Source organism: Paenibacillus rhizolycopersici, assembly GCF_014947195.2.
GTDB classification, from domain to species: Bacteria; Bacillota; Bacilli; order Paenibacillales; family Paenibacillaceae; genus Fontibacillus; species Fontibacillus rhizolycopersici.
Genome location: NZ_JADCNN020000007.1, coordinates 57,059 through 114,729, shown reverse-complemented (window position 1 = coordinate 114,729; position 57,671 = coordinate 57,059). Strand labels below are relative to the sequence as shown.

Annotated in this window: 55 protein-coding genes, 1 riboswitch and 1 other annotated feature (1 of these 57 cut by a window edge); of the genes, 15 read left to right on the top strand and 40 right to left on the bottom strand. The window is 52.3% G+C overall.

Annotation, left to right across the window (positions count from 1 at the left end):
• Positions 1-38: 38 nt before the first annotated feature.
• A complete protein-coding gene (locus tag IM700_RS09940) occupies positions 39-374 on the top strand; it encodes a helix-turn-helix domain-containing protein (RefSeq protein WP_193417383.1) in 336 nt (111 codons plus the stop codon).
• A gap of 259 nt (positions 375-633) precedes the next feature.
• Here IM700_RS09940 and IM700_RS09935 read toward each other — a convergent pair whose 3' ends face one another.
• On the bottom strand, positions 634-927 hold the full coding sequence (locus IM700_RS09935) for a YuiB family protein (RefSeq protein ID WP_155606193.1): 294 nt from the start codon (positions 925-927) through the stop codon (positions 634-636).
• Between the two features lie 477 nt (positions 928-1,404).
• Between IM700_RS09935 and hemQ the strand changes: the two genes are divergently transcribed.
• On the top strand, positions 1,405-2,151 hold the full coding sequence (gene hemQ / locus IM700_RS09930) for a hydrogen peroxide-dependent heme synthase (RefSeq protein WP_193417382.1): 747 nt from the start codon (positions 1,405-1,407) through the stop codon (positions 2,149-2,151).
• A 52-nt stretch (positions 2,152-2,203) separates the two neighbouring features.
• Here hemQ and IM700_RS09925 read toward each other — a convergent pair whose 3' ends face one another.
• Together IM700_RS09925 and IM700_RS09920 are read right to left on the bottom strand one after the other, a co-directional pair.
• Positions 2,204-2,455, bottom strand: coding sequence for a hypothetical protein (locus tag IM700_RS09925; protein ID WP_155606191.1), 252 nt, complete (start codon positions 2,453-2,455; stop codon positions 2,204-2,206).
• 1 nt (position 2,456) lies between these two features.
• Positions 2,457-3,650, bottom strand: coding sequence for an NAD(P)/FAD-dependent oxidoreductase (locus IM700_RS09920; RefSeq protein WP_155606190.1), 1,194 nt, complete (start codon positions 3,648-3,650; stop codon positions 2,457-2,459).
• Positions 3,651-4,070: 420 nt separating this feature from the next.
• On the opposite strand from IM700_RS09920, the gene IM700_RS09915 reads away from it, so the two are divergent.
• Together IM700_RS09915 and IM700_RS09910 are read left to right on the top strand one after the other, a co-directional pair.
• Positions 4,071-5,069 (top strand): FAD-dependent oxidoreductase, encoded by a 999-nt coding sequence (locus IM700_RS09915; RefSeq protein WP_193417381.1) that lies wholly within the window; start codon positions 4,071-4,073, stop codon positions 5,067-5,069.
• A 92-nt stretch (positions 5,070-5,161) separates the two neighbouring features.
• Positions 5,162-5,410 (top strand): hypothetical protein, encoded by a 249-nt coding sequence (locus tag IM700_RS09910; protein ID WP_193417380.1) that lies wholly within the window; start codon positions 5,162-5,164, stop codon positions 5,408-5,410.
• 52 nt (positions 5,411-5,462) lie between these two features.
• Here IM700_RS09910 and sda read toward each other — a convergent pair whose 3' ends face one another.
• Positions 5,463-5,606 carry a sporulation histidine kinase inhibitor Sda gene (sda, locus tag IM700_RS09905; protein WP_155606188.1) on the bottom strand — a complete coding sequence of 48 codons (144 nt, stop codon included), beginning with the start codon at positions 5,604-5,606 and terminating at the stop codon, positions 5,463-5,465.
• 224 nt (positions 5,607-5,830) lie between these two features.
• A complete protein-coding gene (locus tag IM700_RS09900) occupies positions 5,831-6,493 on the bottom strand; it encodes a YheC/YheD family protein (protein ID WP_193417379.1) in 663 nt (220 codons plus the stop codon).
• Between the two features lie 195 nt (positions 6,494-6,688).
• Here IM700_RS09900 and IM700_RS09895 point away from each other — a divergent pair, with 195 nt between their 5' ends.
• Together IM700_RS09895 and IM700_RS09890 are read left to right on the top strand one after the other, a co-directional pair.
• Positions 6,689-6,913, top strand: a complete 225-nt coding sequence (locus tag IM700_RS09895) for a hypothetical protein (RefSeq protein WP_155606186.1) — start codon at positions 6,689-6,691, stop codon at positions 6,911-6,913.
• Between the two features lie 173 nt (positions 6,914-7,086).
• Complete coding sequence (locus tag IM700_RS09890) at positions 7,087-8,280, top strand: AI-2E family transporter (protein ID WP_239483759.1); 1,194 nt, start codon at positions 7,087-7,089, stop codon at positions 8,278-8,280.
• 51 nt (positions 8,281-8,331) lie between these two features.
• On the opposite strand, the gene IM700_RS09885 is transcribed toward IM700_RS09890, so the two are convergent.
• Entirely contained in the window at positions 8,332-8,688 is a 357-nt protein-coding gene (locus IM700_RS09885) for a HesB/IscA family protein (protein ID WP_193417378.1), read from the bottom strand.
• 211 nt (positions 8,689-8,899) lie between these two features.
• On the opposite strand from IM700_RS09885, the gene mqnE reads away from it, so the two are divergent.
• Positions 8,900-10,006 carry an aminofutalosine synthase MqnE gene (mqnE, locus tag IM700_RS09880; protein WP_155606184.1) on the top strand — a complete coding sequence of 369 codons (1,107 nt, stop codon included), beginning with the start codon at positions 8,900-8,902 and terminating at the stop codon, positions 10,004-10,006.
• A gap of 57 nt (positions 10,007-10,063) precedes the next feature.
• Positions 10,064-11,125 (top strand): NAD(P)/FAD-dependent oxidoreductase, encoded by a 1,062-nt coding sequence (locus IM700_RS09875; RefSeq protein WP_193417377.1) that lies wholly within the window; start codon positions 10,064-10,066, stop codon positions 11,123-11,125.
• Between the two features lie 27 nt (positions 11,126-11,152).
• Here IM700_RS09875 and IM700_RS09870 read toward each other — a convergent pair whose 3' ends face one another.
• Positions 11,153-11,395 (bottom strand): YuzB family protein, encoded by a 243-nt coding sequence (locus IM700_RS09870; RefSeq protein ID WP_155606182.1) that lies wholly within the window; start codon positions 11,393-11,395, stop codon positions 11,153-11,155.
• 78 nt (positions 11,396-11,473) lie between these two features.
• On the opposite strand from IM700_RS09870, the gene IM700_RS09865 reads away from it, so the two are divergent.
• The gene (locus tag IM700_RS09865) at positions 11,474-11,719 is read left to right on the top strand and encodes a NifU family protein (protein WP_155606181.1); all 246 of its coding nucleotides are present in this window, start codon (positions 11,474-11,476) and stop codon (positions 11,717-11,719) included.
• Between the two features lie 93 nt (positions 11,720-11,812).
• On the opposite strand, the gene IM700_RS09860 is transcribed toward IM700_RS09865, so the two are convergent.
• The 8 genes from IM700_RS09860 to IM700_RS09825 form a co-directional block, all read right to left on the bottom strand.
• Positions 11,813-12,586: an SDR family oxidoreductase gene (locus IM700_RS09860; protein WP_155606180.1), complete on the bottom strand. Its 774-nt coding sequence runs from the start codon at positions 12,584-12,586 to the stop codon at positions 11,813-11,815.
• Positions 12,587-12,950: 364 nt separating this feature from the next.
• Positions 12,951-13,832, bottom strand: a complete 882-nt coding sequence (locus IM700_RS09855) for a MetQ/NlpA family ABC transporter substrate-binding protein (protein ID WP_155606179.1) — start codon at positions 13,830-13,832, stop codon at positions 12,951-12,953.
• Between the two features lie 63 nt (positions 13,833-13,895).
• Positions 13,896-14,564 (bottom strand): methionine ABC transporter permease, encoded by a 669-nt coding sequence (locus IM700_RS09850; RefSeq protein ID WP_193417376.1) that lies wholly within the window; start codon positions 14,562-14,564, stop codon positions 13,896-13,898.
• Entirely contained in the window at positions 14,564-15,580 is a 1,017-nt protein-coding gene (locus IM700_RS09845; protein ID WP_193417375.1) for a methionine ABC transporter ATP-binding protein, read from the bottom strand. The genes IM700_RS09850 and IM700_RS09845 overlap by 1 nt, the downstream gene beginning before the upstream one ends.
• Before the next feature lie 106 nt (positions 15,581-15,686).
• Positions 15,687-15,849: riboswitch (SAM riboswitch) on the bottom strand.
• A 95-nt stretch (positions 15,850-15,944) separates the two neighbouring features.
• Entirely contained in the window at positions 15,945-16,661 is a 717-nt protein-coding gene (locus IM700_RS09840) for a Cthe_2314 family HEPN domain-containing protein (RefSeq protein WP_193417374.1), read from the bottom strand.
• 14 nt (positions 16,662-16,675) lie between these two features.
• Positions 16,676-18,442: a UbiD family decarboxylase gene (locus tag IM700_RS09835; RefSeq protein ID WP_155606175.1), complete on the bottom strand. Its 1,767-nt coding sequence runs from the start codon at positions 18,440-18,442 to the stop codon at positions 16,676-16,678.
• Positions 18,443-18,574: 132 nt separating this feature from the next.
• On the bottom strand, positions 18,575-19,543 hold the full coding sequence (locus IM700_RS09830; protein ID WP_193417373.1) for a COX15/CtaA family protein: 969 nt from the start codon (positions 19,541-19,543) through the stop codon (positions 18,575-18,577).
• A gap of 137 nt (positions 19,544-19,680) precedes the next feature.
• Positions 19,681-20,049: a thioredoxin family protein gene (locus tag IM700_RS09825; protein WP_155606173.1), complete on the bottom strand. Its 369-nt coding sequence runs from the start codon at positions 20,047-20,049 to the stop codon at positions 19,681-19,683.
• A gap of 152 nt (positions 20,050-20,201) precedes the next feature.
• On the opposite strand from IM700_RS09825, the gene IM700_RS09820 reads away from it, so the two are divergent.
• On the top strand, positions 20,202-21,497 hold the full coding sequence (locus IM700_RS09820; RefSeq protein ID WP_193417372.1) for a DUF2515 family protein: 1,296 nt from the start codon (positions 20,202-20,204) through the stop codon (positions 21,495-21,497).
• Between the two features lie 399 nt (positions 21,498-21,896).
• Here the strand turns inward: IM700_RS09820 and IM700_RS09815 are convergent, their stop codons facing one another.
• The 12 genes from IM700_RS09815 to IM700_RS09760 all read right to left on the bottom strand — a co-directional run bounded on the left by IM700_RS09815 (position 21,897) and on the right by IM700_RS09760 (position 35,791).
• Positions 21,897-23,525, bottom strand: a complete 1,629-nt coding sequence (locus IM700_RS09815) for a putative polysaccharide biosynthesis protein (RefSeq protein WP_193417371.1) — start codon at positions 23,523-23,525, stop codon at positions 21,897-21,899.
• 52 nt (positions 23,526-23,577) lie between these two features.
• Positions 23,578-24,063: a DUF456 domain-containing protein gene (locus IM700_RS09810; protein ID WP_193417483.1), complete on the bottom strand. Its 486-nt coding sequence runs from the start codon at positions 24,061-24,063 to the stop codon at positions 23,578-23,580.
• A 10-nt stretch (positions 24,064-24,073) separates the two neighbouring features.
• Positions 24,074-24,817: a Cof-type HAD-IIB family hydrolase gene (locus IM700_RS09805; RefSeq protein WP_418888776.1), complete on the bottom strand. Its 744-nt coding sequence runs from the start codon at positions 24,815-24,817 to the stop codon at positions 24,074-24,076.
• Positions 24,818-24,986: 169 nt separating this feature from the next.
• Positions 24,987-25,835, bottom strand: coding sequence for a prohibitin family protein (locus IM700_RS09800; RefSeq protein ID WP_155606169.1), 849 nt, complete (start codon positions 25,833-25,835; stop codon positions 24,987-24,989).
• A 155-nt stretch (positions 25,836-25,990) separates the two neighbouring features.
• Complete coding sequence (locus tag IM700_RS09795; RefSeq protein ID WP_239483757.1) at positions 25,991-26,872, bottom strand: metal ABC transporter permease; 882 nt, start codon at positions 26,870-26,872, stop codon at positions 25,991-25,993.
• Positions 26,872-27,825 (bottom strand): metal ABC transporter permease, encoded by a 954-nt coding sequence (locus IM700_RS09790; RefSeq protein WP_193417370.1) that lies wholly within the window; start codon positions 27,823-27,825, stop codon positions 26,872-26,874. The genes IM700_RS09795 and IM700_RS09790 overlap by 1 nt, the downstream gene beginning before the upstream one ends.
• A 6-nt stretch (positions 27,826-27,831) precedes the next feature.
• Positions 27,832-28,590, bottom strand: coding sequence for a metal ABC transporter ATP-binding protein (locus IM700_RS09785; protein ID WP_193417369.1), 759 nt, complete (start codon positions 28,588-28,590; stop codon positions 27,832-27,834).
• A gap of 21 nt (positions 28,591-28,611) precedes the next feature.
• On the bottom strand, positions 28,612-29,586 hold the full coding sequence (locus IM700_RS09780; RefSeq protein ID WP_272491433.1) for a metal ABC transporter solute-binding protein, Zn/Mn family: 975 nt from the start codon (positions 29,584-29,586) through the stop codon (positions 28,612-28,614).
• A gap of 209 nt (positions 29,587-29,795) precedes the next feature.
• A complete protein-coding gene (locus tag IM700_RS09775; protein ID WP_193417368.1) occupies positions 29,796-31,796 on the bottom strand; it encodes a peptidoglycan D,D-transpeptidase FtsI family protein in 2,001 nt (666 codons plus the stop codon).
• A gap of 120 nt (positions 31,797-31,916) precedes the next feature.
• The gene (locus tag IM700_RS09770; RefSeq protein WP_418888775.1) at positions 31,917-33,953 is read right to left on the bottom strand and encodes a peptidoglycan D,D-transpeptidase FtsI family protein; all 2,037 of its coding nucleotides are present in this window, start codon (positions 33,951-33,953) and stop codon (positions 31,917-31,919) included.
• A gap of 195 nt (positions 33,954-34,148) precedes the next feature.
• Positions 34,149-35,309: a transglutaminase domain-containing protein gene (locus IM700_RS09765; protein ID WP_193417366.1), complete on the bottom strand. Its 1,161-nt coding sequence runs from the start codon at positions 35,307-35,309 to the stop codon at positions 34,149-34,151.
• A 38-nt stretch (positions 35,310-35,347) separates the two neighbouring features.
• On the bottom strand, positions 35,348-35,791 hold the full coding sequence (locus IM700_RS09760) for a hypothetical protein (protein ID WP_155606161.1): 444 nt from the start codon (positions 35,789-35,791) through the stop codon (positions 35,348-35,350).
• 186 nt (positions 35,792-35,977) lie between these two features.
• Between IM700_RS09760 and IM700_RS09755 the strand changes: the two genes are divergently transcribed.
• From IM700_RS09755 to IM700_RS09745, 3 genes are all read left to right on the top strand, one after another.
• Entirely contained in the window at positions 35,978-37,147 is a 1,170-nt protein-coding gene (locus IM700_RS09755) for an MFS transporter (RefSeq protein ID WP_193417365.1), read from the top strand.
• A gap of 412 nt (positions 37,148-37,559) precedes the next feature.
• Positions 37,560-39,635, top strand: coding sequence for a serine hydrolase domain-containing protein (locus tag IM700_RS09750; RefSeq protein ID WP_418888772.1), 2,076 nt, complete (start codon positions 37,560-37,562; stop codon positions 39,633-39,635).
• Between the two features lie 121 nt (positions 39,636-39,756).
• Positions 39,757-40,116, top strand: coding sequence for a toprim domain-containing protein (locus IM700_RS09745; protein WP_155606159.1), 360 nt, complete (start codon positions 39,757-39,759; stop codon positions 40,114-40,116).
• Between the two features lie 55 nt (positions 40,117-40,171).
• Here IM700_RS09745 and IM700_RS09740 read toward each other — a convergent pair whose 3' ends face one another.
• The 11 genes from IM700_RS09740 to trpS all read right to left on the bottom strand — a co-directional run bounded on the left by IM700_RS09740 (position 40,172) and on the right by trpS (position 53,351).
• The gene (locus IM700_RS09740; RefSeq protein WP_193417364.1) at positions 40,172-40,771 is read right to left on the bottom strand and encodes an SCO family protein; all 600 of its coding nucleotides are present in this window, start codon (positions 40,769-40,771) and stop codon (positions 40,172-40,174) included.
• 12 nt (positions 40,772-40,783) lie between these two features.
• The gene (gene cyoE, locus IM700_RS09735; RefSeq protein ID WP_193417363.1) at positions 40,784-41,722 is read right to left on the bottom strand and encodes a heme o synthase; all 939 of its coding nucleotides are present in this window, start codon (positions 41,720-41,722) and stop codon (positions 40,784-40,786) included.
• 219 nt (positions 41,723-41,941) lie between these two features.
• Positions 41,942-42,943 (bottom strand): glycoside hydrolase family 130 protein, encoded by a 1,002-nt coding sequence (locus IM700_RS09730; RefSeq protein ID WP_193417362.1) that lies wholly within the window; start codon positions 42,941-42,943, stop codon positions 41,942-41,944.
• A 29-nt stretch (positions 42,944-42,972) separates the two neighbouring features.
• On the bottom strand, positions 42,973-43,992 hold the full coding sequence (locus tag IM700_RS09725) for an SGNH/GDSL hydrolase family protein (RefSeq protein WP_193417361.1): 1,020 nt from the start codon (positions 43,990-43,992) through the stop codon (positions 42,973-42,975).
• The gene (locus tag IM700_RS09720; RefSeq protein ID WP_193417360.1) at positions 43,992-45,356 is read right to left on the bottom strand and encodes an FAD-dependent oxidoreductase; all 1,365 of its coding nucleotides are present in this window, start codon (positions 45,354-45,356) and stop codon (positions 43,992-43,994) included. Before IM700_RS09720 ends, IM700_RS09725 begins: the two co-directional genes overlap by 1 nt.
• A 25-nt stretch (positions 45,357-45,381) precedes the next feature.
• Positions 45,382-46,254, bottom strand: a complete 873-nt coding sequence (locus IM700_RS09715) for a carbohydrate ABC transporter permease (protein ID WP_193417359.1) — start codon at positions 46,252-46,254, stop codon at positions 45,382-45,384.
• Between the two features lie 15 nt (positions 46,255-46,269).
• Positions 46,270-47,166: a carbohydrate ABC transporter permease gene (locus IM700_RS09710; protein WP_155606153.1), complete on the bottom strand. Its 897-nt coding sequence runs from the start codon at positions 47,164-47,166 to the stop codon at positions 46,270-46,272.
• Positions 47,167-47,254: 88 nt separating this feature from the next.
• Positions 47,255-48,649, bottom strand: a complete 1,395-nt coding sequence (locus IM700_RS09705) for an ABC transporter substrate-binding protein (protein WP_193417358.1) — start codon at positions 48,647-48,649, stop codon at positions 47,255-47,257.
• A 105-nt stretch (positions 48,650-48,754) separates the two neighbouring features.
• Positions 48,755-50,407, bottom strand: a complete 1,653-nt coding sequence (locus IM700_RS09700; protein ID WP_239483755.1) for a response regulator — start codon at positions 50,405-50,407, stop codon at positions 48,755-48,757.
• Positions 50,394-52,136: a sensor histidine kinase gene (locus IM700_RS09695; RefSeq protein WP_193417357.1), complete on the bottom strand. Its 1,743-nt coding sequence runs from the start codon at positions 52,134-52,136 to the stop codon at positions 50,394-50,396. The genes IM700_RS09700 and IM700_RS09695 overlap by 14 nt, the downstream gene beginning before the upstream one ends.
• A 231-nt stretch (positions 52,137-52,367) precedes the next feature.
• A complete protein-coding gene (trpS, locus tag IM700_RS09690; RefSeq protein WP_193417356.1) occupies positions 52,368-53,351 on the bottom strand; it encodes a tryptophan--tRNA ligase in 984 nt (327 codons plus the stop codon).
• An 87-nt stretch (positions 53,352-53,438) separates the two neighbouring features.
• Positions 53,439-53,704 (bottom strand) — a binding site (T-box leader).
• A gap of 123 nt (positions 53,705-53,827) precedes the next feature.
• On the opposite strand from trpS, the gene IM700_RS09685 reads away from it, so the two are divergent.
• Complete coding sequence (locus tag IM700_RS09685) at positions 53,828-54,802, top strand: aldose 1-epimerase (RefSeq protein ID WP_193417355.1); 975 nt, start codon at positions 53,828-53,830, stop codon at positions 54,800-54,802.
• 171 nt (positions 54,803-54,973) lie between these two features.
• Positions 54,974-55,201 (top strand): alpha/beta-type small acid-soluble spore protein, encoded by a 228-nt coding sequence (locus tag IM700_RS09680; RefSeq protein ID WP_155606147.1) that lies wholly within the window; start codon positions 54,974-54,976, stop codon positions 55,199-55,201.
• Between the two features lie 79 nt (positions 55,202-55,280).
• On the opposite strand, the gene IM700_RS09675 is transcribed toward IM700_RS09680, so the two are convergent.
• Complete coding sequence (locus tag IM700_RS09675) at positions 55,281-55,697, bottom strand: O-methyltransferase (protein WP_155606146.1); 417 nt, start codon at positions 55,695-55,697, stop codon at positions 55,281-55,283.
• Between the two features lie 204 nt (positions 55,698-55,901).
• Positions 55,902-57,671 carry the 3' portion of a M3 family oligoendopeptidase gene (locus IM700_RS09670; protein WP_193417354.1) on the bottom strand. It continues 33 nt past the right edge of the window, so only the last 1,770 of its 1,803 coding nucleotides appear in the window; its start codon lies off the right edge, out of view; it ends in the stop codon at positions 55,902-55,904.

Genomic DNA, 57,671 nt, shown 5'->3' with positions numbered 1-57,671 from the left:
TGACATCAAAATTATTCTGATAGAAGGGCGACGGCTACATGGCAGAACATATTGGCGAGCGTATTCAGAAAATTCGGCAAGACCGAGGGTACTCCTTATCCGAGCTGGCGGAGAAGGCGGATGTGGCAAAATCCTACCTCAGCAATGTTGAACGCAATATTCAATCGAACCCCTCCATTTCCTTCATCGAGAAGATAGCCGACGCTCTAAACGTCTCGATCAACCTGCTATTGTATGGCGACCGCCCCGCACCGGAATTGCTTGATCCGGAATGGTCGGAGCTGGTACAGGAAGCGATGACTTCGGGCGTCAGCAAGAAGGAGTTTAAGGACTTCCTCGAATATCAGAAGTGGAAAAGAGACCAGCAGGAATAACGGTACACGCAAAAAAAAGCGCGAGACGCCAGGGACGATCCCATGACGATACTCGCGCTTTTTGAACAACTTCTAAAAGTGCATGTTCAAAAAGTCAGGTTTTCAGGACCGAGAAGGTTGGATGAAGCTAGGGACTGAGTAGCGCAGCGTACGTTTTAGGTACGTGAGCAACGGAGGACCCGGCTGAATTCAAGATTCGACGTCGAATCTACTTCTCATGCTCTGCTTCGTTATGGAAAGATGACTTTTTGAACCACCTTTAAAACATTTTGTAACCGCCTAACCGCAGTTTGCGGATGGTCCACCCGCTCAGAATCGCCCCGCACAGCCCGGCGAACGCCGTCAAATAATCAACCAGCCGGAACGACGCTAGGTAAGCGCCAAAGCTCCGATCATGATCCCATAGGGTGTACACCACAATCGGTAAAATCACGATAATGAAAACGTATGCCGGAAACCAGGTTGTTTTCATCAGCATATTCAAAATAAAGCCGATGCCGAACATCATCACGAAGAATAAAACCATCAGCACCAGTACGATGAGCCAACCCATCGCTCCCCCACCCTTCTAAAGGTAATTCAAAAAGGCATCTTTGGATCACGAAGCATTTAAGATCGCATAATCGACATCGAATCTTGAACTCAGCCGGGTCAAGCATATGCTTCCGATGCATGTTTCCTACGGAAACATTTCAGTTGCTCACGTACTCAAACGTACGCTCCGCTACTCAGTCCCTAGCTTCATCCAACCTTCTCGGTGCTCCTAACCTGCCTTTTTGAATCTTCATTGTAACGGTCATTCCAAAAGACATCTTTGGACGAGCACGAGGCTCGCTCGAACTATAACATAAATCACACGAAATCAAGCTAGTAGTTAGTTTACTAGATATTATGTAACGAAGCAATGAACTTTGCATGAAAATTAGATGAATCGATTTGCCCCGTTTAGGCACCTTGCGCTACAATAAGAAGCGTAATGTAATGTACGATTCGTGAATGAGGATCAGAATCTATCTAGGAGTGATTATACATGAATGAAGCTACCCTAACCTTGGAAGGTTGGTATGCGCTTCACGATTTCCGCACCATCGATTGGACCGCCTGGAAAGCGGCGGATGACGAGGAGCGCGCTGGAGCTCTGGAGGAGCTGCACACGTTTCTGAAAGATTGGAACCAGATGGAAGAATCCAAGACGGGCAGCACCGCCGTGTATTCGATCGTCGGCCAGAAAGCCGATATCGTGTTCATGCACCTGCGCGAAAGCTTGGAAGAGCTAAACGCATTGGAAACGGCCTTCAACAAAACGACCTTTGCTGAGTATACGACCAGAGCATACTCTTACGTCAGCGTTGTTGAGTTAAGTAATTATCTTGCTTCCGGCGGCGGTGACCCGAAGGCGAACCCCGAGGTGATGGCGCGGTTGCAGCCGATCCTTCCGAAATCCAACCATATTTGCTTCTACCCGATGAACAAGAAGCGGGAGCTGAACGATAACTGGTACATGCTGTCGATGGACGAGCGTCGCGAGATGATGCGTAGCCACGGCCTGATCGGCCGCAGCTATGCCGGCAAAGTGAAGCAAATCATTACCGGCTCCGTCGGCCTCGACGACTGGGAATGGGGCGTGACTTTGTTCTCCGATGACGCGCTGCAGTTCAAGAAGCTGGTCTATGAAATGCGATTTGACGAAGTCAGCGCGCGTTATGGCGAATTTGGTGCCTTTTATGTTGGCAACCTGTTAAATGCCGAACGGTTAGACGATATGCTAAAGCTGTAACTCACACAACTAAAGAAGGGTGTGCCTGCTCCAATGAGCGGCACACCCTTTTCTATTCTTTTCCTTCTTGTTCGGCCTCTAGCGATTTCAAGAACTCCGCCGTTGCCCGATCGCGATCACGGCTCTTCTCCTTCAAACGTTCGATGGCCGGCAGAATGAGAAGGTCAACTTCCTTCTGGACCGTATAAGCGAAATCGTATTGCTGCTGCGATTCCAGATAAGAGCCCACTTCCATCAAGGCGTTATAGCGATCCAGTTCCTCCCGTGTTAGCAGTCCCCGAACCTGTACGCTGCAATGACGCATCTCAGAAGAATCTTCCTTTTTTCAGTACGAGCGGAATCCCGCCGATAATGAAGAGATAACGCATATCGACCAACTTCTTCAATTGAGCTGCAACCCAGCCTTTGTACTTCTTGCCAAATGCGCTGGCAACAGCTTCCCCTTTGCCAAGCGAAGCCACCGTTCCTTTGTTGCTGAACACAAATTTCTTGAGGTCCTTGCCGCGGATCGACGCCACCACGTTTTGTGCGCAAGTTACCCCTTGCTGCATCGCGATTTGCGCTGTTGGCGGGTACGGACGACCCTCCGGATTGAACATTAGCGAGTTATCTCCAATGATAAACACGTTGTCATGGCCGGGTGCGCGCAAATAATCGTCGATTTTCACCCGTCCGCGCGCGGTCTCGAAGCCTGCCGCCTCGATCAGACGGTTGCCCCGGATTCCCCCGGTCCAAACGACCGTTTGCGACTTAATTTCTTCACCGGTGGCCAAAATAACACCATCCGGCGTGCATTCCTTGATCGCTACGCCGATTTTGAACTGAACGCCCTTCTTCTTCAGCACGTCCATCGCGTACTCCACCAGTTCTGGATCAAAGCCCGGCAAAGCCGTTGGCGCAGCTTCAACATTGTACACATTCACGAAGTTCGGATCCACGTCATATTCCTTGCACAGCTGCGGGATCCGGTCGGCCAACTCGGCCACGAACTCGATGCCGCTGAAGCCTGCGCCGCCGACCACAAAGTTCAGGCGGTCGGTCCGGCTTTCGTCCATTTTGTACATTGCAAATTGATATTCGATATGCTGACGGATCAGGCGAACGGAATTGATGCTGCGGATCGTCATCGCATATTCCGTTAACCCTGGAATGCCAAAAGATTCCGGCTCGCCGCCCAGCGCGATAATCAGATAATCGTAGGAAAGCGTTCCGTCCTGCAGCACGACTTTCTTGTCGGCCAGACGAATTTCCTGTACGTTCGATTTCACAAGGTCGATTTTGAATTCGTCAATTAATTTGGAAATCGCCACTCGGGTATGTTCGATGGAGTCTGTCCCGGCAGCCGGCATATGCAGATGTGTCGTAAAATAATGATAGTCGTGCCGATTCACCAGGGTGACGTCCGCTTCATTGTAATTCAACTCTTTCTGCAGCCGCTGCGCGGTAAGAATGCCGCCATAACCCGCACCAAGAATTACAATTTTGGGTATGGTACTCATGTATTTGTTCTCCTTCCAATTTTGCACACTCTATATTTGAATTAAACCAAAAAACGCAATGTGAAAATTAACACATAAAAAACCATTCTTTCGTACCATATTCCACCGTTTCATGTAATCAGAGACATTTGTCACAACTTAGTTTAACCCTTATTTGTAGGATGATCAAAAGCCTTCTGTCGTATAATCATAAATGTACTTTTTTCGTCACAAATATGAGTGCATACATTTGAATGATATCGACTTTTGCCTAAAAGATCAAGTCTTATTTTACCTGTAACTATAGGACTTTCAACGGATTATTTTCCATATTTTCGACAGTTTTGATCTTACCTTTGCAAGTAGGGGTGTGACGATTATAATAAAGTAGAATTGACATTATAGCTAAAGAAAAAGAAACCATCTGGAGGTGTTTGGCCCGTGTCATCCCAAAACAACGCCGAATTCACTGATCTCCTGATTATCGGGGGCGGACCGGCGGGCATGTTTGCCGCATTTTACGGCGGAATGAGAAAAGCTTCCGTCAAACTGATCGAAAGTATGCCTCAGCTTGGGGGGCAAGTTGCTGCCCTCTACCCTGAGAAATATATTTATGACGTGGCCGGCTTTCCTAAAGTGACGGGCCAGGAGCTGATCAACAACTTGAATGAGCAGTTAAAGCTGTTTGAGCCGGACATTCGTCTGGAGGAACGGGTGCTGCAGATCGAGAAGAAAGAGGATCGCCATTTTGTGGTGACGACCGACAAGGACGTGCACTATGCGCGTGCTTTGATCATTACCGCGGGAGTTGGCGCCTTCGAACCGCGCCGTCTTGAACTGGAGAACGCCTCCCGTTTTGAGAAAACCAATCTGCACTATTTCGTCAGTGACATGAACCGGTTCAGCGGGAAGAAAGTTTTGATCAGCGGCGGCGGTGATTCCGCTGTCGACTGGGCGCTGATGCTGGAGCCGATTGCCGAGCAGGTCACGTTGATCCATCGCCGCGACAAATTCCGGGCGCATGAGCATAGCGTTGAGAGACTGATGGCTTCCCGGGTGCAGGTCATTACGCCTACGGAAATCGCGGAGCTGCATGGCGACGAGCGAATCGAGCGCGTCACCCTGGCAGACGTGAAGACGAAAGAAACCCAAGAGATCGCCGTGGACGACGTTATCGTCAATTTTGGGTTCGTCTCCTCCCTGGGACCCATCGCTGAATGGGGTCTCGACATTGAGGGCAACGCCATTGTCGTCGATTCTCGGATGGAAAGCTCGATTCCCGGCATCTTTGCCGCGGGTGACATTACGACATATCCCGGCAAATTGGACCTCATTGCGGTAGGATTTGGCGAAGCTCCGACAGCGGTCAACAATGCCAAAGTCTACATTGATCCGGATGCGAAGCTGTCTCCGGGACACAGCAGCAACATGAAGCTGTAATTATATAGAGGCGCTTCGCGTTTTACATGTTCTAACAAAGAAAAGGGTATCTTAACTTTACGGAAGATTATGCCGTAAAGGAGAGATACCCTTTGCCATTTATATGCCCGTTATGCAACGGCTTGGCTGCTATGACCGCCACCTGCCCCGATTGCGGATACGTTCTGGAGAATGCGGGAAAAAAAGAAGACTACGCCGGGCCTTACAGCCCTTACGGCTCCGCTGACCAATATACTTCAGCAATCTCCGTGCGTATTCCTTCCGGCTGCGAACATGTCGTGCAATGTCCGCATTGTCATGAAGCTTATATATATCATGTCAACGCCTGGCAGGCGCCTTGATGGTTGGGGATAACTTCATAATTAAACTGGGAGATAGCCAGGTTGTCCACAATCAGTGCAGAACGGACGGCGCGGCAAGCTCTAATTCGCGTTTGCGGATTTCTGCTAACAGCAGTGCGATAAACTCCCGATCCAATTGCAGTTCGGTCGCCTTCTGATAGGATTCCAGGAGCAACTCATTCGTTAACAGCGCCATTGATAACACATCCTTTCTAGTATTTTCCTTATCATAACAGGAAAAGTTTAGTAGAACAAGTGTTCCGGTTATCCACAAATGCTTGTGGAAATCCTGTGAATAACGTGTTAGTAATTATCGAAAAGCGTTGAAAAAACTAATGGGATAATGTGGACAAAAGTTATTCACAGGACATTTGTTCCCATAATTCTCCAAAATTTTTTTTGATTTTTGTCTATCTCAGCTTATTGCGGCCGGGTGTTTACTTCAAAAATCCAGATCTTCCCGCTCCGGTCTACGCCATAATCAAACCCCAGTTGACCGATCCCTGGGAACCGGGACTCCAATATTTGTACGCACGTATTGGTCAACGAGCGCATCTCCCGCCGTTTATGTCCGGAAGCTCTGCGGCTTAACGAGCGGCCGAGCCCTTCCCGTGCACTGAGCATCGTTCCGCCTTTACACAAATTGGTTACGAACAGCCCGGGACGAGCCAAACGGCCGACCATGGAACGATACACCCAGGCTCCGTTCTCTTTAACGACTTTCACTCGGTAGTCGATCGGTCGTCCGGCGATCCGGGCCAAATGAATCCCTTGCTGGATCATGTACTTGCGCCCAACCTTCACTCGGTTCAATGCCCGGTACATCGCCTCAAAGCTTCCAAAGCTATACCTCCGGGACATGTACGTAAAAGCATAAACGCCGCCAGCATAAGTCACTTTAATCACGCCATAACCCCCGCCGCCGCGGAGCGGCTTAATCACGACCATGCCGAACTGATGCAGCATGCTCCTTAACGAATCGGCACCGTACAATCGGGTTTGCGGTATGTGGGCGGCCACGTCCGCGTTGCTTAGAAGCGCCTCGGTCTTGAGCCATTTGTTGGCCAATTGTCTTCCCGCCATGACACCATCCCCTTTCTCGCACTATACGATATATTACTCATTTGTAGATTGATATTCTTGGATGATTGTCCAAGGCGTAAGCCCTTTCTCCGAAGCGTCCGTCCACAGGCTCTTTCTATGCAAAAGGAGGGATTTCGCGTATATTAAGGGGGGACATTTGTCTATACCTAGCAGAGGAAGGGGAAATCAAAAGCTTTGAATACGGGGAATTCTTCGTTTGAGGCGAATCTGTTCGAAGTGCTGTACTGGTTTGCCATGATCGCCATGTCGCTGGTGCTGGCAGGCATCACCGTCGCTTTGTTCCTCACGGGCTTGAAAATGGCCAAGACGACGCGCAAAGGCCTCGGAATGGGATGTATCGTTTTTTCCCTGGCCGCCGCCTCCCTGGTCGTCATGATGGTGAACCGGCAATTTTTCTAAAACGGGTTGGGGCAACCGCCTGACCGCTGATAAAAGGCTCGGATCAGCGCCTGCGGGCGAGGGCCGGGCTTTTTTCCATAAAATTGTGGAAACCAACTCCCTTTTATACGTATTACTACATAGAATTCATCGTAGCTTGGATAGCAAAGGAAGATACAGGAGGGTCAAAAGGCATGGGAAGTACGCAACCCTGGGGAGACCGATTTAAGAGGTTTTTTCTAAATAACCGATTCGTGGTATTTCTGCTCGTCGTTTTACTGATTGGCTTAAACATTCTGGTATTCGCCAAAATCCCGTTTGTGTTCAAACCGCTTACGGTACTGTTAAAAACCGTACTGCTGCCGATACTGCTGACCGGGGCGATCTATTATCTGCTGAACCCGCTGGTCGATTGGCTGGAGACTAAGCGAGTCCGCCGAGTCTACACCATTACCGGCTTGTATCTGTTTATCGCAGGGATCCTTACGGTGCTGATTATGACCGTTATCCCGTTAGTTCAGGAGCAGATCACGAGTTTAATCGAAAATTTGCCGAAATATATTGCAGAGGTCCAGCGGCAGTTCGAAAGCTTGATCGGCAGCAACTTTTACCATCAGGTCCAAGAGTCTACCGGCTTTAATCTCGAGGACCTGTCGAACTCGTTGTCCGAGCAAGGAAATTCCCTACTGAACAACGCCTGGTCGGGTCTCGGTGGATTTCTGGGCGCGATCAAGAACGTCGTGCTGGCGATTGTCACCGTGCCGTTCATTTTATTTTATCTGTTAAAGGACGGCAAGAAACTGCCGAAATTCATCCTGCGTTATGTGCCTGTCCGCTTCCGTGATCAAACCCATCACGTGATGACCGAGATGAATGGCCAAATCAGCTCCTACATCCGCGGGCAAATCATCGTCAGCTTCTGTATTGGGGCGCTGATGTACGTTGGCTTTCTGATCATCGGCCTGGATTACTCCCTGACACTCGCCATCATCGCTTCATTCACGAGCATCGTACCGTACCTCGGACCGGCCATCGCGATTACGCCGGCGATCATCGTTGCCATCGTCACGTCACCGATCATGCTGTTGAAGCTGATCGTCGTGTGGACAGTCGTCCAGCTGATCGAAGGCAAGTTCATCTCGCCGCAAATCATGGGGAAGACGCTGCGCGTCCATCCGATTACGATCATTTTCGTCATCCTGACCGCGGGCAATCTGTTTGGCGTGCTGGGCGTCATCCTAGCCGTGCCGGGTTACGCCGTGTTAAAGGTCATCTTCACCCATTTGTTTCAATGGTTCGAACGGCGCTCCCATTTGTACGAGGAGACAGATGGTCCTGTTACTGACCAAAATGTAGATCCCGCGACCGAGGACAAATTGCCGCAATAAACAAGAGGGACTCTTCCAGATGGAAGAGTCCCTCTATATGCGTTCTTCGTATCAATCGCAAGCTTGCGGTTGACCTTCCTCGTCCTTAAAGCGGAACGATTGGCCGCAGCCGCAGGTGGCGATGGCGTTCGGGTTGTGGATGGTGAACCCGCCGCTCATGCCGGATTCCTTGAAGTCAATCTCCAGGCCGTTCAAGAAGCGGACGCTCTCCTTATCTACAACTACCTTAAGCCCTTTGATGTCCAGGTAGACATCCTCTTCGCTCTCCTGATCATCGAGACCCATGCCATAGGAGAAGCCGCTGCAGCCACCGGGATTTACTCCGACTCGCAGAAACATGTTTGGGGTTTCTTCTTCTTCTAACATATCTTTAATCCGCGCCATGGCGCTGTCGCTAATGGTAATCATCGTGTACTCACTCCTTAAAAGTTCGTCAACTATACATAAATTATACTCCTTCTCCCCCTCCCGCTCAACAAATGGTGATATTTCTTGTTGCCAATTCCTTTTCTTCTCCTAAGTCTTATTGCCCGCTTGGGATGTGAGGTTTATAATAGGTAGGTAATTCATACAGTTAGAATACGAGGCATTTCATGCATTTGGAAACGGAGGGAACGTCATGTTTACTGTAGTCACCCCAAACACCGATAAGAGAATGGCCGAAATTGTGGACAAAGTCCGGCAAGGCGAACGTCTCACCCTCGAAGACGGTGTTTATTTATATGAAAGCGATGATATATTGACCATTGGACAATTAGCCAATGAAGTGAATTTGCGCAAGAACGGCAAGAAAGTGTATTTCATCGAAAATATGAGCCTCTACTTCACGAACGTCTGCGAATCCCACTGTGCATTTTGCAGCTTCCGCAAGGATCAAGGAGAAGAAGGGGCTTATACGCTTTCCGGGGAGGAAATGGTCGCTTACGTCAAGCAGCATATCACCCCGGGCGTCCGCGAGTTTCATATCGTAGGCGGGCATAACAACCATGTTCCGTTCCAATATTACGTTGATTCTCTTAAAGCGATGAAAGAGAATTTCCCGAACGTCACGATCAAGGCCTATACGGCGGCGGAGATCGAATTCTTCACTCGGATCAGCGGCCTGAGCACGAAGGAAGTGCTGCTTCAATTGCAGGCAGCCGGCCTTGAATCATTAACCGGCGGCGGCGCGGAAATTTTGTCCGACCAGTACCGGGAGAAGATGAAGGTCGAGAAAGCCAACGTCGACCAATATCTGGACGTCCATCGGACCGCGCACCAGCTCGGAATGAGAACGCCAACCACCATGCTATATGGCTCAATCGAATCCTATGAGGACCGGATCCGCCATATGATTCAAATCCGCGACCTGCAGGACGAAACGGGCGGGTTCCAGGTCTTTATCCCCCTGTCCATGCAGCCGCGCAATAAGAACGCCAGCATTATGCGCCGCAACTCGGCTTACGAGGATCTCAAGACGATTGCCATCAGCCGGTTGATGCTGGACAACATTCAGCACATCAAAGCTTACTTTATCAATATCGGCGTTCAGTTGACGCAAGTGGCGTTGACCTTTGGCGCTTCAGACGTACACGGCACGATCCTGAAAGAGCAAATCAGTCATGCGGCCGGCGCGCAAACCCCGGAAGGGCTGACGTTAAAGGAATTGATCTGGCTAGTTAAAGGTGCTGGACGCATCCCAGTTGAACGGGATACCTTCTACAACGAGCTTCGGGTATACGAATAATTCCGTCCGGCAGTGAGCCCGCGGCAATTTCACGGCAAAAAAGGGGAATCGTCACGTATGAGGCAATTCGTTGTGCTTGGAGGAGGATATGGGGGGACGGCCGTCATTCATGAGCTGTATAAAGCTCCTATTCCTTCGGATGTGCAAGTCGTCTTGGTCGACCGGATGCCTTACCAGAGCCTGAAGACCGAATATTATGCGCTGGCGGCCGGGACGGCCAGCGATTATGAATTGCGCGTCCCCTTTACCGCTTACCCCGGCCTGGTTCTGACATACGGCGAAGTTGAAGCCGTCGACATGGACCGGCAGTTGATTCATTTCGCGGAGGGGGATCCGCTGGAATATGACCAGCTCGTCATCGCATTAGGTTGTACCGATAACTATCACCATGTCCCCGGCGCTGCCGAGTTTTCGTGCAGTATCCAGTCGTTTGCTTCGACTCGTGAAACCTATATGCGGCTGAACAATACGAAACCCTATGGGAAAATCAACATCGTTGGCGGAGGACTAAGCGGCGTGGAATTAGCCGCCGAGTTGCGGGAAAGCCGTCCGGATTTGAACATTTCGATCATCGACCGCGGCTCTCGCTTGCTTTCCGCTTTTCCGGCGAAGGTGTCCGATTATGTCGCCAAATGGTTCCACGAGAATGACGTCGAGATGCGATCGATGATTTCGATTCAGGCCGTGGAATGCGACGTGATTCACCATGAGCAAGGGAAAATCGACTCCGATGTGACCGTGTGGACGGCCGGGATTCAACCGGCAGCGATCGTACAAGCACTGGACGTAACCAAAGATCGGCAAGGACGCGTTCTATTGAATGAATTTTATCAGATTCCCGAACACCCTGAGGTGTTCGTCTGCGGCGATTGCGCAAGCTTGCCCTTCTCGCCGAGCGCCCAGGCGGCCGAAGCCCAAGGCGCTCAGATCGGACAAATTACCGGGGCTTTATGGCGGGGGGAGACGCCGCGGTTATCGCAGATTAAGCTTAAGGGAACGCTGGGCTCGTTAGGCAAAAAAGCCGGGTTCGGCCTGATGGGCCGAGCGCAGGTTACAGGCCGCGTCCCGCGTCTGCTCAAAAGCGGCGTACTATGGATGTCCAAACATCATATTGGATAAACGAAGGAAGGGAGCGTAGCCAAGGCCTCAAGTGGCCTCCGGATGTGTCTCCCTGATTTTTTGCAGGATCCGTTCCGCGAGCTGCTCAGCGTCTTCCCCTTCTACCTGCTCCCCGTCAACCAGCACGTACGGGAACAGATAACAGGTACCGCAAGCGGTTAGGCAGCCGTATTCATATACGTCGCAATCCACTTGTTCCTTCACTTGCCGGATCGCTTCCCCTGTACCTAAACTGGCGTTATTCGCACAAAATTCAAGGATCGGTTTCATCTTCCGTCCTCCCCATGAAGAAGCATTTAAATTTTTGACTTTTTGTAATATAATAAGGCAAGAAAGGAGTTGAATACAATGAGTGAAAGCGTACAAGATCAATTGTATGATGAAGTATTAGAAGTTTTGGACAAACTGCGGCCTTTCCTGCAGCGTGACGGTGGCGACGTTGAACTCGTCGACGTTGAAGACGGCATCGTGAAGCTGAAATTGATGGGTGCCTGCGGTAGCTGCCCAAGCTCCACCATCACCCTCAAAGCCGGGATCGAACGCGCCCTGTTTGAAGAAGTAGAAGGCGTGGAAGAGGTCGTTCAAGTATTCTAACTTTGCAATCCATGAATGATTAGCTCTTCAGCAGGAGGGTTTAAACGAACTCGGCCCCCGGCAAATTGCCGGAAGGCCGGGTTTTTTGTTGGTTCAGGAGGGTTTAATCCATGGTCGGATCGGGTCAAGCCCCCCAGAGATATCCATGATATTGCCAGTGATAAAATCGGAGTCCGTATGGCACAAAAATGCGATCACGCGGGCGATATCCTCCCCGCTTCCCGGCCGTCCCAGCGGCGTCTCCCCATCCTGAAGTCCGCGGACTTCATGGATCGACATCTCCTTGTGGCCCCCGCGGATATCCCCCGGGCAAACCATGTTCACCGTGATGCCATAAGGCGCCTCCTCGACGGCCAGCGTCTTCGTAAAGGACACAAGCCCGGTTTTGGCTGCCGCATAAACGGCCCGGTGGGGCCAGGCGCGCGACTCGGAGGCATGACCAAACCCGAAATGGATGATCCGCCCCCATCTCTTCTCCCGCATCCCCGGCAGCACGAGATGATCCAGCAGCAGGCTGCCGACCAAATTCCCCTCGATCATGCCCAACACTTCGCTCTGGCTGTAATCGGCAAACAGCTTGCGTTCCCGAATAAACGGTCCGGCATTGTTGACCAGAATATCAATGGTCCCCAACTGCTCGTTCACCTGACGAGCCAGTTCCTCGCTTTGCTCCCGGCTCGATACATCGGCTTGCACTGCGATACAACGTACGCCAAGTCGCTCGATGTCCGATCGGAGAGAGAGCGCTTCCGCTTCGCTATGTACGTAATTTAGTGCAATATGGCACCCTTGCTCTGCTAGGGTCAGCGCTGTTTTCTTCCCGAGGCCTTTCGCGCTTCCGGTAATTAAGGCGACTTTGCCGTGCAACGTTGTTCTCCTCCTCCCAGGTGCAGTTACCCTTAAGTATAAAAGATTTGAGGGATTCCCACAAACTGCCGTTGCCAACGCTCACCCAAATGCAAAAGTGCAGTTGAATATCACCCAAAATCCCCTAACCATCGTGTTCAAATGCAAAAGTGCAGTTGAATTCACGTCAAAACGGTCTCTTGGGGCCGATTCACCTCCAACGAGATGTACTTTTACCTTTCATTGGCCAATAATCGGAGATTTACCGAAAATGAACTGCAGTTTTGCAGTTGAGAGAGGGTGGGCGTGCCTAACTGACCGTAAAAGAGTAAGATAAAAAAAACCCGCTGCACAACGCAGCGGGACATGTCTGCTTCTTTACTACTTAGAATACCGGTACCAAAGCGCCTTGGTACGTGTCGTTGATGAACGTTCTAACCTCATCGGAAGTCAGAGCTTTCGCCAGCTTCTGGATTGCTTCGGAATCCTTATTATCAGGACGGGCAACCAGAATGTTCGTGTACGGCGATTCCTTATCTTCGATGAACAAAGCATCCTTCGTCGGATTCAGTTTCGCTTCCAGCGCATAGTTCGTATTGATCAGCGCCAGATCCACTTCGGCCAATTGGCGAGGCAACATGGCTGCGTCGGTTTCGATGATTTTCAGGTTTTTCGGATTTTCCACGATGTCCTTCTGCGTTGCCGTAATTCCAGCTTCGTCCTTCAGTTTAATCAACCCTTGCTTCTGCAGCAGCAGCAGAGCGCGACCGCCATTGGTCGGGTCGTTCGGGATCGCCACTTTGGCGCCGTCCGGAATTTCTTCCGTGGATTTATATTTGTTCGAGTAAGCGCCAAACGGTTCAACGTGAACGCCTACGACCGAAACGAGGTCAAACCCGTTTTGGGCATTTTGCTCGTCCAGGTAAGGCTGATGCTGGAAATAGTTCGCGTCCAGCTCTTTTTCATACAGCTGTACGTTCGGCTGCACATAGTCGGTAAACTCTTTCACTTCCAGCTCCACGCCTTCTTCCTTCAGCTTCGGCGCGATAAACTTCAGAATATCGGCATGCGGTACGGTAGCACCTACAACCAGCTTCACCGGCTCTGCTGCCGTTTGGTTCCCAGCATTCGCTGCATTCCCCTCAGCAGCCGATGTATTTCCAGCCGTGTTACCTTCAGCTCCGTTATTGGCGGCGTTATTGCTGCCGCAAGCGGCCAACACCAACACCAACACGAGTGTAAGTAAAGATAATGTCCATTTTTTCATTGCAGGTTCTCCCCCTTAAGAGTGTTTTTTGAATAAGGATACTTCTATCTATTTAGGATTTCCTTATTTCCGCGTAAAAAAGATCACTAGCCGGTCTCCCAGCATTTGCAGTACTTGCACCAGAATCACCATGAAGATCACCGAAACGATCATGACGCCCGTTTCGTACCGGTAATACCCGTAACGGATCGCCAGGTCACCGAGTCCGCCTCCGCCTACCATGCCTGACATCGCGGTATACGACACCAGCGTGACCACGGTAATCGTCATGCCTGCGATCAAGCCGGGCAGCGATTCCGGGAGCAGCACCTTGCGGATGATCTGGAAGGTGGAAGCTCCCATCGCCTGGGAAGCTTCAATTACCCCGCGGTCAACCTCGCGCAGCGCCGTTTCCACCAGACGCGCGAAGAACGGGGCTGCCCCGATCACCAGCGGCGGAATCGTGCCTTCCACGCCGGTGGATACGCCCATGAGGGTCCGCGTGACCGGAATCAAGGCGACGATCAGGATGATGAACGGTACCGAGCGAAGAATGTTCACGATCAGCGAAATCAACCGGTAAACCCATCCTAATACCAAGGATTGGGAACGCGAGAAGGTGAACAGCAATACCCCGAGCGGGAGCCCGATCACGAAGGTGAACAAGGTTGCATACCCCATCATCTGCAAGGTATCCAGCGTAGCTGTGCCCATCTCCGACCAATCAATGGCTCCGAGGTCCAGTCCTCTCATTACTCGATCACCTCCACGTCAAGATCGCGTTCCCGCAAGAGCGACAGCGTGCGCTCTACCCGGTCGTCTTCGCCTTCGAACGATACGGTCAGTTGACCATACGGAGTATCCTTGATCGTGGAGATCGTTCCTTGCAGGATGGCGAAGTTGACGCCGGTTTCCCGCACGACCTGGGACAACACCGATTCATAAGTTTTCGCGCCCAGGAACGTGATTTTCACCAGCCTGGACCACTCCGGATGCGGTACGGAAGCCGCCAGTCTCACGCCTTCTTCCCCCGCCGCCTCCCGGTGAATGAACTCCCGGGTCACCATGTGCTTCGGTTTCAGGAACACTTCCGTCACCGGACCTTGCTCCACGATGCCGCCTTCGTGAATGACCGCCACCCGATCGCAGATGCTCTGGATGACATGCATTTCATGCGTAATCAGCAGAATCGTCAATTGGAATCGCTTGTTGATGTCAAGCAGCAGCTTCAGGATGGAGTCCGTCGTCTGCGGATCCAGCGCCGAGGTGGCTTCGTCGCACAGCAATACGTCGGGGTCGCTGGCCAGCGCTCGGGCGATTCCAACCCGCTGCTTCTGACCGCCGGACAGCTGCGCCGGAAACTTATGACGATGCTCCTCCAATCCGACCAAGGTAAGCAGCTCGTTTACTTTCTCCGCAATCGCCGCCTTCGGCATTCCGATCAGCGTAAGCGGAAATGCGATATTATCGTATACGGTCGCCGAGGAGAGCAGGTTGAAATGTTGAAAAATCATGCCGATTTTGCGGCGCTGCTGCTGAAGCTCGCGCTTGCCAAGCTTCGTGAGCTCAACCCCGCCGACCCACACCTCGCCTTCGGTCGGACGTTCCAGCAAATTGATACAACGGATTAAGGTGCTTTTGCCGGCGCCGGAGTGACCGATAACGCCGAAGATTTCGCCTTTGCGAACGCTAAGGTTCAACCCGGACAGCGCGGTGGTCGCCGTTTTTTTGGTGCCATATATTTTGGTAATCCCTTTAAGTTCGATCAATCGGCTAACCTCCTGTTCCTAGCATAGACAATTATCGACCGGCGTATGAAAAAACAGAAAAGAGCCCTACAGATTCAAAGGGCTCTCTTTACGTAAAGACAATGCCTTCTCATCTGCCAAAACCATCTGCTCACAAACGCATTGGTTTTGAAGGAATTAGCACCATGACATTCGGTCCCATGACTTTCAGCGGAATCAAACTTCCGCATCACGGGTGAATCGGTTGCTGGGCTTCATCGGGCCTTTCCCTCCGCCTCTCTCGATAAGAAAAATATGAAATTGTAGAGTCGTTAATTGAAACTATTGATGAGTATAATGAGTTTTGCCCATTTTGTAAAGAGAAAAAATAGGAACGGCGGATCAATCAAACCGCCGCTATTTTTTTCCAACGTTGATTAATGTAGTCAAACACCGTGAAATACGTGTCGCAAACCATACGGTATCCCTGTTCCAGTTCGCGGATATGCTGATCCAGATCCTCCAGGGCGACTTTCCCGAACAACGCCTGATGACGCTGCCACAGATCGTCCTTCATCTCCGAGTTCATGTAATGAATCTCCGTGTTTCTCCGCCGGCGCAGAACACCCAGGGATTCCCGGTAGGTCTCTTTAATGGCGATCAACTGATTCCCAAGCTCGGTATGGGTCTTCAGATAAGCGAACTGGCGCAGCACGGTAAAATAAGAGAAATGCATCTTTATCTTCGAGGTTTTCAAATCGAACAATTCGTTGAGCACCGTTCCCAGCTTGTCCAGCGCCGAGAATACGCGGATGAAGCCGTCCTTGTAAAAATAGACGTATCTCGCATAATCGGACCGCTCAACCGGATCCATGTCTTCGACAGATTCCGTCCGCACCTTTTTGCGGAAAAAGGCGGCGGCAAACAAAGATTGTTCGAGTTCATCCAACGAAGAGATCAAGCCGTGTACCCAAATCTCCAGCTTGCGGAAATCGTGTGAAGGATCCTGATGCTCTTTGATTTCCTTTTGCAGCAGCTTGATCGTTTGCACCATCGCGTCGATCGTTTCAGCTAGCCGACCCTCGTTTTGCCGAGGCGGCTCGCCAAGCAAGCTTCGCAGCATAGGCATACCCCGTTTCACAGAAAGTAGGATTTCCAACGTTGATCCACCAAGGAGACGATGTCCTCTTGCGGGAACAGCTCATCCGGATAACCCGGCTTCATGCGGGCATCGATAACCAGCGGCAGACCGTAGGACAGGTGATGTTGGCGTATTTCGGAAGCAGCGTAAATATCGCTGGCCGGATTAAACCGTGTAAACACTGTCCATAGAAACGCCGTCTGATCATGGGCCGCTGCCTCGGCGTTGTCCACCAGTACCACAAACGGCCAGGCGGTCCCGCGTTCGCGAAGACGGCCAAGCAACCGTTCGGCAAGCTCCGGCTCGTCCTCATAGGATGCACCGGAAACGACAAGACATCCGTCATGAAAAACTTGGATTGAACGGATTTCGGCGATCTCGCCTTCGTCATACGCACGCGGCAGCTCACGTACAGGATCCCCAACGCCGATCAATATCGCCTTGCTGCCATGATTCAGTTTATGGCCGGTATAATCCAGCGTGTCATGCGACGTGTTGTTGAGAATAAACAGATCCGTACGTGGATCGAAACGCTCCAGCACCGTTTTGAGCAGCAGGCGGAAATCCGCCAAATCGATCAGCTTGTCCGTCAGCATGAGGAATTTCGTCAGCGACAGCTGGCCCTCCCCCAGGATGCGGAACGCTGATACGAGGGCTTCGCGGGAGTAACTCTCGCGAACCACGGCCGAGCTCAAGGCATGGAATCCGCTCTCCGCGTACGTCCAAAGGGAGCGAACATTAGGCATCACGATCGGGAACGCTGGCGATAGCAGCTTTTGCAGGAAATCGCCTAGGTAGTAATCCTCTTGCCGCGGTTTGCCGACGATTGTTGCCGGATAGATCGCATTCTTCCGATGCCACATATGGTTCACGTGCAGCACCGGGAATTCATGTTGCAAGGAATAATAGCCGAAATGATCGCCGAACGGACCTTCAAGTCGGCGTTCGTGCGGCGGTACGAGCCCAGATATTGCGAATTCCGACTCGGCCGGAATCCGGTGGCCGCCCAGCGGATTCTCTGCCATCGGGAGCTTTTCGCCCAGGATGAAAGAAGCGACCAGCAACTCGGACAAATGCTCGGGAACCGGCGAAATAGCCGAGGCCACCATGGCCGGCGGGCCGCCCAGGAATACGGAAACCGGCAAAGGCTCCCCGCGTTTCTCGGCTTCGTGGTAGTGGAACCCTCCGCCTTTCTGGATCTGCCAGTGCACTCCGGTCGTCTGATCGTCGTACAGCTGAATCCGGTACATCCCCAGGTTATTTTCTTTCGGCTGTAGCGGATTTTCCGTATACACGAGCGGCAGCGTGATAAACGGGCCCCCGTCCTTCTGCCAGCTCGTCACTTTCGGTAAATCCTTCAAAGGCGTTTCCGTCCGGCAGACTTCGAGGATCGGGGCTTCGTTCTTGGACACGGTTTTCATACCGACCTTCAAAACGTCGCGAATCAGCCCCCGCTCATTCCAAATCGCTTTGGGCGTTGGCGGCAGCAATTTATGTATCGCCTCGACCAGTTGGTTAGCAAGCATCTCGGGCCGAGGGCCAAAAGCCATTTCCACCCGGCGAGGTGTTCCAAACAGGTTGGTTGCCACCGGGAACGGCGTTCCTTTGACATTGGTAAACAGCAAAGCGGGGCCGCCGTCATCAATGACCCGCCGGTGAATTTCGGCCAACTCCAGATAGGGATCGACCGGCACGTCGATGATGGCGAGGTCGTTTTCTTTTTGCAGCGCATCGATCCATTGCCGCAGGTTCTTGTAACTCATCTTGTTGTCCTCCTATAAAAGACGGAATTGTCGTCCGTTCCTCACATAACGTTTGCTTATAGACAAAAGTATACCTTATCCATGCAGTCGCTTAAGCCTCCGTCATTCTACAGATTCATGACAATCGCGTTGTCAAACCGCCTTGCCGTCCGACGGCGCCTGTACCTCGGATGTTCGGCTCAACTGCCAAGTCCGGACGCTTAAATAGCAAAGGACTCCGAATAAAGCGGCCAATACGATAATGTGCGCGAGCGAAGCGAACAAATAAACATCGTAGTTGTTTAAGGTCAGCACAATGGTGGCCCCGGTGAACACCTGGACGATCACCAGCAGCGTTGCGGCGACACCCAGCTTGCGGATTTCCGGCAGATCGGGATGCTTGCGGAAGGCAAAGTGACCTACCGTGGCTATTACGACCAGCAACAAAGCGGCCGCAACCCGGTGCAGAAAGGCGATGCCTTCCCCCCCGGACAGTTCGGGAACGAGTTGCCCGTTGCACAGCGGCCAACCGCTGCAACCGCCGGCTGAGTCCGTATGGCTGACATACGCGCCGATATAGACAACGATATAGGTGTAGCCGGTCGCTATCCAGGTCAGGTTACGGAACGCCTTAGAAACCCGAGCCGAAGGCGCATAGTCAGAAGACTGCGCATTAACTTGTCCACGCTCCTCCTGGCGAACGCCCAGCACCAGCATGATCGAGCTCGCGAAGGCGATCAACGAGAACCCAAAATGCAGCGCCATGACGGCAGACGACGTAGGATAGATCACCGCCATCGCTCCCATAACGGCCTGTACCATAACGAAGATGAGCGCAAGCAGGGAATAGATCTGGAGGTCTTTACGGTTCTTCCGATACAACCAAAAGGCGACAAACGCCGCCAAAGAGACCAATCCGGCCGCCCCGCTGACGGCACGGTGGGAATATTCGATCATCGAAGCAAGTGTATGAGCAGGAACAAATTTACCGTGACAAAGCGGCCAATCGTTGCCGCAGCCCAATCCCGATTCCGTCTTGGTCACGACGCTGCCCCCTAATGTGGCCAGAAACATGACAAAACAGGACGCGTAACTGAGCCATTTCAAATATTTCGTATTCAAACGGTTCACACCTTTTAGTTAATCGATAAATCCTTTTCATTATAACCGATCAACTAACTTCTTTCATAGAAAATGTTGAAAAATAGACACCGCCGCAAGGGAAACCCTGACGGCGGTGTGAGGAATATAATGGATTTTTACAGTGTATCCCGTGTTTCCGGCGTGTCATGCAGCGTATGGTACACGTCCAACGCTTTGTTCAGGAAATTTTCAATTTCCTCGCGGGATTTGCGTAGCTTGTTCACGAACCGAACCAGTTCGCGGCCGTCAGTATAGGCGACGAAACTCGGGATGCCCAGAATGTTCTGCTCCTGGCTGACATCGCCGACCTGATCGACATCCACCTCGATCAACGTTAACCGGCCTGCGTATTTCTCCTCGACATCTGGCATAAACGGATCTATAAATTTGCAATCCCCACACCAGTCCGCTTTGAACACCGCTACGATCAGGTTGCTGGATTGGATGCTGACTTGAAACTCCGCGGGAGACGTTATTTTTTTCATAAGGCCATCCTTCCTTTCCTTCAGGTACTTCTAGTCAACCAAAAGCGGGAGTGGAAGTCAAATGTTTCGGACATACTAATTACTAATACCGTAGTATGTCTTGTTGGCCGCCAAATATTCGCAGTTCGGGAAGAAGGGAGGGCGGAAACACAATGGAGAATTCTCGCCAGACCAAGGGGAAAGCCATCAATTTGCGGCGATTGATGTTCCGCCTGCCCGCCGCATTTTCGTCTATGCTCAGAAGCAAAACCGCTTCCCTCTCCGATTCGTCCCGAATGCGGAAAGAGACGGTTTCTCTAGGTTGGAACGAAGCGGCTGCCCGCACGGTGATTAACGATATCGAAGAACAACTACGGCGCAACACGTCGTCTAGGCCTATGCCAGCAGGGGAGGAGTACAGCGCCGAGGATTTACGACTTGCCGAAACCATTGCAGAGGAAACTCGCGTAGCCGGGGCGAGCAATATCAGCCGAACCGCGGCTTATCTTGCCTGCTATCAAGCCTGCCCGGAGCTGCATTGGGCTTTTCTCGCGCACATGGTCTCGCGGAATGCCGGCTGGAACATGACGGACCTGCACAGCAGCCGGATCGCCGATGTGGTCGACGCTGAGGAGAAGCGGCTGACCTATCGGTTTCTAGAGCGCAGCAACGCGTTGATCTTCCAAGATGCCTACCCGCAGCTAAGGTTGTACATGAAGAGCCGGGAGCTTGGCGCTAGTCGGTTCCACCTGCTGCCGTATTTTCACGTATCCGGGTTTATGCGCCCATTCTGGGAACGGTTTTGGATCGACCGCGGCAGTGCCTTGCTCACCGTGGGACTGATCATCAATGAGCAGAATTATATCGAAAAACGCGTCGTACGCCATCCTTACTTCCAGAAGCATGTGACGGGTAAAATGAACTTTCGCCTGTTCAGCCTGGCCGGATTAAACCAGGTGGTGTTCCCGCTGAGTGAACAGGCGGAAGACGAGGCTGCCGGGGGCGAGGCGCGCCGCCTTGCGGGGCGCACCGTCTCCGACTTCGGCAGCCTGCCGGCCCGCATCGCGTTAGGCAAAAGCCTCTACGCGATGCTTATGGGCTACCGCGCCGTGCGCAGCGGCGCGGAGCGGTTCGCCGCGAGCGTGCCGCATAGCGGCTCGCGGGCGGATTATTGGCCGGAACTGTTCACGGCCAATTTGGAAGATGCTCTGACCGCCAAGGTGCAGGGGTCAGAGCTTCTGGAACAAGAGACGCTGCCGCCGGGCCAGCGTCTCTACAGCCCCAAGCTGCTGAGCGCTTGGGGCGACACCGCCTATGAGCCAATCTCCCGGGAGGATTGGCTCAAGGATACCCGCGCGCTGGATGGCATCAGCGCGCCGAAGGCGCCGTTCCTGTGCGACATCAGCCGGTCGCACAGGAACGGCATCCTCGAGACCGCATTGGTGCACGATGCGGTGGAAGACCGCTGACCCGCGGGGCGCTTGGGTTGCCTGGGCAGCCTTGGGCGCCTCCTCTGGTCGGCTCTTTTCACCATTATCCCGTATGATCAGGGAGCTGAATTTACAAGGGAATTGGTGTATCCCAGCAGCAACATCTCCTCCCTGGCCTGAGCCAAAGGGATAATGGTGCATAAGTGACATACGACTCCCCGACCTGAACCAAAGAGATAATGGTGCAGAAGTGACATACAATCTCCCCAACCTGAACCAAAGGGATAATGGTGTAAAAGCGACATACAACTCCCCAACTGAGCCAAAGGGATAATGGTGTAAAAGCGACATATAAACTCCCTGACCTGAACCAAAGGGATAATCATGCAAAAAGGCGCCAATCGATAGAATGAAGGCGGGCGGGCCGCCGATCTTGTTTTATCCCACCTGTCGGCCTCCGCGCTGCAACCGCATCAACGGGGACAGCACTTTGCGAAGCGGTGCCGGATAACCGGCCAGCTCGTCCTTCCGGATGACGCGCAACAGGATGAGAAGCACCGGATACAGCGCGACAACCGCCACGCCAACGATGCAGCAGGTCAGGAAGAAAGCGACGCGCGCCGGCATCAGATCCACCATTTGGATCCCCGCTTGATTCAAGCCATATCCCACACCCGACAACGCGACAATCGTCAGTACGAACCCGCCCCAACGGCTGCCCATCAGCGAGAATGGAACGATCTGCTTCATCGCCCGTACATTCAGCAGCGTAATTACGAGGAAGCAGAGACCGGTGGCGATAATGATGCCATATATCCCCCAGAACTGAGCAAGCACATAGCTGGCCGCCAGCTTCACAAGAATCCCGATTGCCACGTGTACCATCGATAAATTGGCTTTACCTACTCCAAGCAGAATCGAGTTGCTGGTCATCATCGTGATTTGAAAAATCGTCGCGAACGTCAGCAGAGCCACAATGCTGCTGCCGTCCCGGGTGCTAAACAGCAGCCCGTTCACGGAATAAGCCGCGGTGCCCAACGCAAGGATGATCGGCATCCCGCTCAGCACCGCAACCCGCATCGCCAACGTTACCTGGCGCTGCAGATGCTCCTGATCCTTCCGCGCGTAAGCAGCGGAGATAATAGGCACCAGCGATTGGCTTAGCGCAATCGCCAAAATCGGCGGAATACCGGCGATCATCTGCGCACGATTCCCAAGAATACCGAGGATATACGTAGCTTGTCCGGAACCGATTTGTCCGGTTAGCAGCGGCTTCAGGATCGAGTTATCGATGAAGTTCACCGCCGGAACCGCGAGTGCGGTGAGCACGATCGGAATCGATAGCTTAAAAATCTCCGCATAGATCCGTTTAAAGGACATCCGTCCGGTGGTCTTTTCCATCTTCTCTTGCCCAGCGGATTGGTCCTTCCGCGACAATTTCATGCTGTACACCAACATGACGACCAGCGCGGCCACCCCGCCGAGCACCGCGCCAAATGTCGCGCCGGCTGCTATTTGCTCGCCCGAGTATCCCCAATGGAACAGCACAAAAGCTAAAATAATGCCGGTAGCCACCCGCACGATTTGCTCAATCACCTGCGAAACCCCGCCCGCGATCATGATATTCCGACCCTGTAAGTAGCCACGAATGATCGCAATCAGCGGGAATAGCAGCAGTGCTGGAGCCAGGGCACGAATCGCAACAACCGATTCCGGAACGCCGGAAGCCTCGGCATAATAAGGCGCAAGAACAAACAGTAACGCGAACATAACGACGCCTGCCACGCCTGCAAATAGCAATGCCGCCTGATAGACGCGACGCGCTTCCTCGGGCCGGTTCAGCGCATGCCGCTCCGACACCATTTTGCTCAGCGTACTCGGAATGCCTGCCGTCGCTAAAGTTAACAGCATGAAATAAGCCGCATTCGCTTGTGAATACGACGCGTTCCCGATATCTCCGAGAATGTGCTCCAACGGCACGCGCTGGAACAGGCCGAGCACCCTCGCGATCAGCGCGGCCCCCGCCAAAATTAACGTACCTTTAACAAACGATTCCTTCTTGGACAAAACCAATTCCTTCTTTCCCGCAATCCTGATGAGTGCTCTGATGAGATATAGGTTAAAATGCAACAATCCAAATGATGAAGATGACGATCATGACCAACTGTAGGATCACCTTAACAACGATGCTGCTAAACAAGCCGACAACCGAGCCGACACCGACTTTAAACGACTTGGACAGCGATTCACCTTTGATCAATTCCCCGATCATCGCACCAAGGAGCGGACCCAGCACCAACCCGAAGGCTGGAATCATAAACGGGCCGATGATAATGCCGATCGTGCTAAGCCACACTGACAGCTTGCTGCCGCCGAATTTCTTGACCCCCCAAGCTCCCACCGCATAATCCGCCACCATCAGAACGACGACGATCAGCGTTTGCAGGATCCAGAAGAACCACCCAAAAGGTTCAAACGAGAAAAACCAACCGTACACGAAAAAGGCAAAATAAACGGCGAGCACCCCGGGTAATACGGGATACACCGCTCCGGCCATACCCACGGCAAATAGGACAACTACCAGAATCCAGCCAAGTACGGTCAATGCCATTTTCTCACTCTCCCGTCAATATATAATCCCGAATTATCCAGGCAATTCCGTCTTCATTATTCGACGTGGTTACGACATCCGCCTTCTCCTTCACGGCTTCCTGCGCGTTGCCCATCGCTACGCCGAGCCCCGCAACCTCGATCGCGGCCAAGTCATTCAGACTGTCCCCAACCGCCACGACTTCGGACATCTCCAGCCCCAGCAGTCCGCAAACCGTGTCGATTCCACTGGCTTTACTGATTCCCTTCGGATTGATTTCCAGATTGTGCGGGGACGAATTCGTAATTTCAAGGCCGCCCATTTCCTGCAGCTGCCGTAAAATATCTCCTCTCACCTCATCGTCCTCGGTAAAATAACCAAACTTCATCCAATGATTTTGTTCCAATAATTCGGGTTGCCAATTTGTTTCGTTATAGCTGCCCTCGACGGCGTATGCCCAAAACCAGACCATCTTTTCCCGGGAAATGTCGTACATTCGCGAAACCAATGACCGATCAAGCAACACTCTGCGATACAACTCATGCGGCGACTTCCAGACCTCACTTCCGTTCACCGTTATCATCGGCGTACCCAGGCCTAATTGATCACCGTACGGAACCGCCTCCTGGTACCCGCGTCCCGTCGACAAGCAGACATGCACCCCGGCGGCAGCGGCCTTCCGAATCCAGCGTTCCGTCTCGGGCGTAATTCGATGCTCATCATTAAGCAGCGTTCCATCCATATCGAGCGCCAACAGTTTGTATTTCAACAACAGACAGCTCCCCTATCCGCAATAGATTCTAATCTCTAGACAGCATACCGCCATTTTACCATAATCCCGGGTTCCGACAAAGCGCGCAGACCCGTTGATTAACTGTCCGTTAAACCCGAAAAAGCCGCCCTGGAAGGCGGCTAGGTTCGGGTTAACTTCGATTTAATTAACGCTGGTTCGTCAGCGATTGGATGTCGATGAATGGCGTGGCGCCGCCCGTCACTTGCGGGAGCTTGCCGTCCCATTTCTCCAGCGCTTTCTCCTGTACCTCGATCTGTTTAAGCTGTACCAGTTCCGGCGTAACCTCCTGCTTCTTCAGCTTAAGCGACTCTGCTTCGGCTTGGGCTTGAGCGATCTTCTGCTGCGCTTCGATCTGGATCCGCTTCAGGTCATTGCTGGCCTTCAAGGCTTGTTGCTGAGCAACCTGCTTCGCTTCGATCGATTGGTTAAACGCGTCGGAAAATTTAAAATTGACGATATTAATTTCGTTAACGATTAAATCGTATTTCGCCAGCCGAGCGGTCAAATGCTCGCTAATCTCCCCCGCTACGACGTCGCGCTTGGCGATCAGATCTTCGGCCTGATAGCGTGCCGTTACTTCTTTGACGATCTCTTGCACAGCCGGATTAATGATGACCATATCGAAATTCCCGCCGATATTGTTCATCAGATTGTAAGCCGAATCCTTGTTGACCGAGTAGTTGACGGCGACATGTGTGGAAACCGGCTGTAAATCCTTGGAGGAAGCGGTAGTGTCCGTTTCCGTCTTGGTGACCTGCGTGTTCACCTGAATGACGGTTTGAATAAACGGAACTTTGAAATGCATTCCCGGAGATAAAACATTATCATTCAACTTCCCGAACGTTTTGTATAAACCGACATGGCCGTATTCCACTTGCGCGTAGCTGTTAGAACCAACGATGAGCACGACGATGACGATGATGGCCGTTGAAATCCATTTCCCCACGGGCGTGTTCTTCTTTGGATGTTGCTGCTGCTGTGTACCTGCCTCCATATGAATCCCTCTCCTTAAGTTGTGATCTGGCCGGACCATTTGCCGGCTAACTATATCAAGTAATACGGGGAAGAAGGAACTTGGTAGCAACAACTTGACAAGAATGCGTCACTTTCGGTCTAAAAATAGCGTTTGTTTTCGCTTGATTCGGGGCCTTAAACCGCTGCAGCGTTCGGTCGATTTCGCTTGCCAAATCGGGCGATCAGGCCATGCTTCGGAGAACAAACAAGCGCCAGCAGGAACAGGATGCCGGCTACCGTCACCATCGAGCCGGCGATGGAGGCGTCCAGCCATTTAGCCGCGTAGTAACCGCCCGCTGCGCTAAGCACCCCGATCAACACGCTGTACCCCAGCATGGCGCTCAGCCGATCGGTCAGCAAGTAAGCTGCCGATGCCGGAATGATCAACATGCCGACAACCAGGATGGCGCCAACGCTCTCAAAGGAAGCGACCGTTGACAGCGAAACCAACCCCATCAGTAAATAATGGAATAAGGCAACCGGAATCCCAACCGCAGCCGCCAGCGCAGGATCGAAGGCGCACAATTTAAACTGCTTGTAGAACAACAGGATAGCCACCAGCACGAGGAGCAACGTTCCGCTCAGCATCCAGACGGCGACCGGCCCCATGTCGTAGCCGTTCCAAATCCAGGTGTCCCACTGCACGTAGGCAATTTCACCAAACAGCACGCAATCCAGATCCAGATCAATGTGAGAGGCGTTCCGGCTGATTAGAATCACGCCAACGGCGAACAATGCCGTAAATACGATGCCGATCGAGGCATCTGATTGCAGGCCGCTTTGCTGTAAAGCCTGAATCAAGAAAACCGTGATCAATCCCAGCGCGGCCGCTCCGATGAGCATTAACATGGAGTCTCGAGAGCCGCTCACTAGAAATGCGATGGCAATCCCCGGCAAGACCGAGTGGCTGATTGCATCCCCGACCATGGCCATTTTCCGCAAAACCAGAAAGCAGCCCAAAACTCCACATGTTGCGGCCACCAGTGTACCGGTCAAAATAATCCAAAAATCAGCCATTATTCCGTCCCCCTTTCAACCGCATTCCCGGCTTGTCGGATCATCGCCAGCTCCGCGGGATGCTGTATCTCGCTGCGGCCGCGCCAGCGGCGCACCCATTTCGCTAGCAGCCCCCGATTTGGTGCAAACAACGCGGAGAGGACAAACAACGCGGTTGCCGCTAATACCGTGACCGGACCGGTCGGCAGATTCGATAAGGTCGAACTGATCAATGTTCCGGTGACCCCCGACAACGCCCCGAATACACCGGCCAACACGACCATGATACCCAAAGCGTCGGTCCAGTACCGGGCGGCGACCGCCGGTGTAATCAGCAAGGCAGCCACCAGTACGACCCCTACTGCTTGAATCCCCACGACGACCGCTACTACGGTCATAAGCAAGAGCAATTGCTCCAGAAAGGCTACCTTAAGTCCCATTCCCCTCGCAAAGCCGGGATCGAAGCTTACTAGCTTAAATTCTTTGAAGAGCAAAATGCAGACTACGATCAACAGAACGGATACGGCGCCCATCAGATAGACGTCCGCGAGCATCATAGAGGCCGCCTGACCAAACAGGTATTTATCGAGGCCGCTTTGGTTCCCGTTGCCGCTGTGTTGGATCTTCGTCAGCATCACGATCCCGATCCCAAAGAACACCGAAAGCACAATACCAAGCGCCGCATCTTGCTTGATTCGCGTATAGCGAGTAATTGCGGAGATCCCAAACGTCGCTGCCATCCCGGCGAGGATCGCGCCGAGCATAAACAGGCCCACGGACTTGACCCCGGTTAACATAAACGCGATGCAGATCCCAGGCAACGCAGCGTGCGCCAGCGCATCTCCAAGCAAGCTTTGCTTGCGAAGATAGGTGAAGGATCCGATAACGCCGCTTCCTAAGCCCAGCAGCAAGGACCCCATCAAAATCCACTGCAAGTTCGGATCGGTAATCCATTGCCATAATGTCGTTAACATCGTTTGTCACACCTTCCCAGCAGGAGCAGCACCGAAATCTGCCAGCATGGCGATTCTTCCGCCATACGTCTGATGCAAATGATCCGGCGTAAACGTCTCCTCGGTGGGTCCTGAGGCAATCAATTCACCGTTCAGCAGCAGCACATGATCGAAATACTCCTTAACCGTGGATAAATCGTGATGCACGACCAGAACCGTTTTCCCCTGCTCCTTCAATTCGTGCAATAGGGCGATGATCGCTTTCTCCGTGGTGGCGTCCACGCCGGCAAAGGGTTCATCCATAAAATAGACTTGCGCATTTTGCGCCAGCGCCCGGGCCAGAAACACCCGTTGCTGCTGACCGCCAGACAGTTGACTGATCTGACGACCGGCATACTCCGCCATTCCTACCTTGGCCAGACATTCCATGGCGATCTGCCGCTCTTTCGCCCCCGGGCGGCGGAACCAACCAAGCTGGCCATAACGCCCCATCATCACCACATCCAACGCATGGGTTGGAAAATCCCAATCGACCGATTCACGCTGGGGCACATATCCGATCAACTTGCGTTGTTCCCGGTAGGAGCGGCCATAGATGCGTACTTCTCCGTCCAGAGTCGGAAGCAGCCCTAGCACCGCTTTTAACAGTGTGGATTTGCCCGCCCCGTTCGGACCGAGAATTCCTATTAATTGCCCCTCCGGGATTTGAAAAGATACCGAACGCAACACCGGCTTTTTCTGATAAGCAACCGTTAATCGGTTCACTTCAAGCGGATAACTCTTCATCCTTGTTCTCCCCTTCTGGACTTATTTCAACGCTTCAACGATCGTGTTCACATTATGTTGGACCATATGAATGTACGTGTCCGCCTCGGAGCCGGCTTCTCCCAACGAGTCCGAATACAGCTCGCCGCCAATTTCCACGGTATGCCCCAGCTCAGCGGCTCCGGCAATGACCGCCTCCATCGATTTAGTCGGAATGCTTGATTCCACGAACACGGCCTTGATCTTGTTCTCAACCAAGAAGTCCCGAAGCTTGGCGACGTCCTTTGAACCGTATTCGGCCGCCGTACTGATCCCTTGCAGGCCCATGACCTGGATCCCGTAGGCATCTCCAAAGTAACCAAACGCATCATGTGCCGTTACCAATACCCGGTCCTGCTCGGGGATTTCGGCAATACGTTGCTTCACCTCCGCATCCAGCTTCTCCAATTCGGCGATATACGCTTCGGCGTTCTTCCGATAGACGTCCGCTTGGTCCGGATCGTAGGCTGACAACGTGTCTCGGATCGTTTCCGTCGCCGTGATCCAGTGCCGGACGTTAAACCAGATATGCGGATCGTATTGCGATCCGCCGGCATCCGCGCCAGAGCGCAGTTCGCCCGGATCAATGTCCTTCGAGACCGCCACGGTCCGCTTCCGCTGCTCCAATTTCTCGAAAACTTCCGTCATTTTCCCTTCTAAGTGCAGCCCCCCGTAAAACACGACCTCTGCGTTGTCCAGCTTCTCGATATCCCCTTGCGATGCCTTATATAAATGCGGGTCTACCCCCGGTCCCATCAGTCCGGTCACCTTGACCTGCTCACCGCCGACTTCCCGTACGACATCCGTAATCATCCCGATCGTGGCCACTACCTGTACCGGCGTTTCGTCCGCCGAGTCACGGATATGGTCTGCCTGGCCCTCCGCTTTAGAACAAGCCGCCAATACGATCAAAGCCAATACGCCTAACGTCATCTTTGCCCTTTCAAACGGGCTTTTCTTCATCTTCAACTCATCCATTTCGTTTCTCCTCTCCCTTAATCGCTCAATGTTGTACAAGTAAACACTTGTTTGCTCAGGCTTTATTTTTTAGTGTTATATAAAAATGTTTCCCTTGTGCAAATTTTAAGCAAAGGATTACCAAAAAGCAAGCGAAATTTCCTTGGGACCCCAAAAATTTACTCGCAAAAATAGCCCCGCTCAGCGAGCAGGGCCTCTTCTCGAGTCGATTATTTTAGGGGATGACCGGCCAGACCGTATTCGCGGTCATACGCATCGAAGATTTTGCGGGCAACCGGGGCGGCACTGTGGGCTCCAAATCCACCTTCGGGGATGACGACCGCCACCGCCAACTTTGGTTTTTCACGCGGCGCAAACGCAATAAACACACCATTTTCCATCAGTTCATCTTTATAAGCTTGCTCCGAAGTTCCCGTCTTCCGGGCAAAATCGTATGGAAACCCGTCAAACGCGCTGACGTCTGTCCGCATGCCTCCGATGACTTCGTCCCAGTAGGCCTCGTTCATTTTGATTTCGTTCAGCACCCGGGGCTTGAGTTCCAGCACCGTATTTCCCGAGTCATCGGTCATTTTTTGCACGAGCCTAGGTTGCATGCGTTTCCCCCGATTCGCCAGGGCGGCAGCATATTGCGCCAACTGCATCGCTGTATATTTGCCTTGTTGTCCGAAAGAGGCATAAGCCAACCGGGATAACGCCGTTTCCGATTCGTCCTTATACTCCAATGTCCCCAAATACTCTCCCGGTAAATCGATTCCCGTAGAGGTGCCTAACCCAAACTGCTTCATATAGTCGTCCCAAATATCGATGCCTTTCGCGCGGTATTTGTTATAGAGCTTTTCCCCGACCATATCGACCATAAACGCATTAGACGAGTAGCGAATGGCCAGCCCGGGATCGATGGAACCGTAGATATGGTTCGAGGAATTTCGCACCCTCGCTTGATCGTTTCGACCGAAATAAGCAGCCCCTCGATCGGTATACTTCGTTTGGGTCGTAAACAGCTTTTCGTTCAGCCCGATCAGAACGGACAGCGGTTTAATGGTGGAGCCGAGATACACGGTCGACTCGAATCCATGACCCGAGTATCCTGCGCTGTATGGCGTGACCGTCCCGTTTTTGTAATACTCCCGGATCTTCTCAAATTCCCGGGTGTCCATGCTGCCGGTTTGCCATAAGTTCGTATCGTAATCCGGCATGCTGGCCATGGCGATGACGTTGCCCGTATCGACCTCCATGGCCACCGCGTAACCCGTTTGGGCGAAAGGATGCACTTTCCCGGATACAGGATTCTTGCGGACCCACTCGATTTGGTCCAGAATCGCTTGCTCCGCCGCCAACTGCACCTTTTTGTTCAGCGTGGTATGCAGGTCGTAGCCCTTAACCGGGTGAATGATGTCAGCTACGCCATTCGCCATATTACGCGGATCGATCGGAACCCGCTTGTATCCGTTCTTGCCGCGCAGCTCCCGTTGATAATACATCTCCAGCCCATCGAAGCCAACAAATTCGTCTTCCGTGTACTGCAATGCCGGATCCGAATCCCGACTCTCCCGGATCGGTTTATACCATTCCAAATCATACGTGGACCGGTACTTTTTATGGTAACCGACTGTTTGTACCGCTACCAAGTCGGGGTCGTAATGGCGCACCGAATCTTCGATAATGTCTAAACCCGGAAACTTGGTTTTTTGAGCCAAAAAATAAGCGACTTCTTTCTCGGTCAACTCGCTTTTGATCCTGCGGGGAACAAATCCGCCGCCATAGCGGAACTGCAGATCCATCGCCCCGAGAATGGCCTCCTCCGTCATTTCATTCGCGGGATCGCCATATGTATCGAAGGCTTTCTTTAGCTCTCGGGCCAAGGCCCTGGCTTCTGCCAAATTGGCTTGCCCCGCTTCGGATACCGGGTCGTAGTTGCTCTTCTGGAGCGTCAAATACAAGGACTGCACCGGCGTGGAATAAGCCAGCATTTCTCCCCCCGCCGCTAGGATGGAACCTCGGACTGGAGGCATCGGCACCTCCCGAACCCTCATTCTCGTTTCTTCCTTGGAGAGCGTTGGCCCCTCCACAAACTGCATGATCGCAAGCCGTACGATGATGATCGTAAATATGGCGAACGCGCTGAAGAAAAAAAGGTTCAACCGAATATGGAAATGACGTCGCATGAAAGCCTGCTGTTCTTGAGGATCCTCCGAAACGTATCTGTTCATCGTAGTTCCTTCCCGCCTCTCTCCATTGGAACATCTGGGAACCGGATTTCAGCCGCCGGGAATAAAAAAACGACCTTCTCAACATGATGTGAAAAGGTCGCTGCTGTTCAAAAGATTCAGTTAGGGATTGGTTTGCCCGGTTTGATTCCCGTTTTGACCAGTTTGATTATTGCTAGATTGCTGTTGCTGCTCATTTTTGGCTTTCTTCGGCACGCCGTCCAGGCCGTATTCTTGGTCGTACGCATCGAAAATTTTGCGAGCGACGGGTGCGGCACTGTAGGCACCGAAGCCGCCTTCAGGAATAACGACCGCGACCGCCAGTTTCGGGTTCTCCCGCGGCGCGAAAGCGATAAATACGCCGTTATCACGATTGGCGCCGTCAGCCCATTGCTCCGAGGTCCCTGTTTTCCGTGCGAAATCGTAAGGGAAACCCGAGAACGCAAAGGAAACTTCGGTCTCCATTCCGCCGATAACCTCTTTCCAATAAGCGTCGTTAAACTTGACTTCATTAAGGATCACCGGGTTGAATTCCTTGACAATATTGCCCTCGGTATCGGTGATTTTGCTGACGAGATGTGGTTCCATCCGTTTCCCTCTTGTTGCCAACGTCGTCGTATATTGAGCGAGCTGCATCGCGGTGTATTTACCTTGCTGTCCGAAGGAAGCATAGGCGAGTCGGGATAATGCGGTCTCCGATTCATTTGTATACTCTAGCTTGCCTAAATATTCATTCGGCAGATCCACGCCGGTCGAAATACCCAGACCAAACTGCTTCATGTAATTATCCCAGATCTCGATCCCTTTGGAACCGTATCTGTTGTACAGCTTTTCACCAACCATATCAACCATAAACGTATTCGAGGAATGACGGATTGCGCTAGCTGGATCAATCGAGCCGTACGCATGCCGCTGCGAGTTGCGAACGCTGGCGGAATCGTTTCTCCCGAAATAAGCAATCCCGGAGTCATGGTAGTAGGTGCTGGTCGTAAACAAACCTTCGTTCAGTCCGATCAACACCGATAATGGCTTAATGGTGGAACCCAGCAAAATGACGGATTCCATGTTATGCCCCGAACGTCCGGAGCTGATTGGCGTGATCGTACCGTTCTGGTAGTTTGAGGAGATACTCGTCCAGTTGTCTGCGGATACCCCGCCCGATTGCCATACGTTGGTATCGTAGTCCGGCATGCTGGCCATGGCTACGACGTTGCCGGTCTCCACTTCCATCGCGACGGCATACCCGGTTTTTGCGTTAGGATGAACCTTGCCGGATACCGGGTGGCTATGCACCCAATCGATTTGGTCGAGAATTGCCTGTTCGGCGATCATCTGGATGTTCTTGTTGATCGTCGTGTGCAAATCATGGCCTTTTTCCGGCGGCGTAATCTCCGCGATACCTGTGGCCATGTTCCGCGGATCGATCGGCACGCTCTTGTAGCCGTTCTTCCCGCGAAGCTCGTCTTGGTAAAATAATTCCAGACCGTCGTAACCGACGTCTTCGGTTTCTGTATATTGCATGGCAGGATCATCGTTTTTCGATTCCCGAATCTGCTTGTACTTGTTGAGCGATGTGGAAGCGCCCTTATATTTCTTGATATATCCGATCGTTTGAACGGCTACGGTATCGGGGTCGTAATGGCGGATGCTTTCCTCCACGATGTCGATCCCCGGAAAGTCGCTTTTCCGTTCCAGAAAATAGGCTACTTCCGCAGCGGTCAGGTCGATCTTGATGCGGCGCGGCGTAAACCCGTTGTTTTGCCGGTAATCGAGGTCCATCGCTTTGATGATTTCCTCTTCCGTCATTTTCGTGTCCGGCGTACCGAATTTATCAAAAACCTCCTTCAGCTTTTTGGCCAATGCCAAAGCTTCCGGACGATTGGTTTTCCCTTTGTCAGTTGCGTTGCTATAATCCTTCTGGAGGGTGATATACAGCGATTGGACCGGCGTGGAGTAGGCTAATTTCTCCCCCGCTGCTGCGTAGATCGTTCCACGCGTTGGCGACAACGGCACGTCTTTGACCCGCAAATTGCTCTCCTGCTGGGACAATGTCGGCCCTTCCACGAACTGTAATATAGCGAGACGCACAATGATAACGGTGAATATGGCAAAAGCACTAAAGAAAAACATGTTTAACCGTATATTAAAATGGCGCTGCATTGCAATTTCCTGCTCTTGCGGATCTTTAACATAAGCGCTTTTCAAGGTGTTTCCCTACTTTCTTCCCCTTAAATCAATTATCGTTTGTGACAACCTACTCTATAGTACCATAACGAAATAAGGCGCGGTGAAGTTACACCCCGTTTCCAGTAATTTTCGTCGGTAGGGCCAAATCCGCGAGTCCCTACTGCCACTTTAAATGATCTTATCAGGAACGTGGGTTTCGTTGAAAGCCGGCGGATTAAACCAATCGCCGCTTTTGGCCCAGGTAGAATCGAGCGGGACCCAAGCATTTTTCTCAGGCAAAAACACCTCGTTCCAGGCATGCGGCCCGTATCCGCCTTGTCCATCGTAACCCAGACCGGTCACGACCTTGACCTGAAGCCCTTGGGATCTGGCCATTACGGCGTAAAGCCGGGAGTAATCGATGCAAACCCCACGTTTGGTATCAAACGTCATTTGCGGCGTTTGCTCGTGCCAGATTCCTTTTTCCTCATAGTCTTTCACTTTATCGTAATCATATGACACCCGCGTCCCAACCCAGTCGTACAACCGGCGCGCCTTCTCCTCATCCGTATCGGCCCCTTTGGCAATTTCCGCCGCTGCTAGCTCGATGGAATCCGGGATGTTGGCATCAATGACTTCATATTTCTGCTGCAAGATGCTGCCAAGCTCCGCTTCTACGCTTCGGGTAAATACCGGCAGCTTCTCCTTAATCAAATTGCCGGTAAGCGGCTCGATCACCGTCTTCGCCCCTTGCTGGTAAACCGGCGAGGCTTCAACGTAACGGCTGAACCCGCTGTTCGGGTTCACCGTCACGGCGATGAATAACAAGGCAATCAGCAGCAAACAACGTGCCGCTCCAATGACGGCCCCGATCCCCGCGCCTGTCAAACGGCTAAGCAAGGAAGCCGGACGATCCCCACCGGAGAATAGCCAGCCGAACAGGCCGCTCCCCCCGCGGAAGAACAGCATCGCAAACCCTGCCAAGGTGCGTATCAGCCAATACAGCAGGAGGAATACGACGGCAAACCGCATCAGTGGAAAATCACGTACCGCCATGATCAGCGTATACAGAACCTGCTCCCATCGCGCCAGTTCCCGTTCCGGAAGCGGCAAGGTCGACAGCCAAACCTGTACCTTCGGCGACACCCACATCGTAAGTGGGACGGCCACTGCGATTCCGACCAGCGACAATACGCCGCCGCTAAGCAGCGCGAACAGACGGCCGGCGGAGCGGGAAGCTCCGCGAACCAATCCCTGTAACACCGAACCCAGCAGCACGACCAACAGCAGCACCGTGATCCAGTTATATTCGCTTAAGGTTTGCAGCAATGTCGTCATGTCCAGCTTCATGAGCTCCTCCGTTCATTCTGGTTGTTTGTTTATCTTCTTTATTGGGAATTACGTTTGGCTTCCTGGATAAATGCCTCCAGCGTGTCGTTCATCGACCATTCTCCAAGAGAGACCCCACGGAACGATACCTTTACCTTATCGCTGCCCGCTTGTCCGATAACCTCCAGGTTCGGGGTCGTAATTGTAAACGTGCCGTCCGAATTTTGCGTCAATTCGGCTTCTTTCGCTTCATTTTTCATCATGTTCAACGCTTCGGTTTTGCTGATGTCGAGAGCTTGCTCTTTGACCGTCGTTACCGCATCGCCGATGTCTTTCATCGTGATACCGCTGTAAATGATGATAAAAGCGGCGATGACCAGGACCAGCGCCCATTTCACAACCGTTCTTACGAAGTTCAACACGAGGAAAAGGATGACCAGGGCAACGACGATCACCAGCCAGTTTTCCTGTAGAAATTCGGTCCATACCTGTACATCAAACATGATGAAACCTCCACCTTTGATTTCCTTAATTTTAAGTCAATCCCATTATACATGATGGCCCAATGCCATGTCAGCTTAACCCCGGACCGGTCACTGCTTCGTGATGGAAAGCCGCGGGTAATAAGTTCGTCCCGGCGGGCGTACAAGTATATCAATGAGTCATTTTACGAAAAGGAGGGGCGACGCGTGAAAATCGCCTTCTGGCTGTACTTCTTTATGTTTCTGGCTTTCTTCGATCTGCACGCCCAGTACCCGATCCTGACCCCCTTTGCCTTATCGCTCGGAGCCGCGCCGACGTTTATCGGCTGGATGATGGGCATCTATGCGCTGACCCATCTGCCGGGCAATCTGCTTGCGGGGCAAGGCGTCGACCGTCACGGCAGCAAAGGGTATATGATCTTCAGCCTGCTGACTGCCGGAGTGATCCTGTTGCTGCAGGCTCATGTCACCGAGCCCTGGCAGCTACTCGCGCTGCGGTCAATCAGCGGGTTTGTGTTAGCCTTTCTGTCTCCGGCCTGCCTGGCGATGCTCGCCTCGCTGTCCAAGAGTCCTGTACAGCAAGGCAAGCTGATGGCTGGACATGGCGTCATGCATACCGTTGCCTCGGTCGTGTCACCGGCCGCCGGCGCCTTCCTGGTCGCCCAATCCGGTTTCACCATCACCTTCCAGATGCTCGGCTGGCTGCTCATCTCGACGGGGATCATCGCTATTTTCACAATCAAGGAGCCTCCGCGGATGCTCGCGGCAGATCCGGCAAAACCTGGCTCCGCCAAGGCACAGGTACCGGTCAGAATCAACGTGATCCCCCTGCGTTATTATCTGCTGCCGCTCGCCGTGGCCTGCTCCCAGGGTATTTTGTTTTTTGAGCTGCCGCTGCAGGCCGGCGGAACCGAGGGTATCATGCATACGGGCTTATATTTTTCCATTATCAGCTTAGGGGCGCTCGTGACGCTGTCGATGTTATTTTTGAGCCATTATTCTCCCTATTTAAGAGCAAGCCTCGGCATTCTGGGCATCGCCTTATGTTTCTTCGCCATGGCTGCCTTTGATTTCATCCCGCTCCCCGTTACGCTATTTGCCTTGGGGATGGCCAAAGGGGTGGTGTTCCCCGCTATCGCTTCGCTATTTATCGATTTGAGCGGAGGGAAGCGGCTCGGCACCGTATTTTCGCTGCAATCGATCGCGATGTCGCTCGGTTCATTTATCGGGCCGATCAGCGCAGGAGCGATCCACGGTTCGTATTCACCTTACTTTCTGGCCTTCTTCGTGCTGATGTTGGCCATTATCATCGTACCGCCAAAAAAACACGCCGGAGCCCTATCTCCTCCAGTTGGCGCCGGCACCGGACATCCCTGAATCAAGGAATTCGGTATCCGGGACAAGCGCACAGGATATTTCACCCCGCCTTAGGCTGCCGCACAGGGCGCAGGCAATCTTCCTTCATAAGATAATCGTGTAGTAACCGATCCTGTTGAAAGCGGGGTGAACATAGATGGGTGGCGTTGACAATTGCGGACCGGGCCCGGTGGGTCCTGGATACGGTTTCTGGACATCGACGGGGACGATCCTCGTGTTGTACATTTTGCTGGTAATTATCCTTCGTGCTCCTCTTCTCTAGTTCTTTGCAATCAATATAGTCCCTGCACTTCGGTCTGCCCCTTCGGCAGGCCGTTTTGCGTCATTATCCATCCTATTCCAAAAAAGATGAACCCTCCCCTACTTTGTTAACGTACTAAAGATATATCCAATTTAAGGGAGGTTTTTTAGTTTGAAGAAAAGACGAAATGCGTTTCTTGCCATGATCCTTGCTTTTACGCTGCTGATGCCAGCTAGTGTTATGGCGGCCGAAGCGCCGCCAACTGACAAAACGCCGCAAGGATTGGAGCAAATCGCCGCCGCGAAAGCCGCGCTGCTCACCGGCACCTACGGAACTACCAGCGTCCAGTATGCTTTGGTGGACAACGGTAAACTTATCGCCTCCGGAGAATCGGGCAAAAACGATGCCGCCGGGAAGATCCCACTGACTTCTGAAACGATGTATGGTATTGGTTCAACCAGTAAAATGTTTACGACTGCCGCTGTCATGAAACTGGTTGACGAAGGTAAAATCAACCTGGATTCGCCGTTGGTGAATTACATAGCGGAGTTTAAGATGAAAGATGAACGGTATAAGCTAATCACGCCACGCATGCTGCTTAACCATTCCTCCGGATTCGAGGGGTCCAGCCTCGCCAATGCTTTTTTGTTTGATGATAACGACTCTTACGCTCATGATACGCTGCTTGATCAATTGGCCGGGCAATCCCTGAAAGCGGACCCGGGTGCCTATTCGGTTTACAGCAACGACGGTTTTACGCTGGCAGAAATTTTGGTAGAACGTGTCAGCGGCAAAGATTTTACCGATTATATCCATCAAGAATTCACCGTGCCCCTTGGCATGAAGCATACGCTGACCTCACAGGATGACTTGGAAGCTAGCAAGCTCGCCGCACTGTACACGCCTGGAGTTCCGGAACAATTGCCGAACGAAACGGTGAACGTGATTGGAACGGGCGGCATTTACTCGACCGCCGAAGACTTAGTGAAATTCGCCAGCCTGTTCACGGGTGAAGCGGGGATCCTGTCCGAGAAGGCCGTTAATGCCATGGCACAGCCGGAATACAAAAGAGGCGTATGGCCTCAAGACGCCGATAACAGCTTCGACTTCGGACTGGGTTGGGATACCATGCGGTTGTTCCCCTTCAGCGAATACGGCATTAAGGCCTTAGCGAAGGGCGGAGATACTCTGATGTACCATGCGGAGCTCGTCGTTTTGCCGGAACAGAAAATGGCGGCCGCCGTTCTCTCCTCCGGTGGCTCCAGCTCGCTGAATCAACTGCTCGCGAACGAACTGTTGCTCCAGGCCTTAAAGGATAAAGGAACGATTAAGGAACCAAAACCGGCCAAGTCTTTCGGTACACCGGAAAAAGCGGATATGCCGGAAGAATTGACGAAGTACAGCGGTTTCTATGGGGCGACAAACCAATTGTTCCGAATTGATGTTGCGAATGGCGAAATCAACATATCGTCTCCGTTTGCGCCAGGCGAATCCTTGGGTCTTCCCAAGCTGATGTACACGAAGGACGGCACTTTTGTCAGCGAGGACGGCTCGCTTAAGGTCAGCTTCGTGAAGGAGAAGAACGGACGCACTTATTTATGGGAAAGACAATACGCCACCGTCCCTGAATTGGGTCAACTGGCCTTAAATCTTTATTCTGCGGAGAAGCTTGAAGAGAACGCGATATCGCCGGAAGTTGAAGCCGCTTGGAAGCATCGCGAAGGGAAATCTTATTTCCTGGTATCGGAAAAGTATAGCTCCATGGCTTACTTCATGACGCTGCCAACTTACAAAATCACACGCACAGACAGCTTGCCCGGCTACGTGATGGACAAACAAATCACGGGTCCCGATTCCTTGATGGGCAAACATGCGGTTCCATCTACGGGAAGCCGCGACTCTGCGGAATTCCGTTTCATTACCCAAGCCGGAAGCGAGTACCTGGAAGCCGGCGGGTCTCGGTATTTGAGCGGGGATCAGATCAAGGAACTGTACCCTGGCAAGAAGTCCTCGGTAACCTTGCGTCCGACGGAACAAGCTCGGTGGTTCTCCATTCCGGCCAAAGCGGCCGGTAAAACGATCACCGTCGACCTGCCCGTTAAAACGTCCTTTGCGGTTTACGACGCATCCGGGGCTTGCGTGAACTTCTCAGTGGTCAGCGGAAACAACCAAGTGAAACTACCTGAGAATGGAACCCTTGTATTTATTGGAGATCCGGGAACGCGTTTCGATATTGAATTGAAATAACTTGATTCCAGCCCTTTTCCTTATCATTCTATCCTGTTTTGCATGAGATCCCCTGCCGGGTATAAACTAGAAGCGTAACCACAGCTTGGTTGATTACGCTTAAAGCCCGGGGGGGATTTTTTTGTCGCTCAGCATCATCGTAGAAGGCAAGAACGACCGCAGCAAGCTGCGGCGCCTGCTGAACGAGGCCGTCCAGATCTATTGTACGTTTGGCACGTTAAATAACGAGAAGTTGGAAAGTTTGCGCAAAAAGGTCAATGATGACGAGTTGTTTCTGTTCCTGGATAACGATCCATCCGGGAAACGTATCCGAGGCTTGCTGCGCGATGCTTTTCCCGACGCGGTACAAATCTATACAAGACGGGGGTATGCCGGTGTGGAAGGAACTCCCGACGAATACCTGATCGCTCAATTAGAAAAAGCCGGGCTGGAGGAATTTATAAACTATCCTCCAACACCGGCTCCTTATGACAGCTTTTGATCGCGCTTCTCGGCGCTGAAAAGCCTTATTTGCTTTTGATCACGTAGTCGCTCCGCTACTCCTTAACTAGATCCACGACTCCTGCGGCGATTTCGTCCGGCGTCGCCTCCGGCCGGTAAATTTCACGCAACCGGCCTTCACGGTCCACGAGGCCAATTAGGTCCATATGCACGAAATTCCCATCCTCGTCCTGATTAATCAGAATTTTGAACGATTCCATCGCTAGATCGATCGTCTTCTGTTGATCCCCGCGAAGGAAATACCAACCGGAATAATCCGCCTTGAATTTGTCCCCAAACGCCTTGACGTTCTCAAGCGTGTCTCGCTCCGGATCGAACGTAATGGAAACAATAGAAGCATCTTTGCCGAACAGCCCTTTATCCTTCAAAATATCCTGAACCTGACTCAACCGGAAGGTTGTGATTGGGCAAACGTCAGGGCAATTGGCGAAGAAGAAATAAAACAGTCGGACTTTGCCGTTCGTGTCCTGCAGGGTCACTGTCTTGCCGTCTACGTTCTCCATACTGAAATCGGCGACGGGACGAATGACCGGCAGCTTGGGTTTCGCATAAGTATCCCATAACAGATAACCGGCTAGAATCACGCAAATCGCAAGAAGAATCCATGTCCATTTGTATTTCTTCAAAACCGCCATGCCCATCCCCCATTACAGCCTTACCGTATCCAATATCATCACGATCAAGGCAATCGTTAAATAATTGACCGAAAATAGAAAGACTCGTTTCGCCCAAACGTCGTTATCTTTCGCCCGGAACCCCTGGAGTGCCATGAGCAGCCAGGCAACCGACAGAAGGCTTCCAATCACCAGGAACCAGACCCCTGTATAACCGTAGGCGTACATCAAAATCGGAATTGGAATAAGCAATACGAGATACGGAATCATCTGCAGCTTCGTCCGCGGAATGCCCTTGACGACAGGCAGCAGCGGGAAGCCCGCGGCCCGGTATTCCTCGGTGCGGCGGATGCCCAACGCCCAGAAATGGGGCGGTTGCCATAGGAAAAGCAAGGCGAACAGCATCCAGGCGCCCAGATCGATGCGGCCCGAAGCGGCGACATAACCAATAACAGGCGGCATAGCACCGGAAATGGCGCCGATCGAGGTACTCCAGGTAGAGCTGCGTTTAAGCCACAACGTGTAGACGACCACGTAAACCAACATACCTACCACGCCAAACAATCCTGCTAGCGGACCACAAAAGGCAAATAATACGGTTAGGCCCAAAACGCCTAAAGTCACCGCATACCACAGCACCGTCTTTGGAGACAATTTCCCTGTGGGAAGGGCACGGTTCTTCGTCCGGGCCATCTTTGTGTCCATCTCCCGGTCGAAATAGTTGTTAAAAACACAGGATGACGCCATCACCAGCGCTGTTCCCAGCAGCATGACAACTAATTGAATATAATCAAGCTCCCAGCGGGAAGCAACCCAAAACCCGGCAAAAGCGGCAATCAGGTTGGAGCGTAAAATGCCCGGTTTCGTCAAGGCGATGAAATCTTTCCAAGTCGCCGTCTCTCCCGGAGGAGTAGGTCTCACGGACAACGCAGCGGATTCCGCAGAAGCCTGAACACTTAATGGTTTGTCCACGCGCGATTCAATCCTCCTACATTTAGATTAGGGTGAGTTTAGGTATTACCTATATCGAACATTCATAAAATTTTCAACAAAATAACCCTCTCGCTATAAACTTTATCATATCAAAACGCAGAAGTGTTTGACAATCGTTGGAATATCGCGCGATAACTATGACAATTTAGTGACACGAAAGCCGTCGGACCTGTCCGACGGCTTTCATTCGTAATGGGTTTATTTGTCCAAACAAAGCTTGATCAGATCATCTACATGCGCGGTAGCCAAGCATTCCACGGTATCCGCCGCGCCGTAATAGATTTTGACTTCTCCATCCGGTTCAAGGACCATCCCGCCGGGGAAAATCACGTCGTTCCGAAATCCGCCATCCGTTTCGTACGGGGCCTCCGGCGCCATCAAAGGTTGTCTGCTCATCCCGACGATCTTGCGAGGATCGGCCAAATCAAGCAGCATAATTCCCGCAGTATAACGTTTCTTCCAAGTGGCCTCCCAGCCGTTCTTCCCCCGCGAAGGATCGATGTCAACCGCGTGGAACGTCGTCAACCACCCCTTGTCCGTCTTCACCGGCGGTGCGGCCGGGCCGATCTTATCGTTAGCGAATGGAACCTGTTCTACCGCGAGCAACAATTCGGATCGGCCCCAGTATACCAGATCGGGCGACTGCGAGATCCAGGTGTCGAATCGATCTACTCCGCCGCGGCCGTACACGGTAAAAGGCCGTTCCAGGCGGACATAGTTGCCGGCGATTTTCTCCGGGAACAACACCATATTACGCAGATCCGGCGTCGATAAGCTGAGAATTTCGAAATGCTCCAGATCGTCCGTGACGGCGATCCCGCCGCGGATTCCATGCTGCGTGTCCACGGCGAAGCACATGTAGCAGCGGCCGTCTAGCACGGTCAACCGGGGGTCGTACGCCCTTATGATCTCTCCGTCATGCAGCTTAAACACCGGCTTCGGTCCGGCCTGCCAATGCAACCCGTCATCACTGTACGCGATGCCGAGATCGGTGGTATGATGCGGCTCAATGGTCTGATGTTCCAGCGAACCATAATCGTTGCGAAAAATCATGACGTACTTGCCATTGAATTTGGTGACCCCTGCATTAAACACCAAAGCCGTATCGTAAGGTACTCGTGCCGCATCCAATATCGGATTCAGCTCATACCGGCGGATGACCGGACTTGAGGTTAATATTGAGGGAACTTGATGGACCATAAGATTATCCTCCTACTTTTTGATCTTCATCATAAAAAGCTAATGCTAGGATCGAGTACGCTCAGCATCCGTTCCTTAAACCGTTCTCCCATAAGCCGATACCCCTCGGCGTTTGGATGCAGCCCGTCGGATAACCACTCTTGGTCAGACGCTCCGAACCAGTTCAAGCCATGGCCATAATAAATCCGACTATCGCCACGCCGCTGAAACAAACCCACCGTTTCGCGAATCTCTTCTCGCATTGCCGTCAGCGTAAAGCCTAAGGCGTTTTCGTTTGTTTCCCGATCGGCGGCGTAAATGGGCGAGATTACAAGCAACGGCGTATCGGGATGTTGATCTCGAATTAACTCAATAAGGCCAATCAAGGCCGGCTTGAAGCTTCTCGGACTTAGCGACGCCGCCCCGTACACATTGATCCCGACGCAAAGCGAAATAAAGTCCGCCGGTAAATTCGCGATCATTCGCCCGACTCTCGGTTCCAAATGGCAGTTGCCCGAAAATCCCAGGCAGGTTAACTGGAAATCACACTCCCGTGCGGCGATAACCGGCCAGGTTGACGAAGGGCCCTCGGCCGCCACGCATTGGGTGATGGAGCTGCCATAAGCCACCCATTTTGGCCGCAAATCCGCTGCACGCTCGCAAACGGCATCGACTTCTACCGAAAGGCGTGTCACCGTCATGCCTACATTCTGGGGAAGGTAAATCTCCACGATCTTCCGTTCCCGCTTTAGTCCCTGGAATCTTGCCTCTGTTGCTCCCGGGGGGAGCTTCAGCCGAGCCTGCAGCTCTCCATCGCAAAGACAGTCCAAGGTCGCCTCTTCTGCCAAAGGCGTGAACCCTACGCCGATCACTGATGAATCGGTGTTAAACCGTATACGAACCCCCGCACAAATCTCTGCTTTCATCCCGATCCCATCCGGAGGAAACAGTTCATAGTCCTCGTAAGGGATACGCCAAGGTTTGATTCCTTCAGGTTGCCGTTCAAGCGTAACGGCGCCGTGAAACCAATATTCCTCAAGCGACAAATCATGTAACGTCAGAGGGGACATCACCGTTCACCTTCAGTTGGGGGGAATTTCTCTCCGAGCCAGACGTCCTGCTCCAGCAATAACTTCTGTAACTGCGGTACGGAGATCTTCCGCGAGGTTGCTCCCGTGCTCGCTGCCAGCGCGGCTGCCGTACCCGCCGCTTGCCCCATCGCAAAGCAGTTCGGCATCACCCTTAGCGAGCCTTGAACCGCCCGGTCCGAAGAAGCAGAGCGACCCGCTACCCACACATTCTCGATGCCGACAGGCAGCATAATCCGGTATGGGACACCATGCGATTGCCCGGGAGGAAGGTGGTTAAAAGTCATCTCGCTCTTGTGATTGGCCAGATGAATGTCGATGTAATAGGCGTTGCGGGCAATGTCATCCGGGAAAGACCGCGCCGAGATGAAATCATCTACCGTCAAGACGTAATCCCCTTGAATTCGCCGCGTTTCCCGAATGCCGACCTGCTCGCCGCTCGCGACCATGTGCGCCATTTCAAACCCGGGAACATACTTGCGAAAGAACTCGACCTGACGTTCGGCCAATTTACGGCCTTCGATCGCACCTCGCGTCAAATCTTCGGCTTTCGTCCCATCGATGCCAAACACATGACCAAAATTCACGCCAACCAGATAGTCGTTCACCCAAGCCAGACCGGAGATCGACTTGCGTCCCTCTGGCAAGGCCCCTTCCGCAATCGCCCGCTCCACCGTTTGGTGCAGCTGACCGGTATCCCCGGTCTCCTGTATATATTGTTGAAACTTCGCCCGGTTTACGTTAGCCAACAGATAACACATGCTCCCCGGCTGCAATTCGCCTTGGTCGCCACCCTTCTGAAAAGGCACACCCGCCAGGGCGGCCAAGTCGCCATCTCCCGTCGCATCGATCAAATAGCGGCAACGGATGAAGGATCGGCCCGATTTGTTCGCGACGACAACGCCCTCCACCTTGGTCCGATCGTCCGACAACTGGACGTCAAAAACAAACGTATGATAGAGCAGCGAGACACCGCTTTCGAGCAAGGCATCATCGTAAACCCGTTTCAATACTTCCGGGTCGATCGGAACCCAATCGAGCGTTTCCTGGTATTCGGCCCGATAATCGGCGTTGCAAGCTTGTTTCATCCGCTCCATCAACTTCATCCCGATGCCGCGAATGATCGGCTTTTCCTTGTCTGTAAACGGGCAAAACGCCGGAACTAAAGCCACCGTTCCCATTCCACCCAGGAATCCTCTCTGCTCGATCAGCAGCGTGTTCGCTCCACCTTCAGCCGCGCTGATGGCCGCCGCGATCCCCGAAGCGCCGCCGCCGACAACCAAGACGTTCACGTCATAGGACACCGGAATCGTCTGAACCGGCAAAGTAATTTGCTTCTCGTTCATGATGAACCTCCTCACATGTAACTGATTATCCCTTCACGGAGCCCGCCGTCACTTGGATGAAGGTTTTGTTCGCTAAAATGTAAACAAGCAGCATCGGCAGGATCGACAAGCAAGCCCCCGCCATCATCAGGTGGATTTGCATGGCCGCGGAAGAGCCGTAACGAAGATTGGCCAACCCGACGGTCAACGTCTGCAGATGCGGGCTCGTCATCGTGAAGACGAGCGGCAGAATGTATTCGTTCCAGGCATGACGGAAAGCGAATAACCCCGCCACCCCTAGCCCTGGAGTCAACAGCGGCAGAATGATTTTGAAAAACGTTCGTATAAAGCCCGATCCATCTACCATAGCCGCCTCATCCAACTCGCGTGGAATCGATTTATAAAACCCCTGTAATATAAAGAACGTACTGGAATGGGCGCTGATTAAGATCAGAATGACGCCCCATAGCGACGAATTCAGGTTCAATTTGACCATCAGGTCAAATTGCGGTCGCAGCACGATCGCCCCGACGGAAATAAACATGGTTGAGGCCTGAACCCCCACATATAACGCTTTACCTGGAAAGTCCCGCCGATCGACGACATAGGCTGCCATCGCGGCCACCAGCAACGTTCCGACCGTACTCATCACGCTTAAGAACACGCTGTTCCACGTAAACCTGGCAAAATTGGTTTGCTGCCAAGCCTCCGCATAGTTGTGGAACTGCCATGCCTTCGGCAGCAAGTCCCCGCCGCTCATCATCTCGGCCCCGGTCTTCAAGGAACCGAGGATCGTCATCAAGATCGGAAACAAGGTCAGCAGGACCGTGACCAGCAGAAACAGCCACATGATTGGGCGCGCAATCCATTTTGCGGCTTGCGTGGCCGGCTTTTTATCCGCAATTGTTGATTGATTCATCTCTCCTAGCCCCCTTTAGAATACCTTGTTCATTCTCTTGCTTAAGAAATAGTACCCCGCCGTAATCGCTCCGACGATGATCGCCGTGGCAAATCCGACGGCGCTGCCGTAACCGAACTGCTGCGTCACCGGAGATCCGGTTGATACCGGGAAGAGCAACTTGTATAAGTACAGGTACATCACTTCGGTCTTGCCGATCGGCCCCCCCTCAGTAATGACCATGATGCTTTCGTAGCCTTTGAGCGAGGCGATGATCGCCAGCATAATAATCATTTGCATCACCGGGCCGAGCATCGGGATCGTGATGTGCCAGAAACGTTGTCCGGCATGAGCCCCGTCGATCGCGGCGCTTTCGTATAAATCCTGGGGAATGCTCTGCAGCCCAGCCAGAAACAAGAGCATATAGTTGCCGACCGCCCCCCATACAGCCACAATGATGACGGTTAACATCGCGTGTTTGGGCCCTAGCCAATCGATCGGTTGCCCGATGAGGTGGTACTTCATTAGTAATTGGTTGATCATCCCGTTATAGGAGTTGAAAATGTTGTAAAAAACGACCGAGATCACTGCGGTACTGATGACCGTCGGCATAAAATAAATCCCCCGCAGCAAATTTCTGCCTCGCAGCTTGCCGTTGAGCAGCACTGCCAACAGCAAAGACAATGGAATCGTCAACAACAGCTTGCCTCCGGCAAACACAAACGTATTTCCGACCGATGCCCAAAACTGCTCATCGCGAAATAACCTGCTGAAATTATCCAAACCTACAAATAAAGCCTCTCCGTATCCAACGTAATCGTAAAACATATAGCGCAGCATCCAAATCAATGGATAAATCCCTAAAACCAACGTTAGGATGACGCTGGGCAACAGAAACAGGCCGTTCTCCTGAAGCCGCTTCAGCTTCGCCATTTCGGTTCCTCCCCTTTTGTTTGTGTGTCAGGAGACAGGAAAGGAGCCTTGTCACCAGCTCACAAAAGCTCCTGTCCCGAGTAAAGCACTATTTTCCTTGCGGGTTAGCGGGATCAAAGGAAGGATTCGGAGTGACTTTGACCTCTCCCTTTTCCACCGCTTTCGCCAAAGCGTCGTTATAGCGTTGATTTAGATCTTCGACGGTTTTCTGTACATCCCCGCCGTCCAGCATGTATTTGAAGAAGGCATCCGCATAGTTCGCCCCTTCCGGCGTTACGTTAGGCGCGACCGGCCACAAGGAATCCTTCTCCCCGATCAAGAAACCCTCCATCCCTTTGACATCCGGGGTTTTTGCCGTTTCGGCAATGCTTGGCACGACGGAAATTCCAAATCCCTTCTCGTGATACGCGGTCAGCACATCATCCGCATACATGAATTGCATGAACTTCCAAGCGGCATCCTGGTGCTGCGAGGTTTTGCTCATGCCAAGCCATGTGCCGGCCGATACGATCTCGGAGGTGCCCTTCTGTCCATCCAGCGTTGGTGCCAGCGCACCGGCCCAGTTCATTTCCGTTGGAAATTGATCTTGGTAGACGCCCGGTTCCGTGGAGAAGCTCAAGTACATCCCGATTTTGCCGGCTGCGAATTGAGCGCGCAGCGGGTCAATATCCAGCGATTCGGCTCCTGGAAGAATACTGCCGTCCTCGTGCATTTGTTTGAAATACTCAATCACTTGCGCGTAAGGAGCGAAGTCAAACTGCCCTGTTTTCAAATCAAACCCTAAACCCTGATACCCGCTAAGCGACAAAATCTCTCGAACGGAACGGTCAAACGCCTGCTTCGGGTTCTTGAAGTTCAATGCGAAGCCGTAAATCCCTTCCGATTTGCCGACTTCCGTAATCTTCTTGGCGGCATCGACCATTTCCTGAAGCGTAGCCGGTGGATTGGTAATACCCGCTTTATCGAACAAGTCCTTGTTATATACCAACCGCAGCGTCAGCCCTGTGTTGGGGAGCGAATAAATTTGCCCGTCGAACCGGTTTACCCCATCGATAATGACCGAGGAGAACTTCGCCTTCATGTCATCCGTCAGGTAGCAATCAATCGGCTGCAGGTATCCCTTTTTGAAGAAGGCTTCGGTATTGGCGCTTTTCAACCGTAGAATATCTGGTGCTTGATTGCTGGAGAACGCGATGTCCACACTTTGCGTGTAGTTTTCGGACATGACGGTCAATTCAACTTGAATGTTGTCTTCATTTGTCTCATTAAATCGGGTAACCATCTCTTTAATGTATTCCTGGTCATGGCGGTCATCGGTCCAATACTGCAGTTGAACGGGAGCCGCGGTCGTCTTACCTTCGTTCTTGTCGTTGGTCGTCGACTCTTTCGGCTCATTGGAGGTTTTAGAGCCACCCCCGCCGCAAGCCACCAAAGCCAAAATCAGCATCAAGTTCATTCCGAGCAGCATCGCTTTTTTGATCATAGACATTTCCCCCTTCTGAATTGAAACTACTTTGTCTTCCTCTTCACTATAAAATCACGGGCATAAAAAAGGAGTGGGGCAAACCCACTCTTTAGGGTAGCGATTTCATGATTTTGTCGATTCCGCCTCTTCCGTCGAATCGGGATAATAGTCTGATCTGAACTCCGTAGGGGTCATACCGGTAATACGCTTGAACATTTCGCTAAAATAACGCCGTTCTTCATAGCCCACCGCGACAGAAACTTCCTGCACCGACCTGCCTTCCACCAGTAAGGTCTTGGCCAATCGAATTCGTTCCTGATTAACGTACTGCGTGACGGTCATTCCAGTAACTTTCTTGAACAGGCTGGAGTAATAACTCACGCTAAGATGCACGTGAGCCGCGCACTCGATTAACGTCACTTCTTCTCCTAACCGGCTTTGAATGAACTCCAACGATCGATAAATGATCTTCTGGCTTTCCGACAGCGTGTTGCTGCCTACCACACAGGCCCCTTCACGGCACAACTGCGAAAGCTGCTGCTCTAAGCGGCTTAACGGCATCCCCGTGGTGCCTCGCATCGATTGATATCGGGCGATTAGCGGCTGTATCTCGGCGAATGGCGCCAATTCGTATAACGCCCGGATGACGGAAGCCGCCAACTCATCGTATAGGCTGAGCAAATAATCCGGGTGTGGCGGCGATGGCAGCCCTTGCAACTGCGAGGAGATGGAGCCTAAGAGTTCAACAGCCCGATCCCCGTTGCCGGTTCGAAGCGCGAGGAGAAGTTCATCCTTGCGTTCCAGAGACAGCGGAGATTGACTTCCGGTCTCCGGTAGATCACCGATCCCGATGGCGGCATTCCCTTCACTGAAGATATGATAAGCGAGCGCCCGCTCCGCCTCCCGATAGGCATCGGGAAGCTGATGGATCTGCCCGACTGTTCCGGAGACGCCTATGGAGACGGTATACTTGGTATATTTCTCGATATTCCGGCAACAAGATTCGGCAATCAACGTAGCGTCCCCTATATCGGATTCATTCAGGAGAGCTAGGAAACGATTGTTTTTGGCTCGAATCACAACGCATTTGCTGTAGGGACGGATCGTTTCTTCCACGATATTTTGCAGGGAGAACCGGATCAGCTCAATCTCTCGGATCGATAACTCCGCAACCTGCTCCCGAAATCTATCGATCTCGATCAACATGACGGTAAAGCCCTGCCGCTCCAGGTCGATCCCAAGAAAATCCCACCGTTCGGAGGCATGCTCCCAGGGGGTCCGATGGTGGACCAGCATGCTTAAATATTCCTGGCGAAGCACGGGCATACTTTCTCGCAGTTTAGTTTCCATTAAATGATGGTTCTGCAGCTTGGATCGTTCCTCCAGGATCTGTGCCTTCGCTCGCAGCACGACGCCCAGAAGTTCTTCCTCCGTAAACGGTTTGACGACAAATTCGTAAGCGCCCAGATGAACCGCTTGTTGGGCATACTCGAAGTCCGCATACCCGCTGATCAAGATCACTTTGCAGTGATGGTTCGTTTCGAGCAAATGCCGGAGCATCGTCAAACCATCCATCTTCGGCATCCGAATGTCGGTGATCACCAAGTCCGGTTTCACTCGAGCCACGAGTTCCAGCCCATCGCTACCGTTGGAGGAAGTCCCTCGGAGCGAAATCCCATAATCCGTCCAAGAGATCGCCGTCAAACCCTCCACGACGCTTCGAATGTCATCAATAACGCATAATCTAATTGGGTCCTGCACCTCATCCTTCAACATGCTGCACTCCTCCCCGCGGTATGGTTACAGTCACCGTTGTTCCCCGGCCCGGTTTGCTATCCAATGTCAGCTTTGCGCGGTCTCCATAAAACAGTTGCAGCCGGCTCATCAGGTTTCGAATGGCATAGCCGTTCTCCGGTAAATGCTCTTCCATTCCACGCCCATTGTCTGTAACCTTCATCTCCCCCAGATCCTGTTCCGGGTCATAACCAATCTCAATCGTAATTTGGCCGCCGGTCTCCATATCCTTGAAGCCGTGCAGAATGCTGTTCTCAACAAGCGGCTGAAGCATGAGTCTGGGAATCGGCCACGCATCGATTGGCGATATCTCTCCTCGAATTTCATAATGGAATAAGTTTGGGTAACACAGCTTCTGGATCTCCAAATATTGCTTGACGTGCTCCAATTCCTTCTGCAGGGTCGTTATCTCGTTTCCTTTATTGAGACCCAGCTGGAACAATCGCGACAATGAAACAACCATGCGTTGGGATTCTTCGACTTGCCCAAGCTTCAGCTTCCAATAAACGGTGTTCAGCGTATTGTATAAAAAATGCGGGTCCATCTGAGCGGACAAAGCCTTGATCTCGGCGGTGCGTTTATTGGTTTCCGCCTGCTTGACCTCATCGATTAAGACCACCACCTGCTCTAACATCCGATTGAACCGGAACCCTACCTGAGCCAGCTCGTCATTTCCTTCTCCATTGAATCTAGCGGTGAGATCATTGGCCTCTACGCGCTTCATCACCTTCTGCAGTCCCTGCAACGGGGAGAGCAGATAACGGGTCAATCCGCCGGAAATGAGCGCAGTAATCAGAAAGGCTCCCAGGGTGATGCCGACAATCATCCACTTCACGTAGATCAAGTCCCGAAGAACATCGTCCTTCGATTGCATCGTGACCATCGTCCAGTCGGCTATCCCCAGTCGGGCATAATTCAGCAAATAATCGCGGTGATCAATACGATAGGAAGCGCTTCCGGTTGCCGCTGCATGATGCTGCAATTCGTTTAGAAGAGGACCCGTGTTGACCGCCTTCTGGACCAAGTCGTTATTTTTCGAATACACCGGGACCCCCTCGGCATTAAGCAAAAAACGTACCGCATCCTGCCCAACCCCGGCTTCGACCAAATTCCGAAAACCTTCCTCTCGGATATTAACCACGATATATACGTCCTTGACCGGCGCATCGAAGATCGGTTCCAGGATGAGAGAGATCACTCGGTCTTTGCCTGAAAATAACATATCCTCATGACCTTCGACCCAAACGTTCTTGTTCTCCAGCCTAACCCTTTCGTACAGAAACGTGTCCTGTAAACGAGTATGGCGATTCCGGTTGATCGTCAGCGGGTAAAACTCGCCGATCGGCGTGGAGATATAGATGGAGTGAATCAACGGTTCAGCGATTCGGGCCTGTGAAAATACGTTATCCATATTCGCCAAATGCGTATAATACCGGTCCGCCTCTCCGGTTGAAGCATCCTTCAACATGCTGCGAAAAGGCTGGCTTAACATAAAAGTCATCATGATAATCATGAGCTTATTTAACTTCTCATCGACGATTTGAGCAGATTTCGTCACCGTATCCTGCGTAAGATTTAGCGCATTTTTCTCTACAATACGAGCCGATATGGAGTAGGAAAAGCCGCCGGTGATCAGTACGGAAAGAATGATGACGATGAGAAATGCAGATTTCAGTTTACTGCGGAACGTGCGGCTTCTTAAGAAGTTCATAGAACCCCGCCTTAATCATAAAATGGGAAAGTCGCAAACCCTTCTCTGTCCTTTGATTATGTCATTATGCTCCACCTTCAACAAGAACTTTAGGCAGGGGCAGTCGATTTGCCGTACCTGAATCATCATTTTGTCCCCCTCCGATAGATGGAGGCCGCACGAACGAAAAAAAGGATGGGCCCGAGGCAATAAATTGCCCCAAGCACACCCTTTCCCGTTCTACACCTGTGTTTATTTGCCGACAAACCCCATCAGGCGCTGTACGTCCTGCAACGTTTTCTCGGCCATTTCGGATGCTCTTTCCGCACCTTGGCGCAAGATGCTGCGCAGCTCGCCCGACTCACGGATCTCGCGGTACCGCTGCTGAAGCGGTTCCAGCACACTGACAACGACTTCGGCCAGGTCCTTCTTGAACGGCCCGTACATTTGTCCTTCGTAACGCTGCTCCACCTCGGCGATGGACAGCCCCGAGCACTGGCTGTAAATCGTGATCAAATTGCTTACCTCCGGCTTGCCTGTCGGATCAAATTTCACCTCACGTCCCGAATCGGTCGTCGCCCGGCTGATCTTCTTACGAATCTCGTCCGGCGAATCCAGCAGAGCAATATAGCTGCCCGGATTCGGATTGCTTTTGCTCATTTTTTTGGAGGCATCGTCCAGGGACATGATTCGCGCGCCAACCTCCGGAATATACGGCTCCGGCAACGTAAAGTAGTCGCCGAACCGGTGATTGAACCGGCCGGCCAAATCGCGGGTCAATTCCAAGTGCTGCTTCTGGTCTTCGCCAACCGGCACCAGGTCCGCGTTATAAATCAGAATGTCCGCCGCCATTAAGGCGGGATACACGAATAGCCCGGCCCCGACGGACTCTTTGCCGGCAGACTTGTCTTTGAATTGCGTCATCCGTTCCAGTTCGCCCATCGAAGTGAGCGTCGTCAACAGCCATCCGAGCTGCGCATGCTGCATCACGTGGGATTGCAGGTATACGTTCGCTTTGTTCGGATCGATGCCGGCGGCGATGTACAGCGCAGCCACCGCTTCGGATTGCTCCGTCAGTGCGGCAGGCTCCTGTGGAACGGTGATCGCGTGCAAATCCACGACCATAAAGTTGCAGGCGTGATCGTGCTGCAGCGTAACGAAATTTTTGATGGCCCCGATGTAATTGCCTAGCGTCAGTTTGCCGCTGGGTTGGATGCCGGATAGTACTTTTTTCATGATAGAAAACCCTCCTACATAAGATTTCACGATAACAAAGTTCTGATGCGAGTGTGACCGTTGAAACGCAAAAAGGCCCCACGTCCGCAAAGGGACGTGAGACCGTGGTGCCACCCTCATTCGCCGATTTGGGATTTGCAGGTATCACATGAACACTGCCCCTAGAAAATCGGCCTTATCAATCCGTAACGTGGATCACCCGTCCGGCCTACTGAGAAAAGGCTCTTCACCCTTTCATGTTCAGCACGGCGCTCCGAGGCCCATTCGGCAAAAGCTCCTCCACCGGTTCGCATCAACCACCGGCTTTCTGTAGGACGAATCCTTTGCTTACTTCCCCTCATCTCCGCTGTTTTCGTATTGTATTTATCATAATTTGCCCCGAAGGTGGTGTCAAATCCATTTTTCGTCCAACGGAAAAAGTGTTATGATTAGTCTAGCCTTAAGGATCTTGATTATGTGGGAAAAGGAGCAACGATATGAAAAAGGTGACCAAAGGGCAATGGAACGGTTACGATACGTACATCTTACATAGCCGCGAACTTGAAGTCACGCTGCTACCCCGCCTCGGAAATAACGTCATTCGTATATGGGACAATGTCCAGCAGCGCGATGTGCTGCGTCATCCGGAAGAAAATGAACTTGATTTCTATTTGCAAAAGCCCTATCATTTCGGCATCCCGCTCTTAACCCCTCCTGGGCGTATTCGTAGAGGGCACTTCACGTATGCCGGGCAAGAATACCAGTTCGACCGCAACACGGCGAACGACAACCACATCCATGGTTTACACCGGACGCAAAGCTGGTGTGTAAGCGATATTGAAGAAGATGATGATGGCTGCGCCATTACGACGGAATTCGTAACCTCTGACGATCCCGGCTGGATCCGTCAGTATCCCGAGCCTTTGAAGCTAGAGATGACGCTCCGGCTGCAGGGGGCAAGCTTAAAGCAAACCTTTAAGATTACCCACCTGGGTCATAAGCCCGCTCCTTTCGGTTTGGGGCTGCACACCTGGTTTAGGATTGATGGAGAACCCCAGCGCTGGAATCTGCAACTGCCGGTGTCGAATCTGTTCGTTTCGGATGAGGAAAATATCCCTACCGGGGAGACGGCTCCGTTAGGGGATTGGGAGGCACTGAATCCGGGGATGAATCTGCAAGGTGTCAATTGCGACACGATGCTGCGCATCGGCAACAAACCGGTTGAAGCCCTGATGATGCGAGAGGATGGCTATGGACTGCGCTATTCGGCCGATCCGGAACATTTTAAGTTTTGGGTCATCTATTCTAAGGGGGAAGCAGATCAATTTTTCTGTATCGAGCCTTATACCTGGCTGCCGGACGCTCCAAATTTGGCCCTCCCGGCCAATGAGACCGGACTCATCGAGTTAACCCCTCAGCAGACGCTGGAATTAAATCTTTCCCTGGAGATGATCTATCCGGATCACGGATGATCCCATCCTATTTTCAAAATTTCCGCCTTCCTAGGAGGCGGTTTTTTTGCGTTGTGACGCGGTTTTCGAGCCGAATGAAATAATTACCACTGCCCTAGCTTTGGATCTTCCCGCATATTTTGCACCCTACGAACCATACTAACATCACTAACGCCAAAGGAGGTGACAAACATGGCAGGTCAAAGCCGCGGAAGCCGTAATAACCTTGTTGTTCCTCAAGCGACCGCTGCGTTGCAACAAATGAAAATGGAAGCAGCGCAGGAATTGGGCGTACAAATCCCGCAAGACGGTTACTATGGGAACTATACTTCCCGTGAAACCGGATCTCTTGGAGGTTATATCACAAAACGTTTGGTTCAACTGGCGGAGCAGCAATTGTCGGGTCGTTCGAACCTGTAACTTGCATACTCCTATTACCCTCTATAGAAACAGGCGGTCTGCTTAGCAGATCGCCTGTTTCCCTTTGTCGGTTGAAACCTCAGGAAGACAGGTTCCCATATGTATTTGTACCGTGATCTTTATGTGGATACCGTTGGATTAGTAAATTGGCCATGTTATAATTCGATTCCATGACCGCGTCGATAACTACGGCACCCTGACGTAATGCAAATTCGTAGCTGATCTCGCCATGCGTCCAGTACCGTTTGAACTGAAGCGCTTGAATCGCCATCATCCGAAAAGAATGGATCTGTTCCGCATTTAACCCACGAGCATCTTCACTAAGCTGCCCGTTTCTGCCGGCAATCGGATTGTGGCGGATGCCAAACTTACCGACGGTATTATTCCGGATCTGCAGAAATACGGTTCCCGAAGATAACCCCGCCAGTTCCTCCTCCAGCTCCTTAAAAACCATGTCGATCTGCCTAACGAGTGAAATTTGCTCAGCTTTCAGCATATCCTCCCACCTTTCCCCCAAAAGATTGCAACCTATGATATAGGGCTTATGTCACATTATAGGATAATATTTCCTTTATATCAACAATATGCAACATAAATGGTTATTTATACCTATTTAGGATGGATCTTTCTCCCCTTTCCGACAAAAAGCTCCAAAGAAAATAGGCCCCCACTCGAGGGGGCCCAAAGAGTATCCGTACAGTTACTTGGTCAGTTCCAAGAAAGCGTCGACGTCGGCCACATTCACCGCCATCGCTTCACGCCAGAAATCCGGCTTTGTTAAATCAACCCCAAGATGCTTGGCGGCAAGTTCTTCCACCGTCATCCGGCCGGTATCCCGCAAGAGCGCATCATACTTGGCCGCAAAGCTTTGGCTTTCCCGCTGCGCCAGGGCATAGAGCCCGGTACTGAACATATATCCAAAGGTGTACGGGAAATTATAAAAAGGCACGTCCGTGATATAGAAATGCAGCTTGGAGGCCCAGAAATGGGGATGATAACTGCCCAGCGCCTCCTGGAACGCTTCGCGCTGCGCTTCCTCCATCAGCTCGGACAACTCGGCAGCATCCAGCACGCCCTGCTGGCGTTTCTCGTAGAACCGGGTTTCGAACAAGAAGCGGGCATGAATATTCATGAAGAAGGCCACCGAATTTTGTACCTTGTCGGCAAGTAGGACGATCTTCTCCTGATCATTCGCCGCATTTTTCACGAAGGCATCGGCCAGGATCATCTCGGCAAAGGTCGAAGCGGTCTCCGCTACGTTCATCGCATAATCCTGATTAAACATCGGCAATTCTTCCATTACGGATTGATGATACGCGTGCCCAAGCTCATGCGCCAGCGTGTAGACATTGGAAACCGTGCCGCCGAACGTCATGAAAATGCGCGTCTGTTTGCTCTTCGGCAGGGAAGTACAGAATCCGCCGGGGCGTTTGCCGGGACGGTCCTCCGCCTCGATCCAGCGTTTGTTAAACGCCATCGTGGCGAACTCAGCCAGCTTGGGACTAAAATTACCGAATTGCTTTACGATATCTTCTGCTGCCTGTTCATACGTTATTTTACCGGTTGCTTGCCCCAATGGGGAATCCACGTCGGTCCAGCTCAGCTTATCCACGCCAAGCAGCTTGGCTTTGCGTTCCAGATAAGCGACGAACTTCGGTTTATTTTCGACGATCACCTGCCACATCGCGTCCAATGTAGCCTTAGACATCCGGTTGATGGCCAACGGTTCCTTCAGCACATCGTCCCAGCCGCGTTTCTCGTACAATTTCAGCCGAAACCCTGCCAGACGATTCAGCGTATCGGCACAGTAATCCTCCGACTTTGTCCATGCTTCTTCCCAGCTGGCAAACACGCGCTCCCGTACATTCCGGTCCGGATCATCCAGCTTATTGGCCGCCTGGCCTACCGATAACGTCTTGATCTCACCATTCGCCTCTTCAAAAGGCACGCCTACTTTGGCGACGATCGTATCATAATGCTGGCCCCATCCATGGTAGCCGTCCACCGCCAAATCGGAGACCAGATTCTCCAGCTCCGGCGCCAGCTTCTCCCGGGCCAGGTCCCGTTTCTCGGAGAGCACGAAGGAGATTGGCGCGATTTCTTCCCGTTTCATCCACGCTTCCCAGACCTCGTCGTTCGTCATCCGAAGAACGTTCCAGAATAATGTCATGACATTGCTAAAGGAAGCGCCTAGAGAAGTGATTTTCGCGTCCAGCTGAACGGCTTTCTTATCATGTTGGTCCTGCGCCGTCAGACAGCCGACAAAGCTGTTCGCCTCATACAGTCGGGCTGCGGCTGATTGCAGGTCCGCAATCAAGCCATCCAGCGCCTTCGTCTCCTCCAGTGTGGATGGGGCCTCCAGTTCTTTCAGCATGGCCTGGTACCTGGTAATATCCCGTTCCAAAGCTTCTAGATGATCGCGCAGTGCCGCGGACGCGGAGCCTCCCGGAAAAATGCTTTCTAGTTCCCA

What these genes read in the sequence shown, in the direction of transcription:
- IM700_RS09940 (WP_193417383.1), top strand. Translation starts at nt 39, where the DNA reads ATGGCAGAACATATTGGCGAGCGTATTCAGAAAATTCGGCAAGACCGA.
- IM700_RS09935 (WP_155606193.1), bottom strand. Translation starts at nt 927, where the DNA reads ATGGGTTGGCTCATCGTACTGGTGCTGATGGTTTTATTCTTCGTGATG.
- hemQ (WP_193417382.1), top strand. Translation starts at nt 1,405, where the DNA reads ATGAATGAAGCTACCCTAACCTTGGAAGGTTGGTATGCGCTTCACGAT.
- IM700_RS09925 (WP_155606191.1), bottom strand. Translation starts at nt 2,455, where the DNA reads ATGCGTCATTGCAGCGTACAGGTTCGGGGACTGCTAACACGGGAGGAA.
- IM700_RS09920 (WP_155606190.1), bottom strand. Translation starts at nt 3,650, where the DNA reads ATGAGTACCATACCCAAAATTGTAATTCTTGGTGCGGGTTATGGCGGC.
- sda (WP_155606188.1), bottom strand. Translation starts at nt 5,606, where the DNA reads ATGGCGCTGTTAACGAATGAGTTGCTCCTGGAATCCTATCAGAAGGCG.
- IM700_RS09900 (WP_193417379.1), bottom strand. Translation starts at nt 6,493, where the DNA reads ATGGCGGGAAGACAATTGGCCAACAAATGGCTCAAGACCGAGGCGCTT.
- IM700_RS09890 (WP_239483759.1), top strand. Translation starts at nt 7,087, where the DNA reads ATGGGAAGTACGCAACCCTGGGGAGACCGATTTAAGAGGTTTTTTCTA.
- IM700_RS09885 (WP_193417378.1), bottom strand. Translation starts at nt 8,688, where the DNA reads ATGATTACCATTAGCGACAGCGCCATGGCGCGGATTAAAGATATGTTA.
- mqnE (WP_155606184.1), top strand. Translation starts at nt 8,900, where the DNA reads ATGTTTACTGTAGTCACCCCAAACACCGATAAGAGAATGGCCGAAATT.
- IM700_RS09875 (WP_193417377.1), top strand. Translation starts at nt 10,064, where the DNA reads ATGAGGCAATTCGTTGTGCTTGGAGGAGGATATGGGGGGACGGCCGTC.
- IM700_RS09870 (WP_155606182.1), bottom strand. Translation starts at nt 11,395, where the DNA reads ATGAAACCGATCCTTGAATTTTGTGCGAATAACGCCAGTTTAGGTACA.
- IM700_RS09865 (WP_155606181.1), top strand. Translation starts at nt 11,474, where the DNA reads ATGAGTGAAAGCGTACAAGATCAATTGTATGATGAAGTATTAGAAGTT.
- IM700_RS09855 (WP_155606179.1), bottom strand. Translation starts at nt 13,832, where the DNA reads ATGAAAAAATGGACATTATCTTTACTTACACTCGTGTTGGTGTTGGTG.
- IM700_RS09850 (WP_193417376.1), bottom strand. Translation starts at nt 14,564, where the DNA reads ATGAGAGGACTGGACCTCGGAGCCATTGATTGGTCGGAGATGGGCACA.
- IM700_RS09840 (WP_193417374.1), bottom strand. Translation starts at nt 16,661, where the DNA reads ATGCTGCGAAGCTTGCTTGGCGAGCCGCCTCGGCAAAACGAGGGTCGG.
- IM700_RS09835 (WP_155606175.1), bottom strand. Translation starts at nt 18,442, where the DNA reads ATGAGTTACAAGAACCTGCGGCAATGGATCGATGCGCTGCAAAAAGAA.
- IM700_RS09825 (WP_155606173.1), bottom strand. Translation starts at nt 20,049, where the DNA reads ATGAAAAAAATAACGTCTCCCGCGGAGTTTCAAGTCAGCATCCAATCC.
- IM700_RS09820 (WP_193417372.1), top strand. Translation starts at nt 20,202, where the DNA reads ATGGAGAATTCTCGCCAGACCAAGGGGAAAGCCATCAATTTGCGGCGA.
- IM700_RS09800 (WP_155606169.1), bottom strand. Translation starts at nt 25,835, where the DNA reads ATGGAGGCAGGTACACAGCAGCAGCAACATCCAAAGAAGAACACGCCC.
- IM700_RS09795 (WP_239483757.1), bottom strand. Translation starts at nt 26,872, where the DNA reads ATGGCTGATTTTTGGATTATTTTGACCGGTACACTGGTGGCCGCAACA.
- IM700_RS09790 (WP_193417370.1), bottom strand. Translation starts at nt 27,825, where the DNA reads ATGTTAACGACATTATGGCAATGGATTACCGATCCGAACTTGCAGTGG.
- IM700_RS09785 (WP_193417369.1), bottom strand. Translation starts at nt 28,590, where the DNA reads ATGAAGAGTTATCCGCTTGAAGTGAACCGATTAACGGTTGCTTATCAG.
- IM700_RS09780 (WP_272491433.1), bottom strand. Translation starts at nt 29,586, where the DNA reads ATGGATGAGTTGAAGATGAAGAAAAGCCCGTTTGAAAGGGCAAAGATG.
- IM700_RS09775 (WP_193417368.1), bottom strand. Translation starts at nt 31,796, where the DNA reads ATGAACAGATACGTTTCGGAGGATCCTCAAGAACAGCAGGCTTTCATG.
- IM700_RS09770 (WP_418888775.1), bottom strand. Translation starts at nt 33,953, where the DNA reads ATGCAGCGCCATTTTAATATACGGTTAAACATGTTTTTCTTTAGTGCT.
- IM700_RS09765 (WP_193417366.1), bottom strand. Translation starts at nt 35,309, where the DNA reads ATGAAGCTGGACATGACGACATTGCTGCAAACCTTAAGCGAATATAAC.
- IM700_RS09760 (WP_155606161.1), bottom strand. Translation starts at nt 35,791, where the DNA reads ATGTTTGATGTACAGGTATGGACCGAATTTCTACAGGAAAACTGGCTG.
- IM700_RS09740 (WP_193417364.1), bottom strand. Translation starts at nt 40,771, where the DNA reads ATGGCGGTTTTGAAGAAATACAAATGGACATGGATTCTTCTTGCGATT.
- IM700_RS09730 (WP_193417362.1), bottom strand. Translation starts at nt 42,943, where the DNA reads ATGGTCCATCAAGTTCCCTCAATATTAACCTCAAGTCCGGTCATCCGC.
- IM700_RS09725 (WP_193417361.1), bottom strand. Translation starts at nt 43,992, where the DNA reads ATGTCCCCTCTGACGTTACATGATTTGTCGCTTGAGGAATATTGGTTT.
- IM700_RS09720 (WP_193417360.1), bottom strand. Translation starts at nt 45,356, where the DNA reads ATGAACGAGAAGCAAATTACTTTGCCGGTTCAGACGATTCCGGTGTCC.
- IM700_RS09715 (WP_193417359.1), bottom strand. Translation starts at nt 46,254, where the DNA reads ATGAATCAATCAACAATTGCGGATAAAAAGCCGGCCACGCAAGCCGCA.
- IM700_RS09710 (WP_155606153.1), bottom strand. Translation starts at nt 47,166, where the DNA reads ATGGCGAAGCTGAAGCGGCTTCAGGAGAACGGCCTGTTTCTGTTGCCC.
- IM700_RS09705 (WP_193417358.1), bottom strand. Translation starts at nt 48,649, where the DNA reads ATGATCAAAAAAGCGATGCTGCTCGGAATGAACTTGATGCTGATTTTG.
- IM700_RS09700 (WP_239483755.1), bottom strand. Translation starts at nt 50,407, where the DNA reads ATGTTGAAGGATGAGGTGCAGGACCCAATTAGATTATGCGTTATTGAT.
- IM700_RS09695 (WP_193417357.1), bottom strand. Translation starts at nt 52,136, where the DNA reads ATGAACTTCTTAAGAAGCCGCACGTTCCGCAGTAAACTGAAATCTGCA.
- trpS (WP_193417356.1), bottom strand. Translation starts at nt 53,351, where the DNA reads ATGAAAAAAGTACTATCCGGCATCCAACCCAGCGGCAAACTGACGCTA.
- IM700_RS09685 (WP_193417355.1), top strand. Translation starts at nt 53,828, where the DNA reads ATGAAAAAGGTGACCAAAGGGCAATGGAACGGTTACGATACGTACATC.
- IM700_RS09680 (WP_155606147.1), top strand. Translation starts at nt 54,974, where the DNA reads ATGGCAGGTCAAAGCCGCGGAAGCCGTAATAACCTTGTTGTTCCTCAA.
- IM700_RS09675 (WP_155606146.1), bottom strand. Translation starts at nt 55,697, where the DNA reads ATGCTGAAAGCTGAGCAAATTTCACTCGTTAGGCAGATCGACATGGTT.